Origin of the sequence: Hymenobacter sp. 102, assembly GCF_049949205.1 — a bacterium.
In the GTDB taxonomy this organism is placed as follows: Bacteria; Bacteroidota; Bacteroidia; order Cytophagales; family Hymenobacteraceae; genus Hymenobacter.
Map to the genome: position 1 here is coordinate 2,894,501 of NZ_CP188172.1, position 56,474 is coordinate 2,950,974.

The window sequence follows — 56,474 nt, forward strand, 5'->3', positions numbered from 1 at the left end:
CACTTCATATGCAACTCTCTCCTTCCATTCTGCTGGCATTGCTTACCGTCGGCATTTCTCTCTATGCTTGGTTTAACCCCGCGCTGCTCGATAGCTGGGTGCTGGACCCCTACCGCGTGAAGCGCCGGAACGACTGGTACCGCTTCCTCACCTCCGGCTTCCTGCACGCCGATTTCGGCCACCTGCTGTTCAATATGATTGCCTTCTACTCTTTCAGCCAGACGGTGGAGTACGTGTTCGGGCAACTGTTCAGCCCCACTACGGCCGTGCTGTATTTCCTGCTGCTGTACCTGGGGGGCATTGTGGTGTCGGACATCCCCACTTACCTGCGCCACCGCGACGACCCCAACTACCGCAGCCTCGGGGCCTCGGGTGGGGTGTCGTCGGTTATCTTTTCTGCCATTCTGTTCAACCCGCTGGGTGGAATGCGCATCTTCCCTATTCCCCTAGAAATCCCCGGCTTCATCTTTGGCTTCCTGTACCTGGCGTACTCCTACTACATGGGCCGCCGCCGGGGCGACAACATCAACCACGATGCCCACTTTTACGGGGCTCTCTATGGCATAGTACTCACCTTCATTCTGGTACCCCGAGTGGGCACTATTTTCTGGTCTCAAATTCAGGAATATATTAGCTAACTATTTGATTTTCAGATATATAAATAGTACAAATGACGTATTTATATATCTATTTCAGGCAGTATAGCGTAGAGTAGGCTGTAAACTCTCTCAACCAAACCGCACCCTGCACCATGAGTAAGCTCCTCCCTCCGCTGAACCGCATTCCTGCCTATGCTTTATTGCTTTCCGTTGCGTTTATGCCGTTACTGACGGCGTGCGGCAGCGGCCGCCGTGCCGACGGCTCATTGACAATTGCAGGTGTTTTTTATCTGATTTTGGCCGTTGCTGCTTTCTTAAGTCTGATTAAGCAGGACTGGTCAATTGGCAAGAAAATCATCTGGGGTTTGATTATTTGGTTCTTCCCGTTTGGTGGGTCCATCATTTACTTCCTTTTCTCCGGACGTAAATAGGTTCAAGCAACATCACTATTCACAAAAAGCCCCGATACCTCACAGGTATCGGGGCTTTTTGTACGCTCTTGTTACGAATTATCTTCCCAGCAGGTGCTGCTTTTCCATGCGGGCTACGTGCTGAAGTATCTCGCCGGTATTGCTGATTTCCGTAGCCTGCCAATGGTCGCCCCGATCCTGCATCTTCACTTCCAGCACCAGGGTTGTATCGTAGCGAGGCTGGGTAAACTCTAGTCCGATAAAGGCTTGCTCGCCCTCTTCCCGGGAGTATTTTACGCCCTTAAACGTGCTGCCTTCCCCCACTACCTTACCCGCCAGCCCCAGCACCGATACGTTTACCAAAGGCCGCGGGCCGGCCCCCGCGGGTGGCGCAGCACCGGTTTCCACGTAGTGTTTTATCTCCTGCCGGGCCGCCTGTGCCAGCTGCGGCTTCAGCAGACGCAGTGCTCCTTTCAGGGCAAATCCACCAGGATTCAGGGCTCCCAGGGCAGCACTCTGATCGGCCACCTGATCCACTAGGTTGCTGGTTACGCTGTTCACGTCCACGTAGCGCTCAAATGCAGCGGCATCGTGGTCAGATACGGCCTTGTAGGCTTGCATTAGGGAATATTCGGGGCCAGTGCTCAGCTCTCGGTAATACCAATAGGCACCGGCCGCCAGCCCAATCAAAAGCAGAAGAAGGATGGTTTTTTTCATGGCTGATAAGCTGCTGAAAAGTTGCGGTACTGCGTATATGCCTGCTAGAAATAGTTGCAAAAGGCTATTCCCACCCCACTATGAGTTCCGTTTCGCCCCTTTTCCCCCAGATTCATGGACATCGTGGCTGCCGGGGCCTCTTGCCCGAAAACACCCTGCCGGCATTTCTACGGGCAGTTGAGCTGGGCGTAGATACGCTGGAGCTGGACGTCGTTATTTCGGCCGATCAGCAGGTAGTTGTTTCCCATGAACCCTGGATGTCGGCCACCATCTGTCGTACGCCCGATGGGTTGCCCATTACAGATGCCGGGCAGTTCCGGCATAATTTGTATTCCATGCCCTACGCCCGTATCCGGACGTACGATTGTGGTTCTGTACAGCATCCTCTTTTTCCTGAGCAGCAGCCGCAATGGGCCTATAAGCCTCTACTACGGGAAGTACTGGCCGCCGCCGATGCCCGCGCCCGGGAGCTGGGCCGACCCCCACTGGGGTTCAGCGTAGAAGTGAAAAGTTCTCCCGATGGCGACGGAATCTGGCACCCGGCTCCGCCCGAATTTCTGTCCTTGGTAGTCGCCGAGCTACAGCAAGCTGCAGCCCTGGCCCGCACCACGCTGCTTACTTTCGACAAGCGAATTCTTCGGGAAGCTCGCCAGTGGGGGCCGGCCCTGCGCCTCTGCCTGTTGGTGGAAGATACCGCGCCACTGGCTGACCATCTCCGGGAGTTGGGGTTTCTGCCTGATGTAGTCGGCCCGGACTTTCGCCTGCTGACGCCGCCCGCAGTAGCCGAATTACGCAGGCTAGGAGTAGAGCTCATACCCTGGACCGTCAATGAGCTTGCGGACCTGCATACCGTCCTACGCTACCACCCCTTAGGTATCACCACTGATTATCCGGATCGGCTCATTGCCGTGCGCAATTCTTTCACTCGGTAGCCCCGGTCAGTAGTCTCATCTCACAGCTTCAACTGTGTTACACCACTGTTGGTAACACTAAATGTCTTGTTACATTTTTACAATCAAGCAGTGTAACTAGTGCAAATGCATTGCTTGTAAAGTTTACAATATTACGGTTACGTAAGGTGTAAAGACTGTATCAAGTATTGTATAGTTAACATAAAGTAACTGTATCGATTATATATGTGTATATTTACTCTGTACACAGTATGTAACACGTTACTCCCATGCTACATCAAGGCGAAATCCTGCAGGAGGCCATTAAGAACAGTGGTATTTCTATTACACGTATCGTGGAGGAGCTGGGTATTACACGTCCCACTATCTACAGGAAGTTTAAGGATGAAACACTTGATTACGCTTTTGTAACAAGAGTTGGGGAAATTATTTCTCACGACTTTTCTCAGGATTTTACTGCTTTACAACAATCTGTAATCTCATTTCCTGTTACACATGTAACGAACAGTGTAAATAATGTGAATGTAAAGCCTGTTCCTAATCGTATGGCCCTCCCTGCTGTTACAGATGCTGATCCTGCTAAACAGCTTATGGCACTCCAGCAGAAGTATATTGCTCTGCTGGAAGCTTATAATGAGCTATTGTTAAAGGTGTATGGACCTAAGTAACAGATGTGTTCCACGTGAAACATTTTTGTTCCGGAACAGTAGTGTTCATTTTCCTGTAGTCTGGGGTCGGCAGCAAATTCCCCCTTCGCTCATAGGGCAGTAGGCAGCCTTACATGAGTTATCTGGGTACTTTAAGCTGTATCACAGTGCTAGGTTTACTAATCCGCTTTTCATGACAATAACTGTCCAGCCTTTGTACCGGCCCGTGTCCTATTCCCGGGTTACGCTCACTGAGTTGATGATACCATCCTATGCTAACTTCGGCGGTAAGATTCACGGCGGAATTCTACTGTCCTTGATGGACAAGGTTGCATATGCGGCGGCCTCTAAGCACGCAGGTGCCTATTGCGTGACAGTAAGCGTGGACGGGGTGAATTTTCTCCAGCCAGTGGAAGTAGGGGAGTTGGTGTCCCTGCTGGCCTCGGTGAACTACGTAGGACGCACGTCCCTACTGGTAGGTATCAAGGTAATTGCGGAGGACGTACGCACTGGCTCGGTGAAGCACACCAATACCTGCTACTTTACGATGGTAGCGAAGGATGACGATGGAAAGCCTGCACTAGTACCCGGGCTGGAGCTGGAGTCGGTGGAAGACACTCGCCGCTTTATGGAAGCCATCAAGCGGCGGGAGTTTAAGGCGCGCTACAGCCAGGAGTTCGATAATGCCCGGACCACCCTGGCAGTGGAGAGCCAGCAATACGATCTGGAGCAGGAGCGGTGTCGGCTGACCTATACCTCCGGTACTAGCGCTAAATAAACTGCCCCACCCAGACGCGCGGTAGGCGCAGGCTGTGTGGGGCGAAAAGTAGGGGAGAGGTAGGGTGCAGAAAAACGAGAGAGTTAGAGGAAGACGACTTCCTTAATAATGTCTTCCCCTACTTCGGCATTCAGGTTTGCCAGTACCTGGGTCTTGGCCATTACCAACTCGTGCTTCAAGGGAGCCGAAGAAAGCCGCACAAATAGTTTGTGGTTGCTGACGTACACCTGTTGGGTTTTCATGGCCACGGCCTTGCCCATTACCTTTTCCCAACTGGCCACTACGGTCACCTCATTGAGCTTGCCCTGCAGGCGATAAGCCCGAAGCAAAGCCGTAATACCGTCCTTCAGTGGTACGATGTCAGACTGACGGGAATTTTCAGACGAATAAGGTTTTTTGAGGGCCATTGCAGTAATTAACGCGCGAAGAAAGTCGCGGGCCAAAGAGACACAAAGATACCGCCGAGGCGGCCCAATACCTGAGCCGCCCAAGCCCCAAAACGACACTGCTGGTAAAAGCTGGTTAAAGCTGGGTGATGGTACCCGCCTGAACCCGGAACCGCCGCACGTCCTCCGACAAGTTAGCCAGCACCCCATCCGTGCGCTCCAGATGCGTGTCGGTTAAAAAAATCTGCCCGAAAGTATGATTAGCTACCAGCTGCATGAGCCGGGTAATGCGCTTCTCATCGAGGCGGTCAAAAATATCGTCTAGCAGCAGCAAGGGTTTCTGCTTTTTCTGCTCGGCCAGTATTTCGAACTGCGCCAGCTTGAGAGCAATGGCGTATGACTTCTGCTGCCCTTGGGAACCATAGTTCTTAACTGCCAGCCCATCCATCTGAAAGGTAAAATCATCTTTATGGGGGCCCACCGTGGTTCGTTGCAGTGCAAGATCCTTGCGCTCCTGCACGCGCAGCAGCTTCAGAAAATCAGCATCCGGTTGCAGTTCACTTTTATAAGTAAGTGTGACTTGTTCCCGCCCATCGGCCAACTGCGTATAGTGGCGTTGAAACAAGGGCTCGAACTCCAGCAAAAAATTCCGGCGCAGCTGAGCCAGTTGTTCGCCCAGTGGGGCCAGTTGCTCATCCAGAGTAAGCAGGTAGTCCCGGTCGTAGCCTGCCTGCCGGTCAGTGGCCAGCTTTAGCAAAGAGTTGCGCTGCTTAAGCAAGTGGGTGTACCGAATCAGCTGCGTGAGGTACTGGTGGTCCAGCTGGGAAATCAGGCTATCGAAATACTTGCGGCGCTCTTCACTGCCCTGCCGAATGAGGTCGGTATCGTAGGGAGAGATCAGCACCACCGGGTAGCGGCCAATGTGGTCAGATACCCGCTCGTAGGTCTGCTTATTGTGGGTGACGGTTTTTTTCTGGCCCAGCCGCAGACTGCACTGGATGGTCTCCGGTTTTTCCTCCGGTCCTGAACTGAATTTCCCTTTCACCACGAAAAACTCTTCCCCCTGCTTCACGCTGGTACTATCAAGGGAGGTGAAGGCACTCTTGGTAAGCGAGAGGTAGTGGATAGCATCCAGCAGATTCGTCTTGCCACTGCCGTTGTCACCCACAAAGCAATTGATGTGCGGGGAGAAGCTCAGATTGGCGTCTTCATAGTTTTTGAAGAACAGCAGATGAAGGCTTTGGAGGATCATGCTCAGGGTTCGGAATTGCAATCCTTTTACGTACTTTCGCATCCCAAACGCGAACAACCGAAAGCAAGATGGCGGAGACGAAAGTAAAGGCTGCCCCCAAGGCTTCCAATTCGACGAAAAAATCGTCGACCTCTAAAGCTGCCTCCAAAGGCAAAGCGGCTGCTGCTACCACTAAGCAGCCGGATCCGGTATTGCCGCCCGCCAACGAAGAGGCCAAGGCCGCGACGGGTGCCCCAAAAGCAACTACACCGGACAACCCGGAATTCTCGAAGGAAACCTACCTGACTTGGTATGAGCAGATGCAGCTCATGCGCAAGTTTGAGGAGAAGGCTGGTCAGCTATACGGCCAGCAGAAGATTAAAGGTTTCTGCCACCTGTACATTGGTCAGGAAGCCTGCGTAGCCGGGGCCGTATCGGCCCTGCAGAAAGGCGATAAGTGGATAACCGCGTATCGTGACCATGCTCATCCGCTGGCCCTGGGCACCTCGCCCAATGCCATCATGGCCGAGTTGTTTGCCAAAGCCACCGGCTGCTCCAAAGGCAAAGGCGGCTCCATGCACATCTTCGACAAGGACGTGAACTTCATTGGCGGCCACGGCATTGTGGGGGCTCAGGTTCCGATGGGAGCCGGCATTGGCTTTGCCGAGAAGTACAACAAAACCGGTAACCTGTGCATTGCCTACATGGGGGATGGTGCCGTGCGCCAAGGCGCATTGCACGAAGCCTTCAACATGGCTATGCTGTGGAAGCTGCCCGTCATCTTTGTGGTAGAGAACAACGGCTACGCCATGGGTACCTCGGTGCAGCGCACCTCCAACGTAACGGAGCTGTACCACATCGGTCGGGGCTACGACATGCCGTCGGAGCCGGTGAATGCCATGAACGTGGAAGACGTGCACAACGCCGTGGCCCGCGCTGCTGAGCGCGCCCGCGCTGGCGAAGGCCCCACCTTCCTCGAGTTCAAAACCTACCGCTACAAAGGCCACTCCATGAGTGACCCCGCCAAGTACCGCACCAAGGAAGAGCTGGAGGATTACCGTTCCCGCGACTCCATTGAGGCTGTACGCCACACCATCCTCACGCACAACATGGCCACTGAGGAAGACCTGACGGCCATTGACGAGAAGATCAAGGCCCAGGTGCAGGAGTCGGTCGAGTTTGCCGAAACCTCCCCGTACCCCACGCCCGACGAGCTGTTCAAGGACGTGTACGTGCAACAGGACTACCCTTACATCCGCGACTAGCGGAAACTAATCGGGCCGTATTCGGCGGCCGCCTTTCTGCGTAATTCTCATGTCGAAGATTCCTTTCACCGGTAAAAGCCAGCAGGCCCGCCAGCAGCAACAGCAGCGGGTAGTGTCCACGGACCCCTTGCAGCCCGCCGAAGCCTATAACCCCGAGCACCCGCTGCTGGAAGACCCCGATGCGTTGGCTGCCCGCCTGGCTGATTCGGAAGATTTCCTGCGCCGTAACAAAAACGTGCTGCTGGGGCTGCTGGCCGTAGTGGTGCTGGCGGTGGCCGGTGGCTTTGGCTACTACATGTGGCGCGGCTCCCAGGATACCAAGGCGCAGGCCATGCTATTTCAGGCCGTGAACTACTGGGAAGCTGACTCGCTGAATAAGGCATTAAAAGGAGACGGCCGCAACATGGGGCTGGAGAAGGTCGCCTCGGAATACAGCGGCACCGACGCCGCAAATCTGGCTAACTTTTACGCTGGCGTGGCTTCGCTGAAGAAAGGGGAGTACAAGCAGGCCATCGACTACCTGGAGGATTTCAGCTCTGACGATTACCTGGTGCAGGCCCGGGCATACTCTTTACTGGGCGACGCTCACCTGGAGTTGAACCAGCCCAAGGAAGCCGCTGATTTCTATAACAAGGCAGCCAACCACAACGCCAACGAGTTCTTCTCGCCGGGCTACCTGATGAAGGAAGCTACCGCCCGGGAAGCCGCTAAGGACTACGACGGAGCCATTGCCGCCTACGATAAAATCATCACCGATTACGCTTCGGCGGCAGAGGTAACGGAAGCCAAGGAATACAAAGCCCGGGCCGAAGGATTGGCCGGTAAATAAGTATAGCTATAGCGCATAGCTAGGAAAGCGGCGGCCGTCAGGTCGCCGCTTTTTTTGGGGGTATGCTACTCGGTCCGCCGACCTATCTTTGCCGGGCAGCCAGGCTGCGCATATCTCACCGACTTCATCCTTGCCCATGGCCACCTCTCTCAAAAACCTGAGCGACTATACCTCCGACCACTTCGTTGACATCAGCGACAAACGCTTCGGCCTAGTAGTGGCCGAGTGGAACCGGGAAATTACCGATACGCTGGCCCAGGGAGCCTACGACACGCTGCTCAAGCACGGGGCCAAGCCGGAAAACATCTACCGCAACACGGTACCCGGCAGCTTCGAGCTGACGTTGGGGGCCCAGCTGCTGGCCCAGCACGAGGAAATTGACGCCGTGATTTGCCTGGGCGTCGTTATCAAGGGTGAAACCAAGCACGATGACTACATCTGCCACGCGGTGGCCAGCGGCATCACCAACGTGGGGCTCAAGTTCAACAAGCCCGTCATCTTCGGGCTGGTAACCACCAACACGCTGGAGCAGGCCTGGGACCGGGCTGGCGGCAGGCATGGCAACAAAGGCGTGGAAGGTGCCGTGGCGGCCATCCACATGCTGGGCTTCTAGCCACCGCCGGGGAGCAATATTCGCCACATCTGAAAAAGCTGCAACCCTAACCCCGCATCGTGCTGATTCAAGGACAAAGCCGTAGCTTTGCGGCCGGAAACAGCTGGCCCTGGGCCGCCTCGTGCTGTCAGATACGTTCTGCACTTGCCAATAGCCCGGCGCGAAAAGGTAAACTTATTCGTGGAGGCGGCTGTTGGGCGTAACAACTGGCAGATGAGAGGCTACCGGCATCGGCAGTTTAGTCAGTATTCATTTGTATTTAACCTCTTCCTGCAACGTCATGAGTGAAGCACCCCTACGCTATTCCAGGGAAGAACTGGCCGAGTTTGAGCAAATTATTCAGGAGAAGCTCACGGCTGCCCGGAAGGAAGTAGCGTTCATCAAAGAAACACTGAGCCGCAAGAACGACTCGGGCACCGATAACACGGCCTCTTCCTCGAAGGTGCTGGAAGACGGGGCCGATACGGCGGAGAAGGAAAGCCTGAACCAGCTGGCCTCGCGCCAGATGAAGTTTATCCAGCAGCTGGAAAACGCCCTGATTCGCATCAAAAACGGAACCTACGGCGTGTGCATTGGCACCGGCAAGCTGATTCAGAAGGAGCGGCTACGGGCAGTACCCCACACCCAGCACTCCATCGAAGCCAAAATGGCCCGCCGCGACTAAGCACGGTAAGCCGCTTGTATCTGCCCGGACTGGCCACCGGCTTCTGCCTCGCGCGGAGCCGGTGGCCAGTCCGGGCACTGTTTTCAGCAGCCGTACGTTGGTCGGTTTCTGCTTAACCTGATTTTTCACCTCCCGTAGCGATACGGTATTTACGCTTCTACCAGTATGGGTAAGAAACATTTCTCGGGCGATGCTGCCGGCCGCAAAGGTCGCCCCGCCGGCTCCGGCCGTCCTTCCGGCAATACGGAAGGCTTCCGCAAATTCATGCAGCCCCAGCAGGAGCGCGCCGAGCGGGACTCGCGTCGGGATGCTGACCGTGGTGGCTTCGGTCGCTCAGCGGGTGGCAACAGCTACGGCGGCCCTAAAAAGTTCGGCAATACCGGCGGCTACGGTGGACCTAAGAAATTTGGTGGTCAGAACAGCTTCGGCAACCGCGAGAATCGCCCGTTCCGCGGCGACAACGATAACGCGCAGCGTTCCGACTTCAACCGGGAGGAGCGGCCCAAGCGGGAGTTCACGCCCCGCGAAACCTGGCAGGGCCAGCCCTACCGCCAGGAGGGCAAAACGGCCGTGCCGCGCGGCTTGCCCGGCGAGCGGAACCGCAAGTTTGTAAAACAGAACCCAAACCCTGCCCCGGAGCCGGAAGCCTACCGCCCCCGAGCCTCGGAGGAGCGCCCGGAGCGTAGCTTCGGTGCCGACCGGGAAGTGCGGGCAGCCCGCCCGTTTGATTTCCGGGGTCGGCCGGCTGACCTGGACGGTGAGCGGGCGGAGCGACCCAGCCGCTTTGAAGGTGATTCCCAACGCGAGCGGCCGGCTCGGCGGGAAAGCAGCTTTAGCTCAGAGCGGCGCGACTTCAGCACCCGCAAGCCCCAGGGCTTCGGTGGCGGAGCCGCCGGCGAAAAGCGCACCAGCCGCCCCGGCTCGTTTGGTGACAAGCGGGAAACCCGCTCCTTTGACCGGGACGACCGGAAGAGCTTCGGCAACCAGCGCAGCTTCGGTACTGACCGCACTGACCGCCGGGAGGCCCGCCCCAGCGAGGAGCGCCCCCGCCGGGCCCACGATGAGTTTATAGGCAAAGGCCCGCAGACACCGGGCTCCAACCAGGCTGGTAAGCGTAAGTACGGCGAGGTAGCCGGCGAAGCGCCCGACTACAAAAACCTCAAACACTATGAGGAAGACAAAAACCGGGGCAATAAGCGCCGGCGCGAGGAGGACGACCTGAACACCGGCGAGGTGCGCCTGAACCGCTACATTGCCAACGCCGGCATCTGCTCCCGCCGCGAGGCCGACTCCCTCATTGCCGCTGGCGAAATCAAGGTGAACGGGCAGGTGGTAACCGAAATGGGCTACAAAGTGCAGCCCTCCGATACGGTGCAGTACGGCAAAACCAACCTCAACCGGGAAAAGCAGGTGTACGTGCTGCTGAACAAGCCCAAGGACTACCTCACCACCACCGAGGACCCCGAAGGCCGCCGCACGGTGATGGAGCTGATTAAAGGTGCCTCGAAGGAGCGGGTGTTCCCGGTGGGCCGCCTCGACCGGAACACCACGGGCCTGTTGCTGTTCACCAACGACGGCGAGGTAGCCCAGAAACTCTCGCACCCCTCGCACCGCAACAAGAAAATCTACCAGGTAGAGCTGGACAAGCCGCTGACGCCGGAGCACCTGGCCCAGATTGCCGATGGCCTGATGCTGGAGGACGGCAAAGCCGAGGTAGATGATGTGGCCGTAGTGGCCGGCAACCCGCACTTTGTGGGCGTGGAAATCCACATCGGCCGGAACCGCATCGTGCGCCGCATCTTCGAGCACCTGGGCTACGACGTGGTAACGCTGGACCGGGTGCAGTACGCGGGCCTGACCAAAAAAGACCTGCCCCGCGGCAAGTGGCGCTTCCTGACCGAGAAAGAGGTTATTCGCCTGAAGTATTTCATGTAGGCACGCAACCCGGTGCCCGGCGCCGGGCTCTTATGAGTGCATGAGCTAGAATGAGTGGTTCGGCGAAGTTTACTGCCTAGTGACTTCCTGAGCCACTCGTTTTTCATTTTATCCGTTCAACTTACCTGCTTAACTGGCTTGCGGACTCTCGCGCTTGATATTGGCAATACCGCCGTTAAAGTGGGCTTATTTGAGGCTGACGCGCTAATAGAATCGGCGGCCGGGCAAACTCAGGCGCAGGTGCTGGCGGCCGTGCACCGGTACCGGCCCGAGCACGTGGTGCTGGCATCGGTAGCCGAGCCCACCGCCACCTGGGCCGAAACGCTTCGGCCGCTGATACCGGGGCAGGTGCTGGAGTTTGCGCCGGCCACTACTCCGCTGCCTATTGGCAATGCCTACGCTACCCCACACACGCTGGGGGCCGACCGGCTGGCGGCGGCCGTGGGGGCGGCCTGGCTGCTGCCCGGCCGGCCGGTGGTGATTGTGGATGCCGGTACCGCCCTCAAGTGCGACCTGGTTTCGGCCGATGGGGCGTTTCAGGGCGGCAGTATCGCGCCGGGGCTGGCTATGCGGTTTCGGGCCCTGCACACGTTTACCGGCCGGCTGCCGTTGGTGGAAAAACCGGCTGCTGAAACCGAGGACATTCCGCTCACGGGTACCGATACGCAGGCCGCCATCCGGAGTGGGGTATTGAATGGGGCCGCGGCGGAAGTAAGTGGAATGCTAGCCGAATACGAGGCCCGCTATCCGGGCCTGGCCGTGGTGCTGGCGGGCGGCGACGCCCCATTTTTTCGCGCCCGGCTGAAACGGCCTATCTTTGTTGTTCCGGAGCTCGTGCTACTTGGGCTCCACCGAATTTTAGTATATCATGTCGCATCCTAAGTTTGCCGGCTTGGCCGGTGGTTTCTCGCTGCTGGGGCTGCTGGCCGCTTCGCCAGCCGTACTGGGCCAGGGCCTGGGCAACTCCCCGTATTCGCGCCTGGGCCTGGGCGACGCCAGCCTCAACTCCGGCGGTGTGCGGCAGATGGGCATGGGTGGAATTGGCGTAGCCGCTCCCAACAGTGTGAACGTAAATGAGCTGAATCCGGCCTTGCTGTATTACACGGCGCGCACTACGTTTGAAGCGGGTTTTACAGGGCAGTTCAAAACCTTGCGGAACTCGGTAAGCCGTCAGCGTACCGGTTCCGGCAACTTGGGCTATCTGGCCTTGGCCGTACCCATTACCCGGCGCTGGGCCGGAGCCATTGGGCTAAAGCCGTACAGCGCCGTTGATTACGAGTCGCGGACGGTGGATAACACTATCCAAGGCGACCCTACCTCGCAGGTAGAAAAGCGCTACACGGGTTCCGGTGGTTTGGCCGAGGCCTACATGAGCCATTCGGTACGGCTGGCCAAGGGCCTGGTGGCGGGCGTGTCGGCGGGCTACGTATTCGGAAGCATTGAGCAGGAAACCAGCACGCGCATCAGCACAAGTAGCATACCGCTGAGTCTGGCCAACCGGGATATTTACCAGCAGCAGGTGCATTACTCGGATTTTGCTTTCCGGGGCGGGGTGCACTACCGGCACGAGCTGAAGGATAAGCTGAATCTGAACGTGGGTGGTACGTACAGCTTCCGATCCAACCTGAACGGAGAGCGGAGCACCACGTTGATCCGGCAGGATTACAACGAAATTCAACTGAATTCGCTGGCCCAGGAAATAGAAATTGCCGGCAAAGCTCAGGTGCCAGCCCTTACGCAGGTAGGTATCAGCCTGGATAACAACCGAAGCTGGAGCCTGAGCCTAGACGGTGCGCGCCAGCAATGGTCGCAGTTTCGGGCATTCGGGGAACAGGGGGGCTCCGCCATGATTCCGCTCAGCGACACCTACCGCGTGGGTATTGGCGGGGAGCTGACGCCCGATGCCACTTCGGTGGATAACTACTTCAACCGCATTACCTACCGCGCCGGCCTGAACGTGGCTCAGTTACCCTACCGGCCCGGCGGCAACACCCTCTATGATAGGTCAGTGAGCTGGGGCTTTGCCCTGCCATTGCCCACGGCCACGGCCCTGGATGCCACCACCATCAGCCTGGGCTTCACGTATGGGCAGCGCGGCAATACCGATGTACTGCGGCTGTCGGATGGCTCCACGGAGCGCAACGTGAAGGAAGACTACATCCGGATGCAGCTGGGCGTAACCCTGAACAACCGCTGGTTTATCAAGCGGCGGATTGAGTAGCATGGCGGCCGGGGGGATACATCGGGTTTCGGCGGTGCTGCTGGCGGCCGGGCTGCTGGCCGGCTGCCGGAAAGCGGAGGAGGTGAAAGTCAAGCAGGTTGACTACAAAGGCCCCACCATCGAAACTGAAAACGTGCTGATGCTCGTCAGCGACTCGGCCAAGCTGCGCATTCGCCTTACGGCCCCGCTGGAGCAGCAGTTTGAGTCGGGCGACATGATTTACCCGAAAGGCGTAAAGCTCACGTTTCTGGATGGGGCGGGCGAAACGGTGGTGAACACCATCACGGGCCGCTACGGCAAGTTTGAGAAGGCCAAGAACCTGTATACCATGCGCGGCGACGTGCGCGTGACCAACGTGCCCAAGCAGCAGCGCATGAACACCGAGGAGGCCTTCTACGACAAGACCAAGGCCTCCATCTATACCAAAGAGCAAACCGAAATCCGGGTGACCACGCCCACCGAGGTGCTTACGGGCCGGGGCCTCACCGCCAACCAGGATTTCTCGCTCTACCGCATCCTCAATCCCACCGGCGTGTTCACGCTGCAGAATGCGCCCACGGCGGCTCCGGCCGCGCCTAATCAGAAGTAAGCTGCCCTATGAAACGATTCTGGGACCCGGGCATCAGCCGCACCATCCTGTTTGTGCTGAGCGTGTTCACGTTTGTGGTGGCCTCGTACCGCACGCTGGCCATTGGCAAGATGGAAGGCCTGTACGCCAACTACTGGCTGTACATGCTCTCGTTCGGGCTGGTGATCTGGCTGCGCTACCTGCGCCAGCAGGACAAGATAAAGGCCGCCGAGGCCGAAGCCGCCCGCAAAGCCGCCGCAACGCCCGTCAAAAAGACCAAAAAGAAGAAATAACTCCCGGTATATCGTTCGGCAGTTTCACTCCATAGCCCCCGCTCCCTCACCGGATGACGGGGGCTTGCTGTGTAGGTGGCTGGTGCGGATGGCCGCCGGCCCATGTGCCGGAGTGGCATCAGGCCCTGACTATCACTTGGAACAGGATTGCCGAATGACCATCTTTTTTGGTTATTTTGCACCTCATTCACCTTTTCTACCTGCGCTTTTTTTCAAGTAAATGGCATTAATCAACACGATTCGAGAAAAATCGGGCTGGGCAGTCGGCGCCATCATCATCGGCCTGCTGCTTTTCATGCTCGGGGGTGACTTCCTGTACGGTCGGAGTAGCATCTTCGCCGGCAACGATATGTCGGTGGGCGAAGTAGCCGGTGAAAAGGTGGAATACGCAGATTTTGAGAATACCCTGGAGCAGGCTAAGCAGGCCTTCATTCAGCAGCAGCAGCGCCAGCCCGACGACCAGGCGCTGGGCTACCTGCGCGACCAGGCCTGGAACCAGACCCTCTACCGCATTGCCTTCCAGAAGGAATTTGAAAAGCTGGGCCTGAAGGTGTCCGACGAAGAGCTGACCGATATGGTGCAGGGCGTGAACGTGCACCCCAGCATCCGCCAGGCCTTCACCGACCCCAAAACCGGCCAGTTTGATGTGCTGAAGGTGCAAGAGTACCTGCGCAACCTCGACAAGATGGACCCGCAGGCGCAGATGGCCTTCGCCAACTTCGAAGCCAACCTGACCCCGGAGCGTTTAGGTACCAAGTACACCAACCTGCTCAAGCTGAGCACCTACGTAACCTCGGCCGAGGCCAAACGCTACAACGAAGGCCAGGCCGCCCAGGTGAACATGCGCTACCTGTTCGTGCCCTACTTCACCGTGTCGGATTCCAGCGTGAAGGTGAGCAACGACCAGCTGCAGGCCTACATCGACAAAAATAAAGCCCGCTACAAGGTAGAGGACGGCCGCAGCATCGAGTACGTAGCCATTCCGGTAACGGCCTCGGTGGATGACAGCACTACCATCAAGAAAAACGTGGATGAGCTGGCCGCCCAGTTTGCCTCGGCCCCGGTGGATTCGTCGTTCGTGCAGCTGAACTCTGATGCCCCCACCAAGCCCGCCTACCTCTCACCCGCCGATATGCCCGAGAAGTTGCGCGCCCAGCTGCCCCTGCAGGTAGGCAAAGTGTATGGCCCCTACGCCGAAAACGGTACTTACTCGCTGTTCAAAGTAACCGGTGAGAAAGCCGGTGCCCAGCCCGCTGCCCGCGCCAGCCACATCCTCATCAAAGCCGACGGCACCACGCCCGAAGCCGATGCCGCCGCCAAAGCCAAGGCCACGGACGTACTCAACAAGATCAAAGGCGGTGCTGACTTCGCGGCCATGGCCCGGCAGTTTGGCACCGACGGTACCACCGCCACTGGCGGCGACCTGGGCTGGTTCCAGCAGGGCCGCATGGTGCCCGAGTTTGAGAAGGCGGTGTTCGGGGCTACCTCGGCTGGCTTGTTGCCCAACCTGGTGAAAACCTCCTTTGGCTACCACATTGTGAAGGTAACGGCTCCCAAAACCAGCCAGACCTACCGCGTGGCCACCGTGCAGAAGACCATCCAGCCCACCGATGCTACCCGCGAAGCCGCTTACAACAAAGCCCAGCAGTTGAAAGGCGAAGCTACTGACCTGGCCTCGTTCCGGGCCGCTGTAGCCAAAGACAAGAGCCTGCAGAAGGTGGAGGCCAAAAGCCTCGGCCGCGGCGACCAGGCCGTGAACAACCTGCAGGGTGCCCGCCAGCTGGTGCGCTGGGCCTACGGGGCCAACGTTGAAGGCCAGCAAGCCAAAGTAGGCGACGTGTCGCCGGTGTTTGAAATCGGTGATGCTTACGTTATTGCCGTGCTGACTGGAGAGCGGACTAAAGGCACCGCCGACGTGGCCAGCGTGAAGCCCGAGGTAACCGCTCTGGTACGCAACGAACTGAAAGCCGAACAGATCATCAACAAGCTGAACGCCGCCAAAGGCAGCACGCTGGAGCAGATTGCTCAGGCGTACGGCAACGGTGCGCAGGTGAAAACGGCCGACAACGTAGTGTTGGGCCAGGGCATGATTCCGGGCCTGGGCTCGGAACCGGTAGCCGTGGGCAAAGCCTTCGGTCTGAAGCCCGGCCAGAAGTCGAAAGCCTTTGCCGGTGAGCAGGGCGTACTGATTGTGGAGCCCGTAACGGCTACGCCCGCTCCCGCCACGGCCGATGTGAAAGCCGCCCGGCAGCAGCTGACGGCCCAGCGCACCGCCCGCGCCGACGGCCTCATCTTTGAAGCCATCAAGCAGCACGCTAACGTGAAGGACAACCGCACGAAGTTCTTCTAAGCCATTGCTCCAGCAGAAAAGCAAAAGGGCCGTACCTTAGGGTGCGGCCCTTCTGCGTTAGTAAAGGAACTGGATGAACTGATTACTCTTTGCTCATTCACGTTTTCCCCACTTCTCAACTTCATCATCTCACCGCCTGGCACTTCGGGCCGTAGCTTTTCGTTGTAGCGCGTATGAACAAGTCGTTGCGTTTGTTGGCCGGGGTGAGTATGGTGGTGGGGCTGCTGGCGGCCGGCCCAGCTGTAGCTCAGGAACAAGAAGACAGTCAGGTACAGCTGGCCCGCGAGTACGAGCGAAAGGGAGACCATGAAAAGGCGGCCTTCCTGTTCAGCCGCCTGCGTAATGACGAGCAAATTGCGCCCAACATCCTGCCCGACTACCTGGCCGCGCTGCAGGGAATGAAGCAGTACAAAGAAGCTGAAAAGCTGCTGAAGCGGGCCATCAAGCAACGGCCCGGCGAAGCGGCGTTGCCCGTCATGCTAGGCCAGCTGTACGCCCAATCCGTTGATGAGCTGGCCGCCAGAAAGCAATGGGATAAAGTGCTTAGCCAACTGACCGTGGAGCAGGTGCCAGCCGTAGCCTGGGAATTTCAGCGACTAAACCAGCCCGATTGGGCCGTGCGCACCTACCTGCGCGGCCGCGAGCTGGCCCGCTCCGAAACCGAGTTCGGTCCCCAGCTCATTCAACTCTACACCCGGCAGAACCAGCCGGACAAGCTGATGGGCGAAACCCTGCGCCTGTTGCAAACGGATGAGCAGCAGCTGCCGTTCGTGCGCAACATGCTTCAGAACAGCCTGCAGGAGGAAAAGGACTTTGCCGCCCTGGAAAAGGAGCTGCTGAGCTTGGTGCAGAAAAACCCCGACCGGCCCGCCTACAGTGAGCTGCTGCTGTGGCTGCAGGTGCAGCGCCGCGACTTTACCGGGGCGCTGGTGCAGGCTAAAGCCCTCGACCGGCGGGGGCGCACAGAAGGGCAGCGGGTACTGGAGGTGGCCGAAATTGCCCGTCGGAACAAAGACTACGAAAGTGCCATTCAGGCCTACGACTATTTGGTGCGCGAGTACCGCAACAGCCCCTACTACGCCCTGGTGCGGCAGCGGCTGGTGCAAACCCGTGAGGAACAGGTGCGCACCACCTACCCCGTGAACGTGGCCCAGCTACGCGGGCTGCTGCAGGAATACGAGCAAGTGCTCCAGGACCTGGGCCGCACGCCCGAAACGGCCCCCGTGCTGCGCAGCATGGCCGCGCTGCGGGCATTTCAGCTGGATGAGAAGGAGCCGGCCATCAAGCTGCTCAACGAAGTAATTACCATGCCCCGCGCCAGCCTGGAGGTGGTAGACCAGGCCAAGATTGACCTGGCCGACATCTACCTGCTGCGCGCCGAGCCTTGGGAGGCCACGCTGCTGTACTCGCAGGTGGAAAAGTCGCACAAGGACACGCCGCTGGGCTACGAGGCCAAGCTGCGCAACGCCCGCCTCAGCTACTTCGCCGGCGACTTCAAGCTAGCCCAGTCGCACCTGGATATTCTGAAGCAGGCCACCAGCCGCGAAATTGCCAACGATGCCATGCAGCTCAGCCTGCTCATCACCGACAACACGGCTATGGACACCGCCGGCGTGGCCCTGCGCGACTACGCCGCCGTGGAGCAGCAGGTATTCCAGAATAAGGTGCCCGAAGCTCTGCGCGGCCTCGATGCGCTGCTGACTAAATACCCCGGCCACTCCCTGCAGGACGAAGCCTGGTTTCTGAAAGCCCAATTGCTGCGCCGCACCGGCGACTACCCCGGTGCCCTCAGCACCCTGGAGCGCATCACGGCCAACCCCAAGTACGATGTGCTCAGTGACGATGCCCTGTTCCTGGCGGCCAGCATTCTGGAGGAAAATGTGCAGGACCGGGAGAAAGCCCAGCAGCTCTATAACCAGGTTATCACCAAATACCCCGGCAGCATTTACGTGGCGGAGGCCCGCAAACGCTTCCGCAAGCTGCGCGGCGATGTGGTGAACTAGCCTCGCTCGGATAAAATTTTTCGGCGTTACCCAAGTGCTACGGTTGAGCGGCATTTTCAAGCCCTATTCCAGCCTGTGTAAGAAGCTTGTAGCCTCCTTGCCAGGGGCGAAAAATTACATGGATGTACGCGCTCCGGCGGACATGCCGGATTCTGGTACTCTATGGAATCGGTCTAAATCCGTGCGTTTCTTTTCGTACTTTTGAAGATATAGCCCCCGGCAGTATCTGGCAGAAATATGGAAAAAAGATGGATTCGCAAGCCCGCGCCTGACGTTGAAAAAGTCCGGCACCTGGCCGACGCCCTACGCGTCAACGAGGCCATCGTTAGCCTGCTTTGCCAGCGCAGCGTGTGCACCTTTGAGGAAGCCCGCGCCTATTTCCGGCCCGACCTGAGCCAGCTGCCCGACCCGCTGTTGATGCGCGACATGGACCGGGCCGTGGACCGTCTGCTGCGGGCCCTGCACCTGGGTGAGCGGGTGCTGGTGTACGGCGACTACGACGTGGACGGCACCACCTCGGTGGCGCTGGTGTACAGCTACCTGCGCCAGTTCTTCGGGGCCGAGCGGGTGGATTACTACATTCCCGACCGGTACAAGGAGGGCTACGGCGTATCGGAGGCCGGCATCGACCACGCCCACGACTTCGGCTACCAGCTCATCATTGCCCTCGACTGCGGCGTGAAGGCGGTAGAGAAAATAACCTACGCCAACCGCCTCGGCGTCGACTTCATTATCTGTGACCACCACTTGCCCGGCCCCGAGCTGCCCCAAGCCGTGGCCGTGCTGGACCCCAAGCGCGCTGATTGTCCGTACCCGTTCAAGGAGCTGTCGGGCTGCGGGGTAGGATTCAAGCTGATGCAGGCGTTTACCCAGCGCCAAGGCCTGGCCGAGGACGACCTGTACGAGCTGCTGGACCTGGTGGCCGTGAGCATTGCGGCCGATATTGTGCCCATCTACGGCGAAAACCGCACGCTGGCCTTCCACGGCCTGCGCCTCATCAACGACCGGCAGCGGCCCCAGCGCCCCGGCCTGGATGCCCTGCGTGAGCTGGCTGGCCTGCAAACCGCCGAGCTGAACATCAGTAGTCTGGTATTTGGGTTTGCCCCCCGCATCAACGCCGCCGGCCGCATGGGCGACGCCAAGCGGGCCGTGGCCATGCTGCTGGCCGATACTACTGCCGAGGCTGTGGCTACGGCCGGTGTGGTGGACAAAACCAACCAGGAGCGCCGCGGCTTCGATACCAGCATTACCAAAGAGGCCCTGGAAATGATTGAGCAGGACGACCTGCTCCGCTCGGCCCGTACCACCGTACTGTTCAAGCAAGACTGGCACAAGGGCGTGGTGGGCATCGTGGCCTCCCGCTGCCTCGATAAGTACTACCGGCCTACCATCATCCTCACCGAAAGCAACGGTAAGGCCACCGGCTCAGCCCGCTCGGTGGTGGGGTTTGATGTGCACCAGGCCATTGAGGACTGTGCCGAGCTGCTCGACCAGTACGGAGGGCACATGTACGCCGCCGGCCTCACGCTGCCCGTGGAAAACGTGCCAGCCTTCCGGGCCAAGTTTGAACAGATTGTGGCGGGCCGCATCCTGCCGGAGCAGCTGATTCCGCCGGTGGAAATTGACCTCACGGTGCAGCTCAGCGACATTACGCCGGCTTTCTACCGCCTGCTCAGCCAGATGGAGCCGTTCGGGCCCGGCAACCCCAACCCGGTATTCGCCTCCGAGCGGGTGTACGCCGCCCCCGATTCGGCCCGCATTGTGGGCAACTCCCACCTTAAGCTCACTCTTACCCAGGATGGCCACCACACCGTAGATGCCATTGGTTTCGGGCTGGGCGAGTACTACGAGCGTATCCGTCAGGGCCAGCCCTTCAGCGTGTGCTATACTGTGGAAATGAACGAGTACCGCGGCATAAAAAACCTGCAGCTGCGGGTGAAGGATATTCGCTGGGAATAGTGCTGGGCGCATTGTCCGTACGAAATCCGTACGAACAGGGCCACGTAAATTGCCCGGTACGCTGTACCGGCTTCTGATCGGTCATAAGCACTAGGCTGACGCTGTTACCACCGGCAACAGCGTCAGCCGGTGGCCTACATTATTTGGCTACCGGATGCAAGGCGGTTGGCAGCAGGTATTTTTTGGCATTCCAGCTTAGAAACCCACTTGCAACATACAGGCCCGCAAAACCAGGCTGACTCGACTTTGAAGAACTAGTCTTCAGATCCTGGGGGCGGTTCAGTCGTATCCAAAGTGGACGGTCGTTCAGCCACCGCTCATCCAGAATTCGACGGTCGTGCAGATAGGCAGTGTATTTCTCCTGCACCCGTCCGTTACGACGGTAAATAGTGCGCTGCTGCCAGACCAGGACCTTGCGCTTTTTGTACTCCGAGGAATTGGTGTCGGTAGAGTATCTATATCCGCGCACCACGTGAGAGCGGCGCTTGTTAGATGCTTTCAGCACGAAACTGGTTTGTTGGGCCAGTTCCAAACGGGTAGCAGCGGCTACCTGCAGTAGCGAGTCCCGGGCAGCAGTAGCCTGAGATGCCTCCGTAAGTAATTGGGCACGGGCCCATTGACTGCCAAGAGTTATCAGGCCAATAAGAGATAAAGTACGCAGCATAAGAAAGGAGAGGAGGTAAACCCGGCTACTGCCAGTCAATAGCACTGGGAAGTCAGCAGATCATCAAAAATAACGCCAAGCTACGCCACGTATCTGTTACGTTTTTGCCGCTGGCCGCGTACTCCACCACACCCAGCCCATTAGTACCAACTGCAGGGGCAGCCGGAGCCACAGTGCCCACATGGGTACCGGCAGGCCTGCGCCGTGGGTTTGCAGCATGTATACGTTGGCCGGAAACACGGCTACCAGCAGCGCCAGCAGGCCCCAGGCTGCCCAAGGGCGGGTTGCCGGCCACAAAAGCCCGAGGCCGCCGGCCAACTCGGCCGCCCCGCTCAAATACACCAGCAGCAGAGGTGCCGGCAGGTAGGGTGGCACAATGCGCAAAAATCCTGCGGGATTGGTAAAGTGCGTAATCCCAGCCCCAATAAAGAAAACGGCCAGCACGGTGCGACTGATGGATTGTATGCGCATGCCGCCAAAGTACGCAGGAATAGAGCGAGCCAAGTTATTTGATCCAGCGTAACCAGGTTTTCGGCTCAACTGGGTTCGGTGGCGTTTGCATAGGTTAGTGTGTGGCATGTTAAGCAGGATGGAATGATTTCCGCTGCTTGCATGACAAGCCAGCCATTCGACAATCCCCCACCCATACTACCTATCTTCGCCGAGGCGTTAGTGCCGTATTCTATCTATTCTTGTTTGTTGTATGAAAACTGCTTTGCTGGCATTGGGCCTGAGCTTAGCCGCCACCACTGTCTGGGCGCAGCAGCCCGCCGGCTACCACGTTACCCTCAACTTGCAACAAGCCGCCAACGACCGGCTGAAAGTGGTGGTGAACACGCCCCCGGTGCAGGAAAACCAGGTAACCTACGTGATGCCCTCCGTTATTCCGGGCTCCTATTCCAAGAAGGACTATGGCCGCTTCGTGTCGGGCTTCAAGGCCTTCGACAAAAACGGCAAGACGCTGAAAGTCAAAAATAGCGGCCCCAACCTGTTCGTCATCGACGGGGCCCGGCAGCTGGCCCGGCTGGAGTACTCAGTGGATGATACCTGGGACGTGAAGCAGGACGACTCGTTTATCTTCCAGCCCGGCGGCACCAACTTCGACGCCGGCCGCAGCTTCCTGCTCAACCACTACGGCCTCTACGGCTATCTGGAGGGCTATAAAATGGTGCCCTACGAGGTGCAGGTAACCAAACCCGCCGAGCTGTTCGGGGCCACTGCTCTGAATGTGCGCCGGACCTCCGCCACCGAGGACGTATTCACGGCTCCCAGCTACGTAACCCTTTCCGACGGCCCCATTCTGTACGCCCGGCCCGATACGGCCAGCTTCAGCACCGGCGGGGCCCGCGTGTCGGTGGCGGTGCTATCGGAGAGCGGGCTGGTGAAGGCTGCCGACGTGAGCCAGATGCTGCGGCCCATGTCGGAGGCGCTGGCCAAGTTCTTCGGACAGATGCCGGTGCCGCGCTACCAGTTCCTGTTCTACTTCCCGGCCAGCGGCTCGCCGCTCAGCAGCAAAGACGGCCGGTACGGGGCCATGGAGCACAGCTACTCCTCCGTGTACTTTCTGCCCGAAATCAGCAGCCCCGAGCGGTTGAAAAGCATGGTGGTGGAGGTCAGCTCCCACGAGTTCCTGCACATGCTGGCCCCGCTCAACATTCATTCCCGCGAGATTGGCGAGTTCGACTTCCGCAGCCCGCAGATGTCGCAGCACCTGTGGCTGTACGAGGGCGTGACGGAGTACGTGGCCCAGTTGGTGCAGTTGCAGGGCGGGCTGATTTCGGAGGATGAGTTCCGGCAGACGATGCGCGGCAAAATCCGCGACGCGCAGAAGTACCCCGAGGGCGTATCCTTCACCGAAATGAGCCGCCGCATTCTGGAAAAGCCCTACGACGACATGTATGAAAACGTGTACAAGAAGGGTGCCCTCATCGGCCTGCTGCTTGATATCCGGATTCAGGAGCTGAGCCAGGGCCGCCAAACCCTGCGCGACGTGCTGCTGGCCCTGCGCCAGAAGTACGGCCCTACCCGCTCGTTCGAGGATAAGGACCTGATTCCGGAGGTGGTAGCCCTCACCAACCCGCAATTGCAGGAGTTCTTCGACCGGTACGTAATTGGCCAGGAGCCCCTGCCGCTGGCCGAGTACCTGGGCAAAATCGGGTGGGACTACGTGCCCAAGGCCACCGTCAAAATCCGGGCTTTCGGGCAGCTGGGCTTTAAATACGATGAAGCCCAAAAGGAATTCCAGACTACCGAAGTACAGCCCGAAACCAATGCCTTCGGTTTGCGCAACAACGACGCCATTCTGGCCGTGAACGGGCAACCTCTCACGATGGACAATGCCGAGCAGCTGCTCCGTCCATTGGTAGGCTCCGAGAATCTGTCGGATGCTCCCGTAACGCTTACCGTGCGGCGCGGTTCCACCACGGGTACCGTAAAAGGCACGCCCCAGGAGTACCAGGCTGAGGAAACCAACCGATTGGTAAATAGTACTGCGGCTACGCCTGCCCAGCTGGCTTTGCGTCGGCAGGTGCTCACGCGTAAGGGCTAAGTACCCGGACAACCTCTGCCGCCATCCGGCATTCACCTGCGACCTACCCACTACCTTTGCCCCACGATGATATTACGCGCTGAACATCTGGTTAAGAAATACAAGTCGCGCACGGTAGTGAACGACATGAGCCTGCACGTGGAGCAGGGCGAAATTGTGGGTTTGCTGGGACCGAACGGGGCCGGCAAAACCACTTCGTTCTACATGACAGTGGGCATGGTGAAGCCGAACGAAGGCAAGGTGTTTCTCGATGACCGGGACATTACCCGGCTGCCCATTTACCAGCGGGCCCGCCTGGGCATCGGCTATCTGGCCCAGGAAGCCTCCGTATTCCGCGACCTGAGCGTGGAGGAAAACATCCTGTCGGTGCTGGAAATGACCAACCTGCCCAAACAGGCCCAGCGCGACAAGGTGGAGGAGCTGCTCAATGAGTTCAGCCTGACCCACGTGCGCAAAAACCTGGGCCGGGTGCTCAGCGGCGGGGAGCGGCGGCGCACCGAAATTGCCCGGGCCCTGGCCGTGGACCCTAAGTTTGTGCTCCTGGATGAGCCCTTCGCCGGCGTCGACCCCATTGCGGTGGAGGAAATTCAGGGCATTGTAGCCAAGCTCAAGCACAAGAACATCGGCATCCTCATCACCGACCACAACGTGAACGAAACCCTCAGCATCGTGGACCGGGCCTACCTGCTGTTTGAGGGTAAGCTGCTGAAAGCCGGCACTGCCGAGGAGCTGGCCGAGGACGAGATGGTGCGCCGCGTGTACCTGGGCAAGCACTTTGAGCTGAAGCGAAAAATCTAGGCGGCCGGCTCCGGGCGGAGTCGGGTGCCAGACATTTCGGTAACTTTCCCGGGCGGCAGTCGGTACAGAGTATCCGGCTGCCGCCCGCTTGTTTTCCCCGTTTTTAGCTTCTATTCTGTGATTAGTACCGTTTTAACCTGGGCCGTGCAGCGTCGGCTGGCTAGCATCGAGCACATCCGGCAGCAGCCGCTGGATGCTCAGGCCCAGGTACTGACGGACCTGCTCCGCACCGCCCGCGCCACCGAGTGGGGCCGCCGCTACGGCTACGCCGAAGGACCCTCGGCCCGGGAGTTTGCCCAGCGGGTGCCCATCAGCAGCTACGAGGAGCTGTATCCGCAGATTGAACGGGTGTTGCAGGGAGAAGCCAACGTGCTCTGGCCCGGCCGACCGGCGTGGTTTGCCAAGAGCAGTGGCACCACCAACGCCCGCAGCAAATACATTCCCGTCACCCGGGAGTCGCTGCACGGGGGCCACTACCGCGCCGGCCGCGACATGACGGCCCTGGCTACGCTCTACTACCCCGAGGTGGATATACTGGGCGGCAAAACCCTGTCGTTGGGCGGTACGCACGGCCCTAACCCCTTTCGATCCACGGACGCCACTTCCCGCGTCGGCGACGTGTCGGCGGTTATCATGCAAAACCTGCCCGCCTGGGCCGAGTACGTGCGCACCCCACCGCTGGAGCTGGCGTTGCTGGATGAATGGGAGGAGAAGATTGAGCGCATTGCCCGCCACGTGCTCACCCAGGATGTACGGGTGCTGGCCGGCGTGCCCACCTGGATGATTGTGCTGCTGCGCCGGGTGGTAGAGCTGGCCCAGGCCGAGTCCATTCTGGACGTGTGGCCCCGGCTGGGGCTGTTCCTGCACGGAGCCGTAGCCTTCGGGCCGTACCGGGAGCTGTTCCGGCAGCTGATTCCCAGCCCGCAAATGCGCTACTTGGAAGTGTACAACGCCTCCGAAGGCTACATTGCGCTGCAGGATGAGCCCAACTCCGAGGACCTGCTGCTGCTGCTTAACCACGGCATTTACTACGAGTTTGTGCCCATCGACCAGTGGGAAGCTTCCGAGCCCCGCGCCATTGGGCTGGAAGAGGTGGAACTGGGGCGTACTTACGCGCTTATCATCAGTACCAACGCCGGCCTCTGGCGCTATAAAATCGGGGATACAGTACGGTTTACCAGCTTGGTACCCTACCGCATCCGTATAGTAGGGCGCACCAAGCATTTTCTGAATGCCTTCGGGGAGGAGGTAGTGGTGGAAAACGCCGATGCCGCCATTGCAGCTGCCTGCCAGGCCACCGGCTCTACCGTGCGGGATTACACGGCCGCTCCCATCTACTTTGCCGCGCACAATGGCACCTCCCGGGGTAGTCATCAGTGGCTGATTGAGTTCACGCAGCCACCCGAGGCCGTCAACCTGCCCCACTTCACGCAGGTACTGGACGCCACCCTGCGGCAGCTTAACTCCGACTACGACGCCAAGCGCCACCGCGACCTAGCGCTGCAGTTGCCGGTTGTTACGGCCGCGCCGGTCGGTACTTTCGAGCGGTGGCTGGCCTGCAAAGGCAAGCTGGGCGGGCAGCACAAAGTACCGCGTCTCAGCAATTCCCGGGAATTTCTGGAGGAATTACTTTCACAACTAAATAATTAGTTGTAACTATCCGGTACAGCTTTTCTCTGTTGCCGATGCGCTATTTAGTTTGTTGCCTGTTATGTGCTCCGCTTGTTGCGGCTCTGGTAAGTTGTGCCACTGTGCAGCAGCGTGGCCCCATCGGGTTCTGGTCCCGCAACCGCTTTCATGCCGCCGATGATAAGCGGCACGGCCCCTGGCGGGAGTATTTCGATATGGCCGAGCAGCACCCTGCCAATGCCGGGCGCTACCGGCACGGGCTGCCGGTGGGGCGGTGGCGCTATTACCACCCCACAGGCGGCCTGGAGCGGCAGGAGCAGTTTTACCGCCGGCCACCGGGCCTGCTCACCATCCGTTACTACCATTCCAACGGGCAACTGGCTCGGCAGGGGCAGGCGCGGTATCGGATTACGGATGCTAACGTGCGGTTTTTCTGGTTTGGCGAATGGAAGTGCTACGATACGGCCGGCCAGCCGCAGCCCTCGGAGTTTTACCGCAACGGAATAAAAACGACTACCAGCCTCCTTACCCCTGCTGGCGACTCTGCAAAGCATCCCGGCCGCTAAGCCGCGTGAACAGAGAAATTGCACCATAACTCGACTGTAGAGCCGCGAAATAATCGACTGATTGGAGGTTGGAAAGGCAGTAGCTGCTTAGCCAGTGATAGTTTAAGTTAGTCGGGAGGAAGCGGCAATCCGTCGGGTGTCGGAAATCGTAAAGTGTATTATGTCGGGAAAGACCGTTATATTTCCCTATTCGGTTTCTGATCTGTTTCCAAAATTCCCACAAATGGATACTATTTCTACTTCTGCTTCCTCCCCAGGGCGGCAACGGCGGCGTTATCGGCTGAAATCGAGCAGTCAGCCGGAAGCTAAATCCCATAAGCTCACCGTGGTATTTATAGGGCTGATACTGCTGGCCCTGCTGGCCAGCATCGGCGTTATTGCCGCCACGGCCGTTACCTGAGCAGCTCAGTACCCCCACATACGCAAGGCCCGCCGACTGGTAATACTACCTGTCGGCGGGCCTTGCGTATGTAGGGATTGGGCGAAGCTATTCGTCCAGAATACCGCCCACAATGTTGCTGAAGATGCCACCGCTTTCCTTTTGCGCATTGCTGCCGTTGGGAGCTAAGGCCTGGATCAGCTTTTTCACAGGCATGGACTGCAGCCACACGCGGCCGGTGCCGCGCAGCGTGGCCAGCAGCAACCCTTCGCCCCCGAAAATCATGGATTTCAGGCCGCCCGCGCGGGCAATGCTGAAATCAATGCCCGGCTCGAAGGCCACCACGCAGCCAGTATCCACGCGTAGCAGTTCGTTGGTGAGGTGTTTCTCGATAATGGTGCCGCCGGCGTGGATAAAAGCTTTGCCGTCACCGGTGATTTTCTGCAGGATAAACCCTTCACCCCCAAAGAAACCGGCTCCCAGCTTTTGGTTGAAGTGCAGGCTGATTTTGGTGCCCTTGGCCGCGGCCAGGAAGCCATCCTTCTGTACAATCAGCCCCTGGGGTAGCTGGCGCATATCCACCGGAATGATGGTGCCGGGGTAGGGGGCTGAAAACGCCACGTGCGCCTTGCCGTAGCCGCCCCGGTGCGTGAAGTGCGTCATGAACAGCGACTCGCCCGTAATCAGACGGGTACCGGCCGAAAACAGCTTGCCCATGATGCTCTGATTTGCGTCCGAGCCGTCGCCCATCTTGGTTTCGAAGGCAATGGCTTCGCTCATGTATACCATAGCCCCGGCTTCGGCCACTACGGTTTCATTGGGGTCCAGCTCTACCTCCAGCACCTGAATATCATTGCCGAGAATTTTATAGTCCACATCGTGCGACTGCATCGGGAAAAAGGTAAGGGTGAAAGGATGCCCAAGTATAGCAAAAGCCCGATGAAATCGGGCTTTTGCTATATCCACGCGGGAGCGGGCAATGTGCTATTCCCGTTCTTCCGTCGGAAGCTCGTCATCTTCGGCCGCGGCTTTGGCCCCCTTCTTCTTGGCCTCGGTGCTGGTGCGACGCATGAAATCCTCGTCCGATTCCTCGGGCTCCTGAATTCCATCTTCGAGGGGGAAATTCTCATCTTCATCTTTCTCCCCGAATTGTCCGTCGCGGTTCACCAGCTTTTTGTCGCGCACGTGGCGGTTCAGAAACTGGTTGATATCCTCGATGGAATAGTTAGAGGTGATTTCGCCCAAGGGGTTCACCTTGATTTCGAAGCCCTCCAGTTCCTTATGCACCCGGGCTTTTTTCTCGGGGTCGATGGCTTTTTTCTTCGGGTTAACGGGTTTTTTGGCCATGATGTGGGGATCTTAAGCAACAATAAAAGCCGAGAACCGGCTCTTTCTGCATACGATCCAGCAAGCCTACGGTTTACGCACGGTGTCGCCTTACAGCATTGTACCTGCCGGTCGCACGTATAAAAGGCCCTCACCACCAGTAACTGCGGTGCATTGAGCGGCCGCCCTATTTAGAGTCGATAGCCGGCTGATAAACCGATAATCGACGTTAACCCCCCAGGGTAGGACAGAACAGCAAGGCCGCCCCGGGCACCGAGTGACACCTTTGGCGTCATCTGGTACTCGTACTCGGTGCGGAGTTGCCCACCCGCAGTCAGGCCCTGCTTGGATTGCCACCAAACAAGGGCACCGGTAATGATACCGTCGGAGGAACGGATAAGCGAATAGCTAGCAAGTTCGTCATCCTCATAATGCCACAAAGAAGGTCCGGCAGCCAGCCGCAAAGCGTGGCGAGGAAACTTGAGTAGGTCGTATGCCAGCAATGCATCCAGCGTAAGCCGCTGGGTGGGGCGGCCGGTAAAATCAATTGCAAGTTCCGCTACGTGCCAGCTACTCCGCGACTTTCGATACCCTAGCTCTAGCTTGGCAGCTACCCGCTCATTTTGAAAAGGCCGCTGATATCCTATCTGATACCAGTAGCCAGCGTCTGTTGGTAATCCTAATCCATCGGGCAGGCACATTCTACTGACAGCCCCATAAACTTCCTGCCTGAGTGCTGCTGTGGCTTGCCCGCAAGCATAGGTGCCAGGCAAGAGCAGCAGGGCCGGAGCGAGATATAATGCTTTCATCCGCTGACTTGAAATAAGGTATAGTACACTGTTTGGTTTGAAGCTGGGCAGGCCGGTCAATATCTTCCAAGAACGGTAATATTAGGGCCGGATAACAAGCCAGTATGCTAAACAAAGTAAGAAGGGGCTATCCTCTGACAGTGCAGATCAGGTAATGTAAAACGCCCGCCCGGACAAAGCCAGACGGGCGTTTTCAGACGCTGAAATTACAGGCGCTTGCTTAAGCGGGCAGCGCAGCTACGGCCGCCTGAATGCGGGCAGCAGTTTCCTGCGGGCCCAGAATGTGCATGATGTGCATCAGGTCGGGGCCGGCGGCGTTGCCGGTCACGGCCACGCGCAGGGCCTGCAGCACCTGCCCGATTTTCAGGCCCTGGGCTTCCAGCACCTGCGTGAGCAGGGCCTTGATACCATCGGCCGAAGCATCGGTGGTAGCGGGTAGCTGGGCAGCAAAGGCAGCCAGGGCCGCCGATACCTGCGCGTTCCACTTCTTGCTGATTACCTGCTCGTCGTAGCTGGTGGGGCGCTGGAAGAACAGTTGGGCTTCCTTCGCCAGGTCGGCGGGGAAGGTAGCGCGCTCCTTCACCAACGCGGCAATGGGCTCGGCCTGGCCAGCGGGCACCGAAATGCCCTGCTTGCTCAGCTCGTCGGTGAGGTACTGGGCCAGCTCGGTGTCGGGCTTGGCGCGCAGGTACTGCTCGTTGTACCAGCGCACCTTGTTCTGGTCAAAGCGGGCCGGCGACTTGCTCACGCGCTCAATTGAGAAGGCCTCAATCAGCTCGTCCATCGTGAACAGTTCCTGCTGGGTGCCGGGGTTCCAGCCCAGAAAGGCCAGGAAGTTGATGAACGCCTCGGGCAGGTAGCCCGATTCGCGGTAACCGCTGCTGACGGTTGGCTCGCCGGTTTCAGCGTCCTTGCCGTGGAACTCCAGCGGAAATACCGGGAAACCCAGCTTATCACCGTCGCGCTTGCTCAGCTTGCCGGTGCCGTCGGGCTTGAGCAGCAGAGGCAGGTGGGCAAACTGGGGCATAGTGCTTTCCCAACCCAGGTAGCGGTACAGCAGCACGTGCAGTGGAGCCGAGGGCAGCCACTCTTCGCCCCGGATGACGTGGGTGATTTCCATCAGGTGGTCATCCACGATGTTAGCCAAGTGATAGGTCGGCATGCCATCCGACTTCATCAGTACCTTATCGTCAATGGAAGATGAGTGCACCACTACCCAGCCCCGGATGAGGTCGTTGAAGCGAACTTCTTCCTTGCGCGGCACCTTCAGACGAATTACGTAGGGCGCGCCCGAATCCAGCAGCTGCTGCACTTCCTCGGCCGGCAGGGTCAGGGAGTTGCGCATCTGGGCGCGGGTGATGCTGTTGTACTGGGGGTTAGGCACCTTGGCGGCCGTGAGGCGGGCACGCATGGCGTCCAACTCCTCGGGCGTATCGAAGGCGTAATAGGCGTAGCCGTCCCGGATAAGCTGGTCGGCGTACTGGCGGTACATGGGCTTCCGCTCGCTCTGGCGGTAGGGGGCGTGGGGGCCGCCCTGCTCAATTCCTTCGTCGATTTCAATGCCGCACCAGCGCAGCGAATCCATGATGTACTGCTCGGCCCCGGGCACAAAGCGGTTCTGGTCAGTGTCCTCGATGCGCAGCAGCATCTTGCCGCCCAGCTTCCGGGCCAGCAGGTAGTTATACAGCGCAGTGCGCACGCCGCCGATGTGCAGCGGCCCCGTGGGGCTGGGCGCAAAACGCACCCGTACTTCTCTTTCCATAAGTCAGTCAGTTCGCGGCATTTTCGGGTGGGAAAATGCGCTGCAAAGGTACGAAACCCACCGCGGGTACCCAGCACCACCGCAATATTGTGTCGCTACCCCACAAAAACGCCACGCAGCAGGTAGCTGCGTGGCGTTTTTGCAGAGTGTAAGAAGCTACATCAGGCGGCCTGTCGGCGGGCACTCAGCCACAATACTAGGCCTAGCAGCGTGATGCCGCCCTTGATAGCCCAGGCCACCGTGGCACCCCAGTTGTTCATCCAGTCCAGCAGCGGAAACCGGAAATTTGATGGTAGCAGATAGGGCGCCAGAATAGCAATCAGCCCGGCGAAAAACAAAAAAATACCCAACTCGCGCATAGTGGTAAGGTTATGAAGTAGTGAATGTATGTACTAGCGAATTCAACGTTCAATAGATTCCAGACGCACAATCTGCGCAATTCGCGCGTGCGGTGCAACCCCAACACCAGAATCACTCCTTCACTATTTCCCCACCACGCTATTTCCCCGCTATTGCACAGCAATACAGGATATTTCTACCAGCACATCTTTGGGTAATCGGCTTACTTCCACCGTTTCGCGGGCAGGAGCATAGTCCGCCTCAAAGTAGTTACCGTAGATTTCGTTGATGAGACTGAAATTGCCTAAGTCTTTTACAAAAATGCTGCACTTCACCGCGTTGCGCAGCGTCAGACCGGCCGCATCCAGCACGGCCTGCAGATTGCGCATCACTTGGTGAGTCTGCTGGGCTACGTCGCCTTCGCCCACCAGCTGGCCGTTGGCATCAAGGGCAATCTGGCCCGATACGTACACGGTGTTGCCGGCCTGAATAGCCTGGCTGTACGGGCCGATGGGAGCAGGAGCCTGGGGCGAGAAAATGATGGTATGGGCCATGAAGCAGGGCAAGTAAGAGTGGAGAAAGAAGAAACGCAAAGTAAGGGGAAACCGGAACAGATGCGGCCCAAAAAACAGCCGCCACCCCGGAATCCGGAGTGGCGGCTGGTATTGACCTGGTAACGAAGCAGGTTACTCCACCGTTACCGATTTGGCTAGGTTGCGGGGCTGATCCACGTTGCAGCCGCGCAGTACGGCAATGTGGTAGCTCAGCAACTGCAGCGGCACCACTGATACCAGCGGCATCAGCACCTCACTGGTAGCCGGTACCTCAATGGTAAATTCCGCCATCTGCGGAATCACGTCGTCGCCTTCCGTTACCACGGCAATAATGCGGCCTTTGCGAGCTTTCACTTCCTGAATATTGCTCACCACTTTTTCATACGAACTGTCTTTGGTCGCAATTACTACCACGGGCATGTTCTCGTCGATGAGGGCAATGGGGCCGTGCTTCATCTCGGCGGCGGGGTAGCCCTCTGCGTGGATGTAGCTGATTTCTTTCAGCTTCAATGCGCCTTCCAGAGCCACCGGAAAGTTGTAGCCCCGACCCAGGTACAGGAAGTTGGTAACGTCCTTGAACGTCTCCGAGATCTGCTCAATCTGGTCATTCAGCTGGAGAGCTTTCTCTACTTTGCCGGGAATATTGTCCAGCTCCACCATCAGCTCGCGCAGGCGGGTATCGGTCAGAGTGCCGCGCTTGTGACCCACAATCATGGCCAGCAGCGTAAGTACCGTTACCTGAGCCGTGAAGGCTTTGGTCGAAGCCACCCCAATTTCGGGACCAGCGTGGGTGTACGCACCCGCATCGGTGGCGCGGGCAATGCTGCTGCCCACCACGTTGCAGATACCGAAGATGGTAGCACCCCGGCTCTTAGCCAGCTCAATGGCCGCCAGCGTATCGGCAGTTTCCCCCGACTGTGAAATGGCAATTACGATGTCGCGCTCCGTGATAACGGGGTTGCGGTAGCGGAACTCCGAGGCGTACTCTACTTCCACCGGGATGCGGGCCAGGTCTTCCAGCAGGTACTCGGCCACCAGGCCAGCGTGCCAGCTGGTACCGCAGGCTACAATCAGAATACGGTCAGCATTCACAAACTTTCGTTCATAAGCGCGCACACCGCCCATATTCAGGTGGCCGGCTTCCAACTCCAAACGGCCGCGCATGGAGTCGAGGATTGAGCGGGGCTGCTCGAAAATCTCCTTCAGCATGAAGTGCTCGTAGCCACCTTTCTCGATGCGGTCCAGCTCCAGTTCCAGCTTCTGGATGTAGGGCGTCTGCACCACGTCTTCGCGGGAGCGGATTTCCATCTTGCCATCCTTGATAACGGCCAGCTCGTAGTCGTTCACATACACCACTTCGTTGGTGTACTCAATGATGGGCGTGGCGTCGGAAGCCAGGAAAAATTCGCCTTCTCCCACGCCGATAACCAGTGGGGACCCTTTGCGGGCGGCAATCAGCTGGCCGGGGTTGTCCTTGCTGAGCACCACAATGGCGTAGGCGCCTACTACTTCGTGCAAAGCCAGGCGCACGGCCTCTTCCAGGGAGCAGTTGTTTTGCTTCTGGATTTCCTCAATCAGGTTCACGAAAACCTCCGTGTCAGTATCGGAGTGGAATACGTGGCCCTGCTGCTGCAAGTGCTGCTTCAGTGCCGCATAGTTCTCAATGATGCCATTATGAATGATGGCAATGCGCTCCGAAGTGGAGTAGTGCGGGTGGGCGTTTACGTCGTTCGGCTCGCCGTGGGTAGCCCAGCGGGTGTGGCCCATGCCAATATGGGCGTGCGTATCCTGCTCACCAATGAAAGCTTCAAGGTCGGCTACTTTGCCTTTTTTCTTGTAAACCGTAAGCTGCCCGTTCAGCAGGGCCACGCCCGCCGAATCATAGCCACGGTATTCCAAGCGGCGCAAGCCTTTGATGATGATGGGGCAAGCCTCACGGTGCCCAATGTAAGCGACAATCCCGCACATAGCAGTTTATTTATGACAGAGCAGAAAATTCGGAAAGAAGAAAAATCGGGCGGCAGCGGCAAAAGCCGTGCCGCCCTTATTACCAGGCAATTTTGACAGAAAGCGTTGGTTAGCGCAGTTTCGAGTAATACACGCGCAACTTGATGTTGTTAGCATCAAGCTGGGCCCGGTTCAGTCTCAGATTAAAATCGGAGCGCAGAATAGGAGATAGAATCAAGCCTGTTGGTAACTCACCGTTTAATCGGTTCTGCAGGTACGCCTGCAGATATTCCGTAATGGCAACCGTGTAGTACTGCACCGGCGACTGTCCGGCAGGTATATATACCGTGGCCTGAGTGCCCGGACCAACTGAAACAGGGGTCAGGAGCTCCGTTTTTGTTACTGGATTCACTCCCTCGCCCGGCACGAGCCGCTCGTAGGTAGTGCCACCAACGGTACGGGTAAGCACCTCATTTGCGGAGTTCACCTCGTATAGGTACAGGTTATTAGGGTAGGGGAATAGCCCGTTGCTGTACTGCTTCACAGGAAATATCAGCTCCGCCCGATTGATAACGAGGGAGGTGTTATTGCGCAGATCATCCAGCCCCTGGAACTCGATGCGGGTACCCAGGCCGGTGCCCTCCTGAACGTAAGTTAAACCGCTGGTACTGGCTGCTGGAATTGCACTTTGGGCGGAGGTCAGCGCAGCCAAGGGACTGCCCGCCAGATCGGTAGTAAGCTGGGTAAAATATTTGCCAGGAACAGACGACAGGCCGAAGGCCAGCGGCAAACGATAGAAGTGGGACCTAACCGCTCCTTTGGCGCTGGTAGCCGTGTAGTAGAAGGTGATGGCTGCCGCCGCATTGGCGCTAAAAGCAGCAATATTCGCCTCATGCCCGGCCGAAGGCTGCAACGAAATGCCGGCCCATAGAGCATTCAACTTACTCTGAGTAGGTGTACCGTTTTTCAACTCCGCAAAAACAGCGGTGGCCAGCGAAGCAGTACTCGGGTAGCGCTGCATCCGGATGCGAACCACTTGGTCAGGAGTGGTGGTAGTAACAACGGTAGTAGTGGTGTCGGCCCCGTTGCCGGAGCCCACCCGCTGCTTGAGTAGCCTGGTTTTGTTTAACGGCGCCTCAAAGTTCGTCAGCAGGGAATTTCCCGTTGCCACTGATGACGCCGAATTATAAGTTACCCGTTCGTCGAGCGGCTGCTGCAGCGTCTTTAGGTCCAAGCGCAGGGGCTGAGTGGCTGAGCCATACACCGTGCTGAACGGTAAGGAAATGACCGTTGAGTCCAACCGGTGCGCCGAGAAGGTAGCGGGTATTGTATCACCGCTGGCCACCACCGTAATGTTGCTGAAGCCGCTGGCCGTGGTTGTTCCCACAAACGAGTCGCGGAGGCGGCCTACCAGAATCTGATTGGCCCGGACCGTTTCAACCGGCTGCTGACGAACGGTGGAAGATGTTACCGGCAGGTCAAGGTAAGTAGCGGAGATGGGGGAGGTGCCGGGCAGTTCCAGACCCAGATCATTTGCCTCCTCACAGCCAGTGGCCAGAGCCAGCAGGCACATCGCAGCAAAAGAAACCGAAGCAAGTCGGCTGGCGCTAGTTGGCCAATTCATTATAAAGAGCGTAATAAGAAGTCAGCAGGTTGTCGTCGGCGGCTACCTGCTCAATTTGTTTATTGGCCGAATACTCCGTGAACAAAGTATTCAGGTTCTCACTGAAGTCCTCGTCTGATTTCACCACGGCGTCGGCGTACTCCATGCCTACTTTGATGAACCCACCAAAATCAGCCGTTTTCAGCGAGGCCAGCATATCATCCTCAATGTCCAGCATCTTGGCCTTCTCTACAATGTCGCCCTCAAATTTGAAGTCGAATTCATTGTTATAGATGGTGAATACTGACTTGGCATCCTTGAAAATCGGGTCCTTCTTGTAGGTCGTCTTCAGGTACATCGGAATCAGCCCGGTCATCCAGTCGTTGCAATGCACAATATCCGGCGACCAGCCCAGCTTCTTTACCGTTTCCAGCACGCCTTTGCAGAAAAAGATTGCCCGCTCGTCGTTATCCGAGTGGAACTTATCATTTTTGTCAACCAGCACGGATTTGCGGTGGAAGTAATCTTCGTTATCAATGAAGTAAACTTGCAGCTTCGCATTCGGAATGGAGGCCACCTTGATGATGAGCGGCTTCTCATCCTCGCCCACCGCAATATTGATTCCCGACAGACGCACTACTTCATGCAGGCGGTTCTTACGCTCGTTAATAATGCCGAATCGGGGTACAAAAATGCGGATTTCCATCCCCATTTCCTGCATTCCCTGCGGCAGGCGCCGCAAAAACTCTGCTACCTTGGTGGTCTGCAAAAACGGGTTGATTTCCGTGGCAGCATAGAGTATTCTCAACTTAGACATAGAGAGTCAGTTGGGGTGATTGAGGAAGGGCAACACTTTGGGATGCACAAAATTAAACATTTTTGAGGGAAATTTCAATCATAGCCAGCTGGTGACTCGCCGGAGGGCTGTTTTTACTCTATGGAGATACTGAATACCGCCGCGGCGTTGCAAGCCTATTCGGAAAATGCCCGGCGCCAAGGAAAACGAGTGGGCCTGGTGCCTACGATGGGGGCGCTGCATGAAGGCCACCTGCAATTGGTGCGGGCTGCGGCCCAGGAGTGTGCGGTAGTCATTGCCAGCATTTTTGTCAATCCCACTCAGTTCAACAACCCCGACGATTTCCGGCTGTATCCGCGCCTGCCCGAAGCGGATGCGGCATTGCTGGTCCCGGCCGGTTGCACAGCCCTGTTTTTGCCCGCGGTGGAGGAGATGTACCCACAGCCCGCCGTGCTCCGGTTCGATTTCGGACCGCTGGAGCGGGTGATGGAAGGAGAGCACCGACCGGGGCATTTCAACGGGGTAGCCACGGTAGTAAGCAAGCTGTTTCACCTGGCCCGCCCGCACCGGGCGTATTTTGGGCAGAAGGATTTTCAGCAGGTCGCCATTGTGCGCCAGTTAGTGCGCGACTTATCGTTCGATCTGGAACTTGTAGCGTTTCCGACGGTACGCGAGGCCGATGGCTTAGCCATGTCGTCCCGAAACCGGCGGTTATCGGCGGAGGCCCGGGCCGTAGCGCCCCGGCTGTATCAGGGGCTGCAACGGGCTGCTGAACTGGTGCAGGCGCGCACCCAAAGTCCGGCCGCGGTGCAGGCGGCGGTGGCAGCCTACCTGCAGGCCGAGCCAGCCATTACGCTGGAATATGTGGCCGTGGCAGACGCCGATACGCTGCAACCCCTGACGGAGTGGCAGGCCGAACGTCCGGTAGTGGTATGTCTGGCCGCGCACCTGAGTGGTGTGCGGCTGATTGATAACGTAGTGGTATAGCGTAGGAAGAAGGCGCTGAATGCGCAGTGTAGTTAGGTGGCGGGCATATTCTGCCGGGCAACCATCCACCCATTCTCAGTTCGTATCTTTGCGGGCCAAAAACCACCCGCTTCTTTTAGGTCATGCACATCGAGGTACTGAAGTCGAAGATTCACCGCGTGAAAGTTACTCAGGCGGAGCTGCACTACGTGGGCAGCATCACCATTGATGAGGACCTGCTGGACGCGGCCAACATGGTGGAAAACGAGAAAGTAACCATTGTAAATATCAATAACGGGGAGCGTTTCGAAACCTACACTATCAAAGGGGAGCGGGGCTCGGGCATGATTTGCCTGAACGGGCCCGCCGCCCGGCGCGTGGCCGTGGGCGACATCATCATCATCATTTCCTACGCCCTCATTGATTTCGCGGAGGCCAAAGCCCACAAACCTACCGTTATCTTCCCCGATCAGCACAACCGCGTAGCCTAACGTCCCGGCCGCAACTCGTTGCGAATGGCTGGCTGTTCTGCTCCCGGAATAGCCAGCCATTTTTCTGCATACAGGGCATGGCTGGTCCTCTGATTTCCTATGAAGCAACTGCTCAATATTGTTAAATACATCCTGCTGCTGGCTGTGTCGGTGCTGCTGATGCGCTACGCGCTGCAGGGCCAGGACCTGAGCCGCATTGGGCAGTACGTGCGCGAGGCCAATTATACCTGGCTGGTGCTCACGCTGGGCTTATCGGCCCTGGGCTATTTCAGCCGGGCCTACCGCTGGAAAATGCAGATTGACCCCACCGGCCACCGACCCCGCTACTGGGACGTGTACCACGCCATGATGGTGGGCTACCTGGCTAACTTGGTGCTGCCGCGCATGGGCGAGGTAATTCGGTGCTCGGTGCTGCGCCGTACCAGCGGCGTGCCGGTGCAGGTGGCGTTGGGTACGGTAGTAACCGAGCGGGTAATTGACGTGCTGGTGCTGCTGGGTTTGCTGGGAACTACCTTGTTGCTGGATTTTAACACCTTTTGGGCGTTTGTGATGGATAAGGTGCTGGCCGGCCGCTATGATGCCCTGGCCCGCAACCGCACTCCCTTACTGCTGGCGCTGGGTATTGCCGTGGTACTGCTCCTGACGCTGGCCTACGCCGTATTCCGCAACCTGGAGCGGCTGCGCCAGAATGCGCTGTTCAACAAGGCCGTGGGATTTGTGAAGGGGCTGCTGGCGGGGGTATTCAGCGTTATCAAGATGGAGCGGAAAGCCACGTTTCTGTTCCACACCTTCTTTACCTGGCTGGTATACTACCTGATGGATTACCTGGCCTTCTTCGCCTTCCCGGCTACCTACGACCTGGGTATGCGGGCCGGCTTGGCGGTACTCACCTTCGGGGCTTTTGGTATGGCGGCCCCCGTGGCCGGTGGTATCGGGCCGTTCCACCTGATGGTGCAGAGCGTTTTGCTCGCCTATGGTATCAGCAAGGAGGCCGGTATTGCCTACGCGCTGGTCGTGCACGGCTCCCAGACGCTGCTGGTGGTGCTGATGGGCGGCATCAGCTTCGTGGCCAGTATGTTGAAATCAGGCCGGAAGGTGGTGCCGCCGACGGTAGCGGCCTGAACCTGGTAGGGTACTGTACCTTAGCGGCCCGGTTGCGCAACAGCCGGGCCGTATTATTTCCTTTAAGCTGACAAGCCGCTATGCAGTGGACCAAAGACAAAATACTGAGCCGGGAAGCCTTGCTGCCCGTGGTGGCCGGCTGGCAGGCCGCCGGTGAGAAAGTGGTGTTTACCAACGGCTGCTTTGACTTGCTGCACTTGGGCCACGTGGACTACCTCGAAAAAGCCCGGCACCTGGGCGACCGGCTGGTAGTGGGCCTCAACACCGATGCGTCCGTCAGCTGCCTCAAGCCCGGCCGGCCTCTGCAGGACGAAGTGTCACGGGCGCGGGTGTTGGCCTCTCTTTTGTTTGTGGATGCCGTAGTGCTCTTCGGTGAGCAAACCCCACTGGTGCTGATTGAAGCCGTGCGGCCCGACATTCTGGTGAAGGGCGACGATTATCAGATCAGCGGAATTGTGGGACATGAGGTGGTGTTACAAAACGGCGGCCAGGTACTTACCGTACCGTTGGTAGCCGGCTACAGCACCACCCGCATCGTGGAGCGCGTGTTGCGCGGTGCCTGACCTGCGGAGCTTTCGGAAAGAAGCCGCTGCGGGCAGTAGCCGGGCGCTTCTTTCACCCGAATTTCTTTTTTCGTCATGTACCACCTGAATCCGGCTTACATCATTGTGCTGCTCACCATGCTGGGCAGTTGGCTTATTCAGATGCGCCTGCGCAGCAAGTTTGAGCAGTATTCCCAAGTGGCCCTGCGCAATGGCCTGAGCGGCCGCCAGATTGCCGAGCTGATGCTGGCCGACCACGGCATTACCGACGTGCGCATCATCAGCACCGAAGGCCAGCTCACCGACCACTACAACCCGGCCGACAAAACCGTAAACCTGAGTGAATCGGTGTACAACGAGCGGAGCGCCGCCGCCGCTGCTGTAGCTGCCCACGAGTGCGGCCACGCCGTGCAGCACGCTACCGCCTACAGCGCCCTGCAGTTCCGCTCGGCTATGGTACCGGCCCTGAGCGCCGTATCGAAGTTTATGCCCATTCTGCTGTTTTTGGGCGTTATCATGCTGCAGACCACGGCCCTGCCCCTGAAGATTGGTATAGCTTTCTTTTCCCTGACAACCCTGTTCAGCTTCGTAACGCTGCCAGTGGAGTTCGACGCCTCCAAACGGGCCTTGGCCTGGATGGACAAGCGCAACATTGTAACCCCGCAGGAGCACGTTATGGCCAAGGATGCCCTGTGGTGGGCGGCTATGACGTACGTGGTAGCGGCGTTGGGCTCGTTGGCTACTCTCTTTTACTACGTCACCCTGCTGATGGGCCGCCGCCGCGACTAAACCGCCACCAGCAGTAGTAACAGCGCCACCCTGGGTAGCCGGGGTGGCGCTGTTGTTTTACCACGGTATGCGAATCTGCCGTGTTGAAATTCTCCAAAAGCGGCCTGACGGTTCCTGCGGGGCCTGAAACGGCACTATTCTGTGGTCAATGTTGTTGCCAGGGCTCCGAAACAAAAATCCGGCTTCCGGGCTTATACGGGTCGGTTCCCAGAAAAAACTTGTGGCGTCTGCATAATCTGCAAAATCTGCAGTTTAATTTTGAGTCGCCAGCGAATTTACGCTTCGGCACAACCAGTCGCATTTTCCCATCCCACCCCTTATTTACCGCATGGATTTTCAGCTCACCGAAGAACAACTGGCCGTACAGGCCGCCGCACGCGACTTTGCGCAGAATGAACTGTGGGCCGGCGTTATTGAACGTGACGAGCACCAGAAGTTTCCCGCCGAGCAAATCAAGAAAATGGGTGAGCTGGGCTTTATGGGTATGATGGTGAGCCCCGAGTACGGCGGCGGCGGTATGGATACCGTGAGCTACGTGCTGGCCATGGAGGAAATCAGCAAAGTAGATGCTTCCTGCTCCGTTATCATGTCAGTGAACAACTCGCTGGTGTGCTGGGGCCTGGAGAAATACGGCACCGAAGAGCAGAAGCAGAAATACCTGACCAAGCTGGCTACCGGCGAAATCATCGGGGCCTTTGCCTTGTCGGAGCCCGAAGCCGGCTCGGACGCCACCAGCCAGAGCACCACGGCCGAGGACAAAGGCGACCATTACCTGCTCAACGGCACCAAAAACTGGATTACCAACGGCTCGTCGGCTTCGGTGTATCTGGTAATTGCCCAGACGGACCCCGAGAAAAAGCACCGTGGTATCAACGCCCTCATTGTGGAGCGGGATACCCCCGGCTTCGTGATTGGTCCGAAAGAAAACAAGCTCGGCATCCGCGGCTCCGACACGCACTCCCTCATGTTCACCGACGTGAAAGTACCCAAGGAAAACCGCATCGGCGAAGATGGCTTCGGCTTCAAATTCGCTATGCAGGTGCTGGCCGGCGGCCGTATCGGTATTGCCGCGCAGGCGCTGGGTATTGCCTCGGGGGCGTACGAGCTGTCATTGAAGTATTCGAAAGAGCGCAAAGCCTTCGGAGTGCCCATTTCGCAGCACCAGGCCATTCAGTTCAAGCTGGCCGATATGGCTACCAACATCGACGCTGCTCGTCTGTTGTGCCTGCAGGCCGCCCACGATAAGGACGGTCACCATGACTACGCCAAGTCGGGCGCTATGGCGAAGCTGTTCGCTTCCAAAACGGCTATGGATACGGCCGTGGAAGCTGTGCAGATTCATGGGGGCTATGGGTTTGTAAAGGAATTCCACGTAGAGCGCCTCATGCGCGACGCCAAAATCACCCAGATTTACGAGGGAACTTCTGAGATTCAGAAAATTGTAATCTCGCGGGAAATTCTGAAGTAAGGTCTGAATTGCCTAAAAGTCAGGCTTATTGCACAAAACCCAGTCATTTATTGACTGGGTTTTGTGTTTGTGTGAATTTTTATATGTTATTTTGCATTACATAACTGCCGGGTACCATTTCCCGACCACACCGAGCCAAAACTAACCGCCCGCTAAAGATGGAAGATTATAATAAAGTAATAGAGTCGCTGGGGGTTCGCTATATCAAAGCGAAAAACCTGGTGCTACAGCAGCCCTTCACGGTGAAAAACTCCTACGATGTAGGCAACAACCTGATTCTGCTGCATAAGGGCCGTATTTCTTTCGGCGAAGAAGACCAGGCGGTGGAGGAAGGCGAAATGCTGTTCATTCCCGGTGGCCGTGCTACCAAGGTGACCTACGGCGAGTCATCGAGCAAGAGCATTACCAATGACGACCTGATTACCAATAAGGACAAGTTCTTCCACTCCAATTCCGACCTCGACCTGATTGGCGACGCCGAGGAAAGCCACTCGTTCGTGAGCTTCGAGGCCAAGGTGTTCGACTCGGTGAACTTCTTCGCCTCGCTGGATGTGCCGGCCTTCCTGATTACCGGCAACTCCAAGCTGGCGAACTTAGTGATTAAGGTAGTGGAGGAGAGCCTGCAGGAGTTGCCCGGCCGCGAGCGGCTGATTACGATTTACACCGAGAATATTGTGGTGGAAATCGTGCGCTACATCCTGAAGAACAAGATGTTCGTGGAGCAGCTGGCTACCAACAGCACCTACTTCAAGGACCCCCGCCTCATCGACCTGTTCAACTACATCAAGGAGAACATCGGCGGCGACCTGTCGAACAAGGTGCTGTCGGGCGTGGCCAACGTGTCGGAAGATTACGTGGGGCAGTACTTCAAGATGCTCACCGGCATCAACCCGCAGGATTACATTGAGTACCAGCGTATGGAGCGCGCCGTGTTCCTGCTGCGTACCACCAAGAAGAGCATCCGCGACATCGGGAAGGAAGTGGGCTACAAGGATACCGCGTACTTCTGCCGCCGCTTCAAGATGATGTTCGGTATTCCGGCCGGTAAAATGCGCCGCCGCGAATCGGCCATGAACATCTAATCACGGACTCAGACGGATTTTTCGAATTACACGGATTCCGTAAGTCGCTATACAAAGACAAGGCCGCCACTCCAACGGGAGTGGCGGCCTTGTCTTTGTAGGAAATGCGAGAGTAGTATCGGTGTGCTGCTCTGGGGAGTTATAGCCGGGGAGTAGTATTGCCGATGGAGTCATCCGCACAATCCACTGCATCCGATTCCATCCGGGAAAATCCGTGCTCTTGATTGAACTGGTGCACCGTGCGCGACATATCGGCCAGGAAACCCGGGTCTTTCTCAATGTGGTTACCAATGACGATGACATCGGCCCCGGCGGCCAGGGCGGCGTGGGCCTTTTCGGTTGTGTTGATGCCGCCACCCACTAGCAGCGGAACATCCACGGCCTGGCGCACCGCCTGAATCATGGCCGGTGATACGGGATACATAGCTCCGCTGCCCCCATCAAGGTACATCAGGCGCAGGCCCAGCTGCTCGCCGGCCATGGCGGTGCAGGCGGCAATGCTGGGCTTATCGTAGGGTAGGGGCGTGGTGCCGCTGATGTAGCTGGCAGTAGTCTGCCGGCCGGTATCTACCAGCATGTAGCCGGTAGACAGAATCTGCAGGCTGCTGGCCCGCAGCAGCGGGGCCGCCAGCACATGCTGCCCAATCAGGAAATCCGGGTTGCGGCCCGAAATCAAGGACAGCAGCAGAATACCGTCGGCCTGAGCATCAAGGTGCAGGCTGTGGCTGGGAAACAAAAGTACCGGCACTGCCGAGCGGCTCTTGATAAAACGAATGAGGGCAGCCTGATGCGCACTCGTCACCAGGCTGCCACCCACAAAAAAGTACTCTACTGCGTGTTGCTCACTAAGCTCCAGGATGCGCTGGCACCCGGCTTCGTCCAGATTATCGGGGTCGAGCAGGACGGCCAACGATTTTTGGCCGCGCATCCGGCGGTTTGTCAGGGCATCATACAGACTGGTGAGGCGCATCCGCGTCGTCGTGGTGATAAGTAAAGTCGATATCCTTGGTCTCCGGCTCCGCGTGGAACGGACTTACCGTTGCAAGGTCGGGATTTTTGAGCATTGGCAAATATTCGCCGGCCTTCTTGGCAATAAAGGCCATCAAAACCGCCGAGGCCTGGGCAACCAGCATCTTGCCGGTATCCGACTGCATGAACGACTTGACAGCCGACGCCAGAATAGAAGAGGCCTCCCCGGCGTGAGGCTGCGGCTCGGGGCGGTAAGCCCGGGCGGGCACAGCCGCCGGGGCGGTGGGCTGAAACGGGTCGGCATCCGTGTGGTACACGTCGGGGGCAATATCAGCCCGTTCCGAAGCTGGCGTTGTGTGCGTCCGGCCCCGGTCAAACTGGTGGATGCCGGAGCCGAAGCCCAGATCATCGGCCACGGCCGTATCGGCAGCGGTGGAAACGGCCGGGCGCCGGGAGCGGGGGGCGGGCTTCAGATGGCGGCTATACTCCCGCTCGTGCGCGGCAGCCAGTTCTTTTTTGTGCTTGCGGCCCCCCAGGGCTTTGCTCAGCAGCCAAGCCCCGCCCAGAATACCGGCTCCAATGGCCACGTACTTGCCTACTTCTTGGGTTTTGGCTTTAATTTCCTCCACGTCGCCCAGCAGAGCACGCTCGTACTCCAGCTTCTGGCGCTCCAGAAATTCCTTTTCGTCTTCGAACAGTGGGTTGTGCAGATCGGCCATGAGTAGGTTAGGCTTGGCGTTTGTCGGATTTGTAAATGGTGTTGCTCAGCAGCTTGTCGGCCAGGCTCTGGAAGAGCTTTTTATCAACGCCCACCGCAAAAATGATGAGTAGCAGCAAATAAAAGCCCGCTACAATGCCAAACCCCCAGTACGAGCTATCCAGCACATCATTGAGCAGCAGGGCTACAAACAGATTCAGAAACACGAAGAACAGCAGCCCAATGAGCGCCAGCGTAACACCGTGCACGGTGCCCACGAAGGCCGTCTTAACTTTTTCCTGCGCTTCCAGCCGTACCAAGTCAATGCGCGTATCCAGATACCCCATCAGGTTGCCCATCAGGTTATCAGTGCGGGGCGTTTTGGCGGTGTCGTCTTCGGTGGAGAATAAGGCCATGAGGGAGAGAATTTGCGGGAAACAATGTTGCAAGCCGGTCGGTCATCTGGTTAGGTACCGGCCGGCTTCGCAGTAGCCACCTCTTACGGAAAAGGACTCACGATGTCTGAAAATTGCCGTACTTTTAACTATCTACCCACTTTCCGTTGAGTCAGAATCATTATCAGGTACTAGGCGTTGCGGCCTCGGCATCGGCCCTCGATATCAAGCGGGCGTATAAGCGGCTGGCCGTGCAGTACCATCCGGATAAGCACGGGGGCAGCACGCTGTATGAGGAGTTGTTCAAGGCCGTAGCTACCGCCTACCACGTGCTGGGCGACCCGGGCCGCCGGGCGCAGTATGACTATCAGCTGCAGCTTGCGGCCCGCCGGGCGGCCGAGGAACGGCAGCGGCAGCACTACCGGCAGCACAGCCAGCGGGTGTACGGGGTGCCCATGCCTCCGCCTGCCCCATTGCGCACCCGGCCGCCGGCCGGAGCATTCGAGCGGCATTACCGGCCCATTCCGCAGCAGCAGGTTCGTTTTACCCGCCGCGACTACTGGGTTGCCGCGGCGGCCGCTCTTGGGTTTCTGCTGTTCATTCTGTCGGTGAAAGTGACCATGGACCACGTATCGGGCGTGCGAAACTACGAGCGGGGCTTGGCCGCGTATGCAGTTCTTGAGCACGAAGAAGCGCACAGCTACTTTACCGATGCCCTGTACTTTAAGCCTGATTACGAGCCGGCACTCCGCCGCCGGGGCGAGATTGAGCAGTTTACGCAGCGGGATTACGCCGCCGCATTGCTTGATTATACGGCCGCCCTGCGCACCGGTGCTACTGCCCACGCTGCCACGCTCTGGCTGCGCGTTGGGCAGTGCCGGGCTAAACTAGGGCAGCCCGTACTGGCACAGCAGGCGTACCAACAGGCCCTGCAGCACGATAGTACGCTGGTGCGGGCTAATTTGCTACGGGGCGAGTTTCTGCTGTTTGAACGGCAGGATTTTCCGCGGGCGGCTACGCTGTTCAGCCGAGGGCTCCGCCATCAGCCCGCGCAGCTGCAGGCCCGGTTGCTCACCCTGCGCGGACTGGCGTGGTTGAAGCAGCAGCAGTTTGATGCCGCCCAGAACGATTTTTGGGAGGTGCTGACCATTGCGCCTCGAAGCGGGCAGGTATATTTCCTGCTGGGGCGGGTGGCGCAGCAGCAGCACTCCGACAAGGCCTGTGAGTATTTTCAGAAGGCCGTTTTGCAAGGCTATGACTTTGCCCGGGCTGCCCGCGATACTACCTGCGCAACTCTGGCACTGCGCACAAAATAAAAACGCCTTTCCTGCGTCCAGGAAAGGCGTTTTGCTTCACGTACTATGGCGTATACTAACGATGGAAAGGTAACGTAGACTAAGGAATAGGGTGAGGTATAACTACCGTTTCGAGTATAGGACCGGTATTGCGTGCCATACCCCTAACCGTCTCGCAAAAAAATTATTTATCCCACCACACGGGGGTAGTCATGGCATCGGGGCCCTGGCGGCTTACAGCCTGCTGGTAAGAAGCCGGGTTGAGTCGCTGTTCAATAGTGGGGTAGCGTAGCCGCCTGGGTATCTGGCCGTTGGTTTCGCCCGGGCTGAGGCCGGCCCGTAGCGTCGGGAAGCCGGTGCGCCGGTATTCGGCAAAGGCTTCAAAGCCATTGTGCCCGAAGAGGAGCAGCCATTTCTGGGTGATAATCTGCTCCTGCGCCTGGCTGGCTTGGTAGCGGACTCCCGGTTGCTGCAGATAGGTATCGGCAACGGCCGGTGAGGTGATGCCTGCCAGCACCAATGCCTCCCGGATGCCCGCGTTGTACCAGCTTTCGGCGGAACCCGCAGCATCCCAGCCCCGCCAGCAGGCTTCGGCCCGCAGAAAGCATACCTCTGCGTACGTCAGAATATTCTGGTTATTATCGGCCGCCTGGTACCGCTGGCCCGCGGCGCTGAAGTTGCTGGGGTTGTACTGCGGCAGCGTGAGCTGGGTAACGGAAAGCCCATTCGGCAGGCCGCGCCAAGTAGCGGCAGAGCCGGTTACGGGCTTGGCAAACACGGCCAGGCGGGGGTCACGGTAGCGCGTCAGGTAGTCAATCAGCGTGGCGCTAACCCGGCTATAATCAAAACCCAACACGACGGCCAGCGGGTTCTGATTGATGCGGATACTACCCCCGGTATTTCTCATTATCGCCGACTCGGAGCTGCTTTGCATCACGCCGCCCGCCAAGGCCGCTCGCACCTGCGCCGCCGCCAATGCCGGGTCAACCTCCGACAGACGCATGGCCATGCGCAGCCGCAGCGAGTTGGCAAAGTGCTGCCAGCGCAGGTTGGCCAGGGCGGGTGCCGGGGCGGGGTTAGCCGCATCGGGGTTGGCGTACAGCAGGTCGGCGGGCCCGAAGTTGCCGGGCTGGGTATTGTCGAGGGCGGCCGCGGCTTCGGCCAGCTCGCGCAGCATACTGGCGTAAATGGTCGACTGCGCATCGTAGGCGGGCTGCGTGTTGGCGGCGCTGGCCCCGCCAAAGGCTTGCGTATAAGGAATGTCCCCCCAATAATCGGTCATGCGCTGAAACAGGTACGCGCGCCAGATGCGGGCCTGGCTCAGCCGGTTTACCTGGGTCGGGTCGTCTCGCAGGAGCTGGATGGCCTGCTGCAGATCCATGCCGTAGCCTGTATAGAAATGGTCCCAGAATTTGCTGGCCTGGGCGTCGTCACTTTCGTACCGGTCCGTCTTTACCTCGGGCTTGCTGTTGGCGAAATATTGCACCCACATGTTGGCATGCAGATGCTCGCCCACTTCAAAGTCGCTGTCGTAGAGGGTGCCGTATTTCAGGGCCCGGGAGAACAGTTGGTCGGGGGTAGCGCTGGCGGTGGTGGTGGGGTCAGTGTTGATGTCCGCAAACCGGTCGGTACAGGCCGTAAGTGCCAGCAGCCCCGTTACGCGCACCATCCACTGAGCAAAGCGTAAGGTCATGGTTAAAAATCCAGTGTAAGATGATACCCTAAAGAGCGGCTGTTGGGGTACGCACCCGATTCCAGCCCCTGCGCCAGGCTCAGGTTGTAAGCCGACTCCGGATCGAAGCCCTGCGTGGCCCGGTACAAAAACGCGAGGTTGCGCGCCGTGAAGGCCAGACTGGCACTGCGCAGATGCCCGACTTTGGCTACCCAGGCATCGGGCAGCTGGTACGTGAGCGTAAGCTCGCGCAGCTTTACGAAGGAGGCATCGTACACGAAGGGTTCAGAAATAGTGGCTAGCCGGGCCCAGTAGGATTGCGGGTTCACGTAGCGGCGGCTGGGCGAGTAGCTGCCATCCGGGTTTTGCACCGCGCCCTCCACCAAGAGCCCACCCGTGGGCAGCCAGTTTTCGGAACTGACGCCGGCGGCCTTACGGGCTTCTTCCGAAGCATACCAGTCGGCCCGGCCGGCCAGGGTGGCGCGGGCGTTGCCGAATGCCGACGCCTGCTGCTGCGACGCGGAGTAAATCTGGCCTCCCCAGCGGGCATCTACCAGCACGCGCAACTGCAGCTGCCGGAACCGCACCTCCTGCGACATGCCGCCAAACCAGCGGGGCTGAAAATTGCCCAGTCGCTCCAGCGTAGCCAAGGGCTTCAGCGGCAGGCCGTCGGTATCCACCAGCAAGCGGCCATCGGGAGTGCGCCGGAGCCGGGTCCCGTATAAGTCGCCGAAAGGGTGGCCCACGCGCGCCACCACGGCTACGCTATTGGACTCGGTACCTAGCAGATAGGTCTCGTCGGTAGGGCCTAGTCGGAGCACTAAGGAGCGGTTGCTGGCCCAGTTCAGGGCCGTAGTCCAGCTGAATTTCCGGGTTGAAGGAATAGGCGTGGCGCTGAGCGTTAATTCTACACCCTGGTTCCGAATATTGCCGGCATTTACCAACTGGGCCCGGAAGCCGGAGGTGGGAGCCACCGGAATGGCCGTTACCTGGTTGAAAGTATTGGTCCGGTACACCGTTACGTCCAGAATAGCCCGGTTGTGACCAAAGATCAGCTCAGAGCCAATTTCGGCGGTATTGGTAATCTGCGGTTTCAGGCGGGGCGGAGCAATCTGGTCCTGCAGGCTGGCGAAGGGCTGCTCCAGGTGGGAGGAGCCTACGCCCGGGGCTTCCGTCATGCCGGACGTATTGATGTCGAACTTGGTGGTCAGCTCGTAGGGGTTGGCTCCTTTGCCCACCTGCGCCCACGACGCGCGCAGCTTGCCCTGGCGCAGCCAGTCAGACTGCCACCCCAGCAAATCGGTATAGATGATGGCCCCGGACGCGCTGGGATAGAAGTACGACCAGTTGCCCGCAGGCAGGGTAGAGTCCCAGTCGTTGCGCCCGGTCAGCTCCAGAAACACGGTATTGCGGTACTCCAGCTGCGCCCGGCCATACAACGACTGCACTTCCGTGCGCGAAAAGCCGTACACCCGGCTGGCTGCTGCCAGGTTGCTCAGCTTAAATACGTTCGGCTTCACGAAGCCTTTGCCGGTAATGCCATTCGTTTCGTTGCGCTGCTGGAGCAGGTTGCCAAACAGTTGGCCCGTGAGCTGCCACGTGGAGCCTATGGGCTGCTGCCCGTTCAGAATAAAGTCCAGGTTGTCTTCCCGGGTCACTATCGTGGTGGTGCCCAGCCCGCCCCGGTCCGGCTGGGCGGTTGTGTTCCAGGAGGTGTAGCTCGCGTACCGATAGTCTAGGTTGGTGGTGTACCGGTCAGTGCCGGCCCGTACCTGCAGCCACAGCTTATCGGTAAAGGTGTAGCGTACCCGGGCCGAGCCATTGAGCCGGTGCTGTACCATGCCGTTGGTGTTCAGCTGCGCCGACCAATACGGGTTCTGCCGGCTGTTGTTGGGTGCTGAAAACAGCGGGTTCTGGTTCCAGATAATGGGCTGCAGGTTTGCCGGGTTGCGGTAAAGCTGCAGGTCAGCCAGGTCCACATTGCGGGGCATCACGGCAAACTGCGTCATTACGTTATCGGGGTGGGCCGCCTGCGTGGGGCGGTTGAAGCCGTTGGTGTACACGTAGGCCGCTTTTACCTCCGTCATCAGGCGGGCCGTGAGCTGCGTGGCCCCGCGTACCGTCAGAAAATCCCGGACAAACAGGTTGTTCGGGTACGTGCTGCGGTTGCGCATATCGGTAAAAGCCACCCGCAGGGCCCGGCCCCCGGTGCCCATGCGCAGGGCGGCCGAGTTGGCGGTGGTGAACCCCGTCTGGAAAAACGCCTGGGGGTTATCCGGCTGAGGTGAAAAGGGCTTCACCACGTTGTTCCAGTGTTTCACCAGCTGGCCTTCCATGCGGGGACCCCAGCTGCCTACCGTGGCCCCCGCCATCTGCACCTGCGGATAGCCTTCCGCCGTCAGCAGTATCCGGCCGGTGGAGTCAGCCAGGAAATGGCCCTGCTGCCCCTGCCCGTATTCGTTCTGATAATCGGTGAGGAGCTGCACCCGGTCGAAGGACGTAGTAGAGCTAACCGTCAGGCCCGGGCCCTGCCCGCCCCGCTTGGTGGTGATGATGAGGGCCCCGTTGGAAGCCCGGTTGCCGTAGAGCGCCGCGGCGTTACCGCCCTTCAGCACCGAAACAGACTCAATATCTTCCGGATTGATGGTAGCCAGTCCGTCGCCGGAGTCAAACCCACCGAAGCGGCTTGGCTGCAGCAAGCTCCGGTTGTCAATGGGTACCCCATCCACTACTACCAGCGGCCGGCTGTCACGGGTAAGGGAAGTATAACCCCGCAGAATAACATTGGTAGAGCCGGTAGGGCCAGTGCCGCTTCGGCTCACCTGCATACCCGCCACCCGGCCGCTCACCGAGTTGATAAAGTTCAGCTCCCGCGCTACCACCAACTCGCTGCCCGGCAGCGTTTGCACGGCATACCCCAGGGCACGGCGTTCCTGGGTCAGGCCCAGCCCCGTTACCACCACTTCCGATAATAGGCGGGTATCCGGCTGCAGACTAATCTTCAGGGTATTGTCGGGCGTGAGCCGCGCTTCCTGCGGGGCATAGCCCAGCGAACTGACAACGACCACCGAATCGGCGGAGGTAAGCGGCAGCCGAAACGTGCCTTCGGCAGTAGTGGCCGTACCCCGCTGGGTGGCTCGTACCCACACGCTGGCTCCCGGCAGCCCGGCTCCCGTTTGCGCATCCAGCACCTGCCCTTCTAATGTCCGGGGCCGACCTGGGGTGGGAGCTACCTGCGTCAGGATGATCTGCTGGCCGAGTATCCGATACCCCAGCCCCAGCGGGGCGAGCAGCTGGGGCAACGCCTGCTCCAGCGGCACATCACGAAGCTGAAGCCGCGTGATGAAGTGCTCGGATAGCTGCAGGTTGCTGTACACAAAGCTGTAGTGCGTTTGCCGCTCCAGCTCCTGTAGTACTACCGGCAACGGCTGCTGCTGCACCTGCAGCGTAACGCTGGGTGCCGGAGCCTGGGCCAGTGCCGGTCCGGCCATCAGCAAACCAGCCAGTACCGGCCAGCCAAACCGACGGCCGGTAGCACTTCGCCCATTTCGCTGTGCACAAAGGAGCGGGCACTTCATACGGGCAATGAGGGAATGAGGGGAAGGCTTTTACCACGCAATATACGCCGAATAGCGCGGAGCCAAACCCTTCCCGAACTCAACGACAGCCGGCTCCGGTTATCGTCAACTGATTCGGGGTCAGCTCATATTCGAAAGCCCCCGTCAGGGCAAGTACGCTCACTACCTCGCGCAGACTCTGGTTCTGGAAGCGGCCGGTAAGCTGGCAGAAACGCAGCCGGTTGTTGGTCAGCCGCACGGGCACGTTGTACCGGCGGGCCAGGGTACGGGCTACTTCATCCAGCGGAGTCTGCTGGAAGATCAGCTCGCCCCGGCTCCAGGCGGCGGCTTCGCGGCCGTTGGTGGCTTCCCGGTGCATAGTGGCCGTTTGCCGGGCAAATACCGCGCGCTGATCAGGCGTAAGGTACAGCGTATCCTGCGGGGTAGCCGCGCCCGAAGCCGCCCGAATAAAGGCTACCCGGCCGGTAACTACGGCCGTTTCAATCGTGGGCTCGTTGGGGTAGGCCTGCACGTTGAATGAGGTACCCAATACCCGCACCTGCTGCTCGCCTACGTGCAATACAAAGGGCTGCTGCCGGTTGCGGGTCACCTCAAAAAAGGCTTCTCCCTGCAAGTACACTTCCCGCTGCGGGCCCGTGAATTTCCCGGGGTACCAGAGGCGGCTGCCCGCGTTCAACCGTACCATTGTGCCGTCGGCCAGTACCACTCTGGCGGTTGTGCCCGGCGCAGTGTGGTATTCCTCGTAGGCCAGCGGAGCGCCGGCCGCGTTGCGCAGGGCTGGGTACACACCATAATACAGACCACCTGCCAGCAGGCCCAGGCCGGCTACCGCGGCTGCCACCCGGCTGCGCCACCACGGCGCGGCCGGGGCCAGGGAAACTACGCGGGCCGTAGTCGGCGCGGCAGTTGCTGCATCGGCTTCATCCAGCCGGGGCAGCAGCGCAAGCAGGGCCGTAGCCGTTTCGGAGGGGGTAGTAACGGTGGGGGCCGGCGTACGCCAGTAGAGCTGGGTAGCTTCCCAGGCGGCTTTTTTGGGTTCGGGGGCCTGAGCCAGCCAGGCCTGCAGCGCCGCGTGCTCGTCCGGCGTTAGCTCTCCGGCCAACTCTCTGCCCATAAGCTCGTGTGCGGCTGCTTGTTTCATAGCGGATAGCGGAATAACTAGATGGATTGTAAGGGAAAGACAGGCTACTGAGAGTAACACCCTTAAACCTAGGCTGAAATTGTAGGTATTGGTAGAAAGAAAACTTACTGAGCCGCCGCCAGTAGCGACGCCAGCCATAGGGCCAAACGCAGCGCATTGCCCGCCTGACCGGGCCGTTGCGTAAAATGGTGCTGCAAATCAGTGCTGATTTTTTTGAGGGCAATACCCATTTGCACCTCCACCGTTTTGGGAGACAGGTTCAGGATTTCGGCTACTTCCCGATACTTCAGGCCGTCTTCCCGAATTAGCCGGAAAATAGTCTGGCACTGAGGCGGGAGCTTCTGCACGGCCCGCTGGATGTCCTGGTACAGCTCCTCCGTGAGCAGGGCACGCTCAGGGGTCATATCATCAACCTGCCAGGCAGCAGGAACTGCCTCCAGCTCCGCCGTGGGCTGGTTCTCGGCTTTCTGCAGGTAGTTGAGGGCCTGATTCCGGACGGCTACATACAAATAGCTGGTAGGGTGCTGAATGGCGGGGAGAGTAGTCCGCTTCTGCCACAGTTTCAGAAATACGTCCGACACAACTTCCTCGGCCAGCTCCCGCCCCGGCACATACCGCATGGCAAACCGGAGCAGCGGATTGTGGTACTGGGTAAAGAATAGCTCGAAGGCCCGCCGGTCGTCGGCCGTAGCCATACGGTGCAGCAGTTCTTCTAAAGTCGGTGCCGAAATATTCATGAACCCAGGGTAAACACGGGGCAAATGTAGCTGGCCTGCCCCAACCGTATGTGCACAACTGTGGCGCTTCGGCCCGCCAACAATGCCGGCCGAAGCGCCACAATACAATATCGGCAGCCAAACGCCCGGCCGGGAGCCAAAAGTTCATCAGAAGTGCCAGCGCACGAAAGCTTCAATGCCCTCGTACTCGGGGAGGCCCAGCTGGTCGTAGAGGCGGGCAGTGGTGCGGTTGCGCTCCTCGGCCCGCTGCCAGAACTCACGCTGGTCGGCCCCTGGAAACAGCGGGCGGTCCTTCTGGCTCTGGTGCTTGAAGATGGCCCGGCGCTTGCGCGTGAGTTCCTGCGGCGACAGGGGCACGGCCATTTCAATCTGGTCCACGTCCCATTCCTGCCAGGCTCCGCGGTACAGCCACACCCGGCAGTCGTTCAGCCACGGCGTACCAGCCGCCTTCAACCGCCGGATGGCCTCAAATATGGCGGCCAGGCACACCCGGTGCGTGCCGTGCGGATCCGATAGGTCGCCGGCGGCGTACACCTGCTGGGGCTGCACCTGGTCGAGCAACTCCATCGTCAGCCGAATATCTTCCTCGCCGATGGGCTTCTTGCGCACCCGGCCGGTTTCGTAAAAGGGCAGGTCCTGAAAGTGGATGTTCTGGTCGGGAATACCGGCGTAGCGGCAGGCACTCTTGGCCTCGCCCCGTCGGATTAGTCCCTTAATCTGCTGCACTTCTTCCGAATCTACCTGCCCCGGCCGCTTGTTGCGCAGAAAGTCGGCCACGCGCAGGTAGAGGGTTTCGGCGGGTTGCTCATCCAGCCGGAACATCTCGTCGTACTCGGCCACAAACTCGGCAAACCGGATGGCCTCGTCATCAAACACGGCAATGTTGCCGGAGGTCTGGTACGCCACGTGCACGTCGTGGCCCTGGTCGACCAGCCGTAATAATGTACCCCCCATGCTGATTACGTCGTCGTCGGGGTGGGGCGAGAAGATGAGGACGCGCTTCGGGAAGGGGGCTGCCCGTTCGGGGCGGTCCGTATCGTCGGCGTTGGGTTTGCCACCCGGCCAGCCCGTAATGGTGCGTTGCAGCTGCCGGAACACCCGAATATTGATGTCGTACGCCAACCCCGATTCGGCCAGCAGCTCCGAGAGGCCATTTTCATTGTAGTCCTCATCAGTGAGCTTGAGGATGGGCTTTTGCAGCGTACGGGCCAACCACGTTACGGCTTTGCGCACGGTGGGCGCGTGCTGCCAGTTTAGCGTGCTGCCCACCAGCCAGGGTGTTTTCATGCGGGTCAGCTCGGCCCCGGCGGCCTCATCCAGCACCACCTGCACCTGCGGGTGCTGCTGCAGGTACGTGGCCGGCACCGAGTCGGTCATCTCGCCTTCTACCATGCGTTTTACCACCGCCGCTTTGCCCTCGCCCCAGGCCAGCAGCACAATGTGCCGGGCTTCCAGAATAGTACCCACGCCCATTGTAATGGCCCGGCGGGGCACGTTTTCCTCCCCGTAGAAGTCGGAGGCGGCATCGGTGCGGGTAATGTGGTCGAGGGTAATCAGGCGGGTGCGCGACGCGGCCCCCGAGCCAGGCTCGTTAAACCCGATGTGGCCGGTGCGGCCAATGCCCAGCACCTGCAAATCAATGCCCCCGGCTTCCCGGATCTGCTCCTCGTAGCGCCGGCAAAACGGGCCCACCTGCTCCTGCGGTTGCGTCCCATCCGGAATGTGCACGTTCTCCGGCCGGATATCGATGTGGTCGAACAGATACTCGTGCATGAAGCGCACGTAGCTCTGTAAGGAGTCGGGCGCCATGGGGTAGTATTCGTCCAGGTTGAACGTCACCACATTCTGGAAGCTCAGCCCCTCTTCCCGGTGCAGGCGCACCAGCTCCTCATACAGCCGGGTAGGGGTGGAGCCCGTGGCCAGCCCCAGTACGCAGGTACGCTGCTCGGCTGCCCGCTGTCGGATCAGCTCGGCAATTTGCTGAGCCACTGCCACCGACGCTTGTTCGGAATCGGGGTAAATGGTGGTGGGTAGGCGTTCCGCCCGGAGTTCTGGAAAGGTGTACATACAGGATGGGAACTGGTGAATGACACCGGAAGTAGGCAGTTCCACCGGAAATACACCAACAATCGGCTTAAATCTTTTTGTGTCAGGCATAAACGAGCCGTACCGCAGAAGTTTTTTCGCGCGGGTGTCTTCTGCTCTCGGTCACATTTAAGCACAATTCCGTCACTTTCCGTAGCTGGTTGGTCCCGATTATGTTCCCTGCCAGGCGAGGAAGGCACCACCGGCTCTGGGAGCTGGCAGCGCCGTAGCCTGGCTATGTGTCACAAATGGTCCATAGTGTTCCTTTCCCCCATCCCGGCTAGCCTGCACCTTGCATCTCCTGGCCGCCCGCTCACGGGTGGTTGCACCGTTCCATCCCTTTTCAGCTATGCATACAACTACTACTAAAGACGCGTATTTGCAGGAGCTCGGCTTCATCCGAATTTCCCTGTATCAGTCGTGGAATTGCCCGGTAGGTAATGCCGAAGCGGCTTTCCTGCCGGCTTCGGATATCCGCTACCTGCACCAAACCGTGGCCGCCGACGGCACTCGCCTGTATGCCTACGCCTGGGTAGAAGAGCCAGGGTTGCTGCTGACTACGGAACGGCATATTTCGGCTCTGGAGCACATAGTGGGAGAGCTGGAAACCGATGACTTCACCCAACTGGGGCACTTGCTCGAAAAGTTTTTCCAGCGGCATGGAGGGCGCGGGCCGTTGGTTGCTTCCGTCGTGTACCGGCCCCAGCCCATGCTTTCATAAGCGGGGTAACCCGACCGGATAGAAAACAAAAAACCCTCTCGGCGTGATGCTGAGAGGGTTTTCGTGGTAATGGTTGGAATCGAACCAACGACACCAGCATTTTCAGTGCTGTGCTCTACCAACTGAGCTACATTACCAGCTCTTGGCTCCCCGAAGCGGTTGTCGCTGTTGGGGAGCACAAAAGTAGTAAAGGTTTTTCAACCTGCAAGAGCTCCGGTAAATTTTTTTCGGTAACGAAACTAACGACTGTAAAAACTGTAATTTGTTATGCATACCGAGTATATTTCGGGCTGAACCCCAAACCTACCCAAATTCCCGTGCACTTTTCCATCCAAAACATTCTCTTCCTGCTGGTAGCGGTAGCAGGCTTCGGCCTGTTTGCCTGGCAGGCACGGAAGATTCGGGCCAATATCCTCGTCGGGCGCGACCGGGATATGAGCGGCCACACCTCCGAGCGTCTCTGGAAAACACTGCTGGTCGCCTTCGGGCAGCAGAAGATGTTCAAGCGACTCACACCGGCTATTCTGCACCTGATTGTTTACGTTGGCTTCATTGTTATTAACATTGAAGTGCTCGAAATCATGGTGGATGGCCTGTTCGGAACCCACCGATTCCTGCAGTTTCT

Annotated in this window: 54 protein-coding genes and 1 tRNA gene (1 of these 55 cut by a window edge); 32 read left to right on the top strand and 23 right to left on the bottom strand. The window is 58.7% G+C overall.

Annotated features, from left to right (window positions below; translation table 11 throughout):
• Positions 1-8: 8 nt before the first annotated feature.
• Positions 9-638: a rhomboid family intramembrane serine protease gene (locus ACN19L_RS12345; RefSeq protein ID WP_426489806.1), complete on the top strand. Its 630-nt coding sequence runs from the start codon at positions 9-11 to the stop codon at positions 636-638.
• Between the two features lie 113 nt (positions 639-751).
• Positions 752-1,030 (top strand): PLD nuclease N-terminal domain-containing protein, encoded by a 279-nt coding sequence (locus tag ACN19L_RS12350; RefSeq protein WP_426489807.1) that lies wholly within the window; start codon positions 752-754, stop codon positions 1,028-1,030.
• Positions 1,031-1,108: 78 nt separating this feature from the next.
• Here ACN19L_RS12350 and ACN19L_RS12355 read toward each other — a convergent pair whose 3' ends face one another.
• Complete coding sequence (locus tag ACN19L_RS12355) at positions 1,109-1,726, bottom strand: DUF2939 domain-containing protein (RefSeq protein WP_426489808.1); 618 nt, start codon at positions 1,724-1,726, stop codon at positions 1,109-1,111.
• Between the two features lie 80 nt (positions 1,727-1,806).
• Between ACN19L_RS12355 and ACN19L_RS12360 the strand changes: the two genes are divergently transcribed.
• From ACN19L_RS12360 to ACN19L_RS12370, 3 genes are all read left to right on the top strand, one after another.
• On the top strand, positions 1,807-2,658 hold the full coding sequence (locus ACN19L_RS12360; protein WP_426489809.1) for a glycerophosphodiester phosphodiesterase family protein: 852 nt from the start codon (positions 1,807-1,809) through the stop codon (positions 2,656-2,658).
• Positions 2,659-2,906: 248 nt separating this feature from the next.
• Positions 2,907-3,305: a helix-turn-helix domain-containing protein gene (locus ACN19L_RS12365; RefSeq protein WP_426489810.1), complete on the top strand. Its 399-nt coding sequence runs from the start codon at positions 2,907-2,909 to the stop codon at positions 3,303-3,305.
• Positions 3,306-3,477: 172 nt separating this feature from the next.
• Positions 3,478-4,062, top strand: coding sequence for an acyl-CoA thioesterase (locus ACN19L_RS12370; RefSeq protein ID WP_426489811.1), 585 nt, complete (start codon positions 3,478-3,480; stop codon positions 4,060-4,062).
• Between the two features lie 83 nt (positions 4,063-4,145).
• Here the strand turns inward: ACN19L_RS12370 and ACN19L_RS12375 are convergent, their stop codons facing one another.
• Together ACN19L_RS12375 and recF are read right to left on the bottom strand one after the other, a co-directional pair.
• Complete coding sequence (locus tag ACN19L_RS12375) at positions 4,146-4,469, bottom strand: DciA family protein (RefSeq protein ID WP_426489812.1); 324 nt, start codon at positions 4,467-4,469, stop codon at positions 4,146-4,148.
• 115 nt (positions 4,470-4,584) lie between these two features.
• Positions 4,585-5,700, bottom strand: coding sequence for a DNA replication/repair protein RecF (gene recF, locus ACN19L_RS12380; protein ID WP_426489813.1), 1,116 nt, complete (start codon positions 5,698-5,700; stop codon positions 4,585-4,587).
• Positions 5,701-5,768: 68 nt separating this feature from the next.
• Here recF and pdhA point away from each other — a divergent pair, with 68 nt between their 5' ends.
• From pdhA to recJ, 12 genes are all read left to right on the top strand, one after another.
• Entirely contained in the window at positions 5,769-6,944 is a 1,176-nt protein-coding gene (gene pdhA, locus ACN19L_RS12385; protein ID WP_426489814.1) for a pyruvate dehydrogenase (acetyl-transferring) E1 component subunit alpha, read from the top strand.
• Positions 6,945-6,993: 49 nt separating this feature from the next.
• Positions 6,994-7,773 (top strand): tetratricopeptide repeat protein, encoded by a 780-nt coding sequence (locus tag ACN19L_RS12390; protein WP_426489815.1) that lies wholly within the window; start codon positions 6,994-6,996, stop codon positions 7,771-7,773.
• Between the two features lie 136 nt (positions 7,774-7,909).
• The gene (gene ribH, locus ACN19L_RS12395; protein WP_426489816.1) at positions 7,910-8,386 is read left to right on the top strand and encodes a 6,7-dimethyl-8-ribityllumazine synthase; all 477 of its coding nucleotides are present in this window, start codon (positions 7,910-7,912) and stop codon (positions 8,384-8,386) included.
• Positions 8,387-8,666: 280 nt separating this feature from the next.
• Positions 8,667-9,050, top strand: coding sequence for a TraR/DksA family transcriptional regulator (locus tag ACN19L_RS12400; RefSeq protein ID WP_426489817.1), 384 nt, complete (start codon positions 8,667-8,669; stop codon positions 9,048-9,050).
• A gap of 165 nt (positions 9,051-9,215) precedes the next feature.
• Positions 9,216-10,985: a pseudouridine synthase gene (locus tag ACN19L_RS12405; RefSeq protein WP_426489818.1), complete on the top strand. Its 1,770-nt coding sequence runs from the start codon at positions 9,216-9,218 to the stop codon at positions 10,983-10,985.
• Positions 10,986-11,123: 138 nt separating this feature from the next.
• Positions 11,124-11,867 (top strand): type III pantothenate kinase, encoded by a 744-nt coding sequence (locus tag ACN19L_RS12410; RefSeq protein WP_426489819.1) that lies wholly within the window; start codon positions 11,124-11,126, stop codon positions 11,865-11,867.
• Positions 11,854-13,206 carry a hypothetical protein gene (locus ACN19L_RS12415; protein ID WP_426489820.1) on the top strand — a complete coding sequence of 451 codons (1,353 nt, stop codon included), beginning with the start codon at positions 11,854-11,856 and terminating at the stop codon, positions 13,204-13,206. Before ACN19L_RS12410 ends, ACN19L_RS12415 begins: the two co-directional genes overlap by 14 nt.
• A gap of 1 nt (position 13,207) precedes the next feature.
• Positions 13,208-13,795 carry an LPS export ABC transporter periplasmic protein LptC gene (lptC, locus tag ACN19L_RS12420; protein WP_426493584.1) on the top strand — a complete coding sequence of 196 codons (588 nt, stop codon included), beginning with the start codon at positions 13,208-13,210 and terminating at the stop codon, positions 13,793-13,795.
• Positions 13,796-13,803: 8 nt separating this feature from the next.
• A complete protein-coding gene (locus ACN19L_RS12425; RefSeq protein ID WP_426489821.1) occupies positions 13,804-14,067 on the top strand; it encodes a hypothetical protein in 264 nt (87 codons plus the stop codon).
• Positions 14,068-14,287: 220 nt separating this feature from the next.
• On the top strand, positions 14,288-16,417 hold the full coding sequence (locus tag ACN19L_RS12430; RefSeq protein ID WP_426489822.1) for a SurA N-terminal domain-containing protein: 2,130 nt from the start codon (positions 14,288-14,290) through the stop codon (positions 16,415-16,417).
• 173 nt (positions 16,418-16,590) lie between these two features.
• The gene (locus tag ACN19L_RS12435) at positions 16,591-18,420 is read left to right on the top strand and encodes a tetratricopeptide repeat protein (protein WP_426489823.1); all 1,830 of its coding nucleotides are present in this window, start codon (positions 16,591-16,593) and stop codon (positions 18,418-18,420) included.
• Between the two features lie 237 nt (positions 18,421-18,657).
• Complete coding sequence (recJ, locus tag ACN19L_RS12440; RefSeq protein WP_426489824.1) at positions 18,658-20,379, top strand: single-stranded-DNA-specific exonuclease RecJ; 1,722 nt, start codon at positions 18,658-18,660, stop codon at positions 20,377-20,379.
• A gap of 139 nt (positions 20,380-20,518) precedes the next feature.
• Here the strand turns inward: recJ and ACN19L_RS12445 are convergent, their stop codons facing one another.
• Both ACN19L_RS12445 and ACN19L_RS12450 read right to left on the bottom strand, forming a co-directional pair.
• Positions 20,519-21,043 carry a hypothetical protein gene (locus tag ACN19L_RS12445; RefSeq protein WP_426489825.1) on the bottom strand — a complete coding sequence of 175 codons (525 nt, stop codon included), beginning with the start codon at positions 21,041-21,043 and terminating at the stop codon, positions 20,519-20,521.
• A gap of 96 nt (positions 21,044-21,139) precedes the next feature.
• Positions 21,140-21,514 carry a DoxX family protein gene (locus tag ACN19L_RS12450; protein ID WP_426489826.1) on the bottom strand — a complete coding sequence of 125 codons (375 nt, stop codon included), beginning with the start codon at positions 21,512-21,514 and terminating at the stop codon, positions 21,140-21,142.
• Positions 21,515-21,746: 232 nt separating this feature from the next.
• Here ACN19L_RS12450 and ACN19L_RS12455 point away from each other — a divergent pair, with 232 nt between their 5' ends.
• The 5 genes from ACN19L_RS12455 to ACN19L_RS12475 all read left to right on the top strand — a co-directional run bounded on the left by ACN19L_RS12455 (position 21,747) and on the right by ACN19L_RS12475 (position 26,984).
• On the top strand, positions 21,747-23,591 hold the full coding sequence (locus ACN19L_RS12455; protein WP_426489827.1) for a peptidase M61: 1,845 nt from the start codon (positions 21,747-21,749) through the stop codon (positions 23,589-23,591).
• A 66-nt stretch (positions 23,592-23,657) separates the two neighbouring features.
• Positions 23,658-24,389, top strand: coding sequence for an LPS export ABC transporter ATP-binding protein (gene lptB / locus ACN19L_RS12460; protein WP_426489828.1), 732 nt, complete (start codon positions 23,658-23,660; stop codon positions 24,387-24,389).
• Between the two features lie 117 nt (positions 24,390-24,506).
• Complete coding sequence (locus ACN19L_RS12465) at positions 24,507-26,039, top strand: GH3 auxin-responsive promoter family protein (RefSeq protein WP_426489829.1); 1,533 nt, start codon at positions 24,507-24,509, stop codon at positions 26,037-26,039.
• Between the two features lie 101 nt (positions 26,040-26,140).
• Entirely contained in the window at positions 26,141-26,584 is a 444-nt protein-coding gene (locus ACN19L_RS12470) for a toxin-antitoxin system YwqK family antitoxin (RefSeq protein ID WP_426489830.1), read from the top strand.
• Positions 26,585-26,807: 223 nt separating this feature from the next.
• A complete protein-coding gene (locus ACN19L_RS12475) occupies positions 26,808-26,984 on the top strand; it encodes a hypothetical protein (RefSeq protein WP_426489831.1) in 177 nt (58 codons plus the stop codon).
• An 87-nt stretch (positions 26,985-27,071) separates the two neighbouring features.
• Here the strand turns inward: ACN19L_RS12475 and ACN19L_RS12480 are convergent, their stop codons facing one another.
• The 9 genes from ACN19L_RS12480 to ACN19L_RS12520 all read right to left on the bottom strand — a co-directional run bounded on the left by ACN19L_RS12480 (position 27,072) and on the right by ACN19L_RS12520 (position 36,120).
• Entirely contained in the window at positions 27,072-27,854 is a 783-nt protein-coding gene (locus tag ACN19L_RS12480; protein WP_426489832.1) for a TIGR00266 family protein, read from the bottom strand.
• A 93-nt stretch (positions 27,855-27,947) separates the two neighbouring features.
• Positions 27,948-28,310 carry a hypothetical protein gene (locus tag ACN19L_RS12485; protein WP_426489833.1) on the bottom strand — a complete coding sequence of 121 codons (363 nt, stop codon included), beginning with the start codon at positions 28,308-28,310 and terminating at the stop codon, positions 27,948-27,950.
• A gap of 170 nt (positions 28,311-28,480) precedes the next feature.
• Positions 28,481-29,158 carry a hypothetical protein gene (locus ACN19L_RS12490; protein ID WP_426489834.1) on the bottom strand — a complete coding sequence of 226 codons (678 nt, stop codon included), beginning with the start codon at positions 29,156-29,158 and terminating at the stop codon, positions 28,481-28,483.
• A 160-nt stretch (positions 29,159-29,318) separates the two neighbouring features.
• Positions 29,319-30,860: a glutamate--tRNA ligase gene (gltX, locus tag ACN19L_RS12495; protein ID WP_426489835.1), complete on the bottom strand. Its 1,542-nt coding sequence runs from the start codon at positions 30,858-30,860 to the stop codon at positions 29,319-29,321.
• A gap of 161 nt (positions 30,861-31,021) precedes the next feature.
• A complete protein-coding gene (locus tag ACN19L_RS12500) occupies positions 31,022-31,219 on the bottom strand; it encodes a hypothetical protein (protein ID WP_426489836.1) in 198 nt (65 codons plus the stop codon).
• Between the two features lie 150 nt (positions 31,220-31,369).
• Positions 31,370-31,753: a RidA family protein gene (locus ACN19L_RS12505; RefSeq protein ID WP_426489837.1), complete on the bottom strand. Its 384-nt coding sequence runs from the start codon at positions 31,751-31,753 to the stop codon at positions 31,370-31,372.
• 132 nt (positions 31,754-31,885) lie between these two features.
• Complete coding sequence (glmS, locus tag ACN19L_RS12510; protein ID WP_426489838.1) at positions 31,886-33,721, bottom strand: glutamine--fructose-6-phosphate transaminase (isomerizing); 1,836 nt, start codon at positions 33,719-33,721, stop codon at positions 31,886-31,888.
• Positions 33,722-33,830: 109 nt separating this feature from the next.
• A complete protein-coding gene (locus tag ACN19L_RS12515; protein WP_426489839.1) occupies positions 33,831-35,273 on the bottom strand; it encodes a DUF4270 family protein in 1,443 nt (480 codons plus the stop codon).
• Between the two features lie 34 nt (positions 35,274-35,307).
• Positions 35,308-36,120, bottom strand: a complete 813-nt coding sequence (locus tag ACN19L_RS12520) for a glycogen/starch synthase (protein ID WP_426489840.1) — start codon at positions 36,118-36,120, stop codon at positions 35,308-35,310.
• Positions 36,121-36,240: 120 nt separating this feature from the next.
• Between ACN19L_RS12520 and panC the strand changes: the two genes are divergently transcribed.
• From panC to ACN19L_RS12555, 7 genes are all read left to right on the top strand, one after another.
• Entirely contained in the window at positions 36,241-37,086 is an 846-nt protein-coding gene (gene panC / locus ACN19L_RS12525; RefSeq protein WP_426489841.1) for a pantoate--beta-alanine ligase, read from the top strand.
• Positions 37,087-37,208: 122 nt separating this feature from the next.
• Positions 37,209-37,556, top strand: coding sequence for an aspartate 1-decarboxylase (gene panD, locus ACN19L_RS12530; RefSeq protein WP_125426649.1), 348 nt, complete (start codon positions 37,209-37,211; stop codon positions 37,554-37,556).
• Positions 37,557-37,655: 99 nt separating this feature from the next.
• Positions 37,656-38,678 (top strand): lysylphosphatidylglycerol synthase transmembrane domain-containing protein, encoded by a 1,023-nt coding sequence (locus ACN19L_RS12535; RefSeq protein WP_426489842.1) that lies wholly within the window; start codon positions 37,656-37,658, stop codon positions 38,676-38,678.
• An 80-nt stretch (positions 38,679-38,758) separates the two neighbouring features.
• Positions 38,759-39,241, top strand: a complete 483-nt coding sequence (rfaE2, locus tag ACN19L_RS12540) for a D-glycero-beta-D-manno-heptose 1-phosphate adenylyltransferase (protein WP_426489843.1) — start codon at positions 38,759-38,761, stop codon at positions 39,239-39,241.
• 75 nt (positions 39,242-39,316) lie between these two features.
• The gene (locus ACN19L_RS12545) at positions 39,317-40,009 is read left to right on the top strand and encodes a zinc metallopeptidase (RefSeq protein WP_426489844.1); all 693 of its coding nucleotides are present in this window, start codon (positions 39,317-39,319) and stop codon (positions 40,007-40,009) included.
• A 328-nt stretch (positions 40,010-40,337) separates the two neighbouring features.
• Positions 40,338-41,477 (top strand): acyl-CoA dehydrogenase, encoded by a 1,140-nt coding sequence (locus ACN19L_RS12550; RefSeq protein ID WP_426489845.1) that lies wholly within the window; start codon positions 40,338-40,340, stop codon positions 41,475-41,477.
• 158 nt (positions 41,478-41,635) lie between these two features.
• Positions 41,636-42,559 carry a helix-turn-helix domain-containing protein gene (locus ACN19L_RS12555; protein WP_226271505.1) on the top strand — a complete coding sequence of 308 codons (924 nt, stop codon included), beginning with the start codon at positions 41,636-41,638 and terminating at the stop codon, positions 42,557-42,559.
• 139 nt (positions 42,560-42,698) lie between these two features.
• Here the strand turns inward: ACN19L_RS12555 and ACN19L_RS12560 are convergent, their stop codons facing one another.
• Genes ACN19L_RS12560 through ACN19L_RS12570 form a run of 3 tightly spaced genes read right to left on the bottom strand, consistent with a single transcriptional unit; the run spans position 42,699 to position 44,641 of the window.
• Positions 42,699-43,529 (bottom strand): geranylgeranylglyceryl/heptaprenylglyceryl phosphate synthase, encoded by an 831-nt coding sequence (locus ACN19L_RS12560; protein WP_426489846.1) that lies wholly within the window; start codon positions 43,527-43,529, stop codon positions 42,699-42,701.
• Positions 43,507-44,247 carry a hypothetical protein gene (locus tag ACN19L_RS12565; RefSeq protein WP_426489847.1) on the bottom strand — a complete coding sequence of 247 codons (741 nt, stop codon included), beginning with the start codon at positions 44,245-44,247 and terminating at the stop codon, positions 43,507-43,509. Before ACN19L_RS12565 ends, ACN19L_RS12560 begins: the two co-directional genes overlap by 23 nt.
• 7 nt (positions 44,248-44,254) lie before the next feature.
• Positions 44,255-44,641 carry a phage holin family protein gene (locus ACN19L_RS12570; protein ID WP_426489848.1) on the bottom strand — a complete coding sequence of 129 codons (387 nt, stop codon included), beginning with the start codon at positions 44,639-44,641 and terminating at the stop codon, positions 44,255-44,257.
• A gap of 146 nt (positions 44,642-44,787) precedes the next feature.
• On the opposite strand from ACN19L_RS12570, the gene ACN19L_RS12575 reads away from it, so the two are divergent.
• The gene (locus tag ACN19L_RS12575; protein WP_426489849.1) at positions 44,788-45,936 is read left to right on the top strand and encodes a DnaJ domain-containing protein; all 1,149 of its coding nucleotides are present in this window, start codon (positions 44,788-44,790) and stop codon (positions 45,934-45,936) included.
• A 163-nt stretch (positions 45,937-46,099) separates the two neighbouring features.
• Here ACN19L_RS12575 and ACN19L_RS12580 read toward each other — a convergent pair whose 3' ends face one another.
• The 5 genes from ACN19L_RS12580 to nagB form a co-directional block, all read right to left on the bottom strand.
• Positions 46,100-47,608, bottom strand: coding sequence for a SusD/RagB family nutrient-binding outer membrane lipoprotein (locus tag ACN19L_RS12580; protein WP_426489850.1), 1,509 nt, complete (start codon positions 47,606-47,608; stop codon positions 46,100-46,102).
• Positions 47,609-47,610: 2 nt separating this feature from the next.
• On the bottom strand, positions 47,611-51,078 hold the full coding sequence (locus ACN19L_RS12585) for a SusC/RagA family TonB-linked outer membrane protein (RefSeq protein ID WP_426489851.1): 3,468 nt from the start codon (positions 51,076-51,078) through the stop codon (positions 47,611-47,613).
• Positions 51,079-51,244: 166 nt separating this feature from the next.
• Positions 51,245-52,306: a FecR family protein gene (locus ACN19L_RS12590; RefSeq protein WP_426489852.1), complete on the bottom strand. Its 1,062-nt coding sequence runs from the start codon at positions 52,304-52,306 to the stop codon at positions 51,245-51,247.
• A gap of 104 nt (positions 52,307-52,410) precedes the next feature.
• The gene (locus ACN19L_RS12595) at positions 52,411-53,043 is read right to left on the bottom strand and encodes an RNA polymerase sigma-70 factor (protein WP_426489853.1); all 633 of its coding nucleotides are present in this window, start codon (positions 53,041-53,043) and stop codon (positions 52,411-52,413) included.
• A 147-nt stretch (positions 53,044-53,190) separates the two neighbouring features.
• A complete protein-coding gene (gene nagB, locus ACN19L_RS12600) occupies positions 53,191-55,110 on the bottom strand; it encodes a glucosamine-6-phosphate deaminase (RefSeq protein WP_426489854.1) in 1,920 nt (639 codons plus the stop codon).
• Between the two features lie 367 nt (positions 55,111-55,477).
• On the opposite strand from nagB, the gene ACN19L_RS12605 reads away from it, so the two are divergent.
• On the top strand, positions 55,478-55,849 hold the full coding sequence (locus ACN19L_RS12605; protein WP_426489855.1) for a hypothetical protein: 372 nt from the start codon (positions 55,478-55,480) through the stop codon (positions 55,847-55,849).
• 64 nt (positions 55,850-55,913) lie between these two features.
• Here the strand turns inward: ACN19L_RS12605 and ACN19L_RS12610 are convergent.
• Positions 55,914-55,986, bottom strand: a tRNA-Phe gene (locus tag ACN19L_RS12610).
• Positions 55,987-56,166: 180 nt separating this feature from the next.
• Between ACN19L_RS12610 and ACN19L_RS12615 the strand changes: the two genes are divergently transcribed.
• On the top strand, positions 56,167-56,474 hold the beginning of the coding sequence (locus tag ACN19L_RS12615; RefSeq protein WP_426489856.1) for a 4Fe-4S dicluster domain-containing protein. The gene runs 1,090 nt beyond the window's last position; the window shows 308 of its 1,398 coding nt (coding positions 1-308); the start codon lies at positions 56,167-56,169; its stop codon lies beyond the right edge, outside the window.

Excerpts from the sequence above, each read along its gene's own strand:
- ACN19L_RS12350 (WP_426489807.1), top strand. The coding sequence starts at position 752 with ATGAGTAAGCTCCTCCCTCCGCTGAACCGCATTCCTGCCTATGCTTTA.
- ACN19L_RS12400 (WP_426489817.1), top strand. The coding sequence starts at position 8,667 with ATGAGTGAAGCACCCCTACGCTATTCCAGGGAAGAACTGGCCGAGTTT.
- ACN19L_RS12570 (WP_426489848.1), bottom strand. The coding sequence starts at position 44,641 with ATGGCCTTATTCTCCACCGAAGACGACACCGCCAAAACGCCCCGCACT.
- ACN19L_RS12580 (WP_426489850.1), bottom strand. The coding sequence starts at position 47,608 with ATGACCTTACGCTTTGCTCAGTGGATGGTGCGCGTAACGGGGCTGCTG.
- ACN19L_RS12545 (WP_426489844.1), top strand. The coding sequence starts at position 39,317 with ATGTACCACCTGAATCCGGCTTACATCATTGTGCTGCTCACCATGCTG.
- ACN19L_RS12505 (WP_426489837.1), bottom strand. The coding sequence starts at position 31,753 with ATGGCCCATACCATCATTTTCTCGCCCCAGGCTCCTGCTCCCATCGGC.
- rfaE2 (WP_426489843.1), top strand. The coding sequence starts at position 38,759 with ATGCAGTGGACCAAAGACAAAATACTGAGCCGGGAAGCCTTGCTGCCC.
- lptC (WP_426493584.1), top strand. The coding sequence starts at position 13,208 with ATGGCGGCCGGGGGGATACATCGGGTTTCGGCGGTGCTGCTGGCGGCC.
- ACN19L_RS12375 (WP_426489812.1), bottom strand. The coding sequence starts at position 4,469 with ATGGCCCTCAAAAAACCTTATTCGTCTGAAAATTCCCGTCAGTCTGAC.
- recJ (WP_426489824.1), top strand. The coding sequence starts at position 18,658 with ATGGAAAAAAGATGGATTCGCAAGCCCGCGCCTGACGTTGAAAAAGTC.
- ACN19L_RS12500 (WP_426489836.1), bottom strand. The coding sequence starts at position 31,219 with ATGCGCGAGTTGGGTATTTTTTTGTTTTTCGCCGGGCTGATTGCTATT.
- ACN19L_RS12405 (WP_426489818.1), top strand. The coding sequence starts at position 9,216 with ATGGGTAAGAAACATTTCTCGGGCGATGCTGCCGGCCGCAAAGGTCGC.
- ACN19L_RS12585 (WP_426489851.1), bottom strand. The coding sequence starts at position 51,078 with ATGGCCGGACCGGCACTGGCCCAGGCTCCGGCACCCAGCGTTACGCTG.
- ACN19L_RS12595 (WP_426489853.1), bottom strand. The coding sequence starts at position 53,043 with ATGAATATTTCGGCACCGACTTTAGAAGAACTGCTGCACCGTATGGCT.
- ACN19L_RS12360 (WP_426489809.1), top strand. The coding sequence starts at position 1,807 with ATGAGTTCCGTTTCGCCCCTTTTCCCCCAGATTCATGGACATCGTGGC.
- ACN19L_RS12345 (WP_426489806.1), top strand. The coding sequence starts at position 9 with ATGCAACTCTCTCCTTCCATTCTGCTGGCATTGCTTACCGTCGGCATT.
- ACN19L_RS12520 (WP_426489840.1), bottom strand. The coding sequence starts at position 36,120 with ATGTCTAAGTTGAGAATACTCTATGCTGCCACGGAAATCAACCCGTTT.
- ACN19L_RS12605 (WP_426489855.1), top strand. The coding sequence starts at position 55,478 with ATGCATACAACTACTACTAAAGACGCGTATTTGCAGGAGCTCGGCTTC.
- panD (WP_125426649.1), top strand. The coding sequence starts at position 37,209 with ATGCACATCGAGGTACTGAAGTCGAAGATTCACCGCGTGAAAGTTACT.
- ACN19L_RS12560 (WP_426489846.1), bottom strand. The coding sequence starts at position 43,529 with ATGCGCCTCACCAGTCTGTATGATGCCCTGACAAACCGCCGGATGCGC.
- lptB (WP_426489828.1), top strand. The coding sequence starts at position 23,658 with ATGATATTACGCGCTGAACATCTGGTTAAGAAATACAAGTCGCGCACG.
- panC (WP_426489841.1), top strand. The coding sequence starts at position 36,241 with ATGGAGATACTGAATACCGCCGCGGCGTTGCAAGCCTATTCGGAAAAT.
- recF (WP_426489813.1), bottom strand. The coding sequence starts at position 5,700 with ATGATCCTCCAAAGCCTTCATCTGCTGTTCTTCAAAAACTATGAAGAC.
- ACN19L_RS12565 (WP_426489847.1), bottom strand. The coding sequence starts at position 44,247 with ATGGCCGATCTGCACAACCCACTGTTCGAAGACGAAAAGGAATTTCTG.
- ACN19L_RS12390 (WP_426489815.1), top strand. The coding sequence starts at position 6,994 with ATGTCGAAGATTCCTTTCACCGGTAAAAGCCAGCAGGCCCGCCAGCAG.
- ACN19L_RS12430 (WP_426489822.1), top strand. The coding sequence starts at position 14,288 with ATGGCATTAATCAACACGATTCGAGAAAAATCGGGCTGGGCAGTCGGC.
- ACN19L_RS12515 (WP_426489839.1), bottom strand. The coding sequence starts at position 35,273 with ATGTGCCTGCTGGCTCTGGCCACTGGCTGTGAGGAGGCAAATGATCTG.
- gltX (WP_426489835.1), bottom strand. The coding sequence starts at position 30,860 with ATGGAAAGAGAAGTACGGGTGCGTTTTGCGCCCAGCCCCACGGGGCCG.
- ACN19L_RS12450 (WP_426489826.1), bottom strand. The coding sequence starts at position 21,514 with ATGCGCATACAATCCATCAGTCGCACCGTGCTGGCCGTTTTCTTTATT.
- ACN19L_RS12480 (WP_426489832.1), bottom strand. The coding sequence starts at position 27,854 with ATGCAGTCGCACGATGTGGACTATAAAATTCTCGGCAATGATATTCAG.
- pdhA (WP_426489814.1), top strand. The coding sequence starts at position 5,769 with ATGGCGGAGACGAAAGTAAAGGCTGCCCCCAAGGCTTCCAATTCGACG.
- nagB (WP_426489854.1), bottom strand. The coding sequence starts at position 55,110 with ATGTACACCTTTCCAGAACTCCGGGCGGAACGCCTACCCACCACCATT.
- ACN19L_RS12445 (WP_426489825.1), bottom strand. The coding sequence starts at position 21,043 with ATGCTGCGTACTTTATCTCTTATTGGCCTGATAACTCTTGGCAGTCAA.
- ACN19L_RS12555 (WP_226271505.1), top strand. The coding sequence starts at position 41,636 with ATGGAAGATTATAATAAAGTAATAGAGTCGCTGGGGGTTCGCTATATC.
- glmS (WP_426489838.1), bottom strand. The coding sequence starts at position 33,721 with ATGTGCGGGATTGTCGCTTACATTGGGCACCGTGAGGCTTGCCCCATC.
- ACN19L_RS12590 (WP_426489852.1), bottom strand. The coding sequence starts at position 52,306 with ATGAAACAAGCAGCCGCACACGAGCTTATGGGCAGAGAGTTGGCCGGA.
- ACN19L_RS12425 (WP_426489821.1), top strand. The coding sequence starts at position 13,804 with ATGAAACGATTCTGGGACCCGGGCATCAGCCGCACCATCCTGTTTGTG.
- ACN19L_RS12475 (WP_426489831.1), top strand. The coding sequence starts at position 26,808 with ATGGATACTATTTCTACTTCTGCTTCCTCCCCAGGGCGGCAACGGCGG.
- ACN19L_RS12415 (WP_426489820.1), top strand. The coding sequence starts at position 11,854 with ATGTCGCATCCTAAGTTTGCCGGCTTGGCCGGTGGTTTCTCGCTGCTG.
- ACN19L_RS12365 (WP_426489810.1), top strand. The coding sequence starts at position 2,907 with ATGCTACATCAAGGCGAAATCCTGCAGGAGGCCATTAAGAACAGTGGT.
- ACN19L_RS12535 (WP_426489842.1), top strand. The coding sequence starts at position 37,656 with ATGAAGCAACTGCTCAATATTGTTAAATACATCCTGCTGCTGGCTGTG.
- ACN19L_RS12370 (WP_426489811.1), top strand. The coding sequence starts at position 3,478 with ATGACAATAACTGTCCAGCCTTTGTACCGGCCCGTGTCCTATTCCCGG.
- ACN19L_RS12455 (WP_426489827.1), top strand. The coding sequence starts at position 21,747 with ATGAAAACTGCTTTGCTGGCATTGGGCCTGAGCTTAGCCGCCACCACT.
- ACN19L_RS12485 (WP_426489833.1), bottom strand. The coding sequence starts at position 28,310 with ATGGCCAAAAAACCCGTTAACCCGAAGAAAAAAGCCATCGACCCCGAG.
- ACN19L_RS12355 (WP_426489808.1), bottom strand. The coding sequence starts at position 1,726 with ATGAAAAAAACCATCCTTCTTCTGCTTTTGATTGGGCTGGCGGCCGGT.
- ACN19L_RS12550 (WP_426489845.1), top strand. The coding sequence starts at position 40,338 with ATGGATTTTCAGCTCACCGAAGAACAACTGGCCGTACAGGCCGCCGCA.
- ACN19L_RS12435 (WP_426489823.1), top strand. The coding sequence starts at position 16,591 with ATGAACAAGTCGTTGCGTTTGTTGGCCGGGGTGAGTATGGTGGTGGGG.
- ribH (WP_426489816.1), top strand. The coding sequence starts at position 7,910 with ATGGCCACCTCTCTCAAAAACCTGAGCGACTATACCTCCGACCACTTC.